This is a genomic window from Streptomyces sp. NRRL S-337 (genome assembly GCF_000720175.1).
In the GTDB taxonomy this organism is placed as follows: Bacteria; Actinomycetota; Actinomycetes; order Streptomycetales; family Streptomycetaceae; genus Streptomyces; species Streptomyces siderophoricus.
The window spans coordinates 1-55612 of the sequence record NZ_JOIX01000042.1 but is presented as its reverse complement, the minus strand read 5'-3'; the positions used below and the strand labels follow the sequence as shown (position 1 = coordinate 55612).

Genomic DNA, 55612 nt, shown 5'->3' with positions numbered 1-55612 from the left:
CGAGCGGGTTGCCGTACTTCTCGATGTTGCGCGCTTCGAGCCGTGCGACCTCCTCGGGGCTCATGCCGGCCCGGGTGATGTCCTTGGCGTCATTGCGCATCCGCACCAGCCGCCTGGCGATCTCCTCCTCGCTCCGGCCCTCGGCGCGCATCTCACAGCGGGTGCGGTCCATTTCGCCGATCAGCGCGTGGTACTGCATGCGGACCTCGCGTGACTCCAGCCGCTCCTCGGGCGTCGAACGACGAATGTCGCAGACCACCTTCTCCGGACTGGTGCAGGGGCCGGTGCCCGGCGGGGCCTGGGACACCGGGGCAACGATGACCGAGCCACCGCACGGAGCGGCGAAGCAGTGCGGGGACAGCGGTGCCGCGACGGCGCCCGTCGTCGTGGCCAGAGCGGGCGCGAGTGCGGCGGCCGTGACGACCGCGGCCATGGCCGCCCGCCGGAGCAGCCGGGCGGCAAGAGAATGCTGTGACATGGCGGCATGTCTTGGCCGCACGGGCATCGACTACGCACGGTGCACGAGAGTTTCACCCTGACGCGCCGCGTACAGGAGTCCCGGCCGGGGCGGTATTGACGCCCCCACCCACCCGTCAAGTGGCGCTTCTTACCGTCCAGTTGTGGCCGGGAGAAGAGGGCGGGATGCGCAGGAGATGGCAGGAGAGCCCGTCAGGCAGCGGCAGAAAAGCCCGCCGTACAGCGGGAAATGACGTGCCGTCAGTTCCAGAGACGGGTGGTGACGACGCGGGGTGTGTCCGCGGGACGGTCGGCGGGGTAGGTCAGGGTGATCCGGGTGTAGTGCCACTGGCCGGGGTGGCCCGGGCGGTGCTGCGGTGCGTCGAGGCGCACCCGGACGCGGTAGCTGTGGAAGTGGCCCGCCGCGCAGTAGGGCCGGCAGTCGTTGACCATGTCCCGCCCCTCGGCCACCGCCGACTGCGGCTGCCAGCGCGACCAGCGAAGCGACGTAAGGACGTTGTTGCCGTCGCCGCACGCGAGCATGAAGGTGCCCGGGCGGACCTGTGGATGCTCGGCGCAGTCGACGACCGCCGCACCGGGCAGTGTCCGTGGTGCCGACGAGGCGGAGACCGGCGCCGATACACCGGCCACCGCGAGTGCTGCCCCGGCACAGACCAGAAATGCTGTTTTCGCGCGCTGAGCTCGCATACCCGCTCCTCAACCGCTTCGTATGCGTACGCACCGGCTGCGACGCGGGGCCGGCACTCGGTCGGGGGCCGGCGTTCCCGCGGGGCGGTCGTGCTCTTTCCCCGCCACGCTACGACCGTGACGCGGGACGACGCCACCCTAGAAGGTCACAAACGTGCAACACGGAAAATACGCACAATGAGGGATATGCGAGGCGCTCTGGCGGCCTCACGAGGCACCCGTGAGGCCGCCGTTCCGGCCCTCCCCTACCCGGTCAGCGCACCTGCGCCGCGAACGCCGCATACGCCCGTTCGTCGAAGAGCACGAACCGGACCTCTTCGACGGCCGTTTCCGCTGCCCGCACCGCCTCCACCGCGATCCGTGCGGCGTCCTCCAGCGGCCATCCGTAGACGCCGGTGGAGATGGCCGGGAACGCGACCGTGCGGGCGCCCAGTTCGTCGGCCACCCGGAGCGCTTCGCGGTGGCAGGAGGCCAGCTGGTCGCTGCGGTCCTCGGACGTGGAGTGGACCGGGCCGACGGTGTGGATGACCCAGCGGGCGGGCAGTCGGCCGGCGGTGGTGGCGACGGCCTGGCCGGTGGGCAGGCCGCGGCCGTAGTGGGAGGCGCGCAGGGCGCGGCACTCGGCCAGGATGTCCGGGCCGCCGCGCCGGTGGATGGCGCCGTCCACTCCCCCGCCGCCCAGCAGCGAGGAGTTGGCGGCGTTCACCACGGCGTCGACGGCCTGTTCGGTGAGGTCGCCCTGGACGAGGGTGAGGCGGGGAGCATGGGCTGCGGCGCGGTCGGCACTCATGGGACGAGCCTAGGACGCGGAGCCGCTCGGGTCAGCGACGGTTCGCGCGCAGGCGACGCCAGACCGCCTTGGCGGCGTAGTGGCCCGACATACCGTGGACGCCGGGGCCGGGTGGGGTGGCCTGGGAGCAGAGGAAGACCGCGGGGTGGGCGGTCTCGTAGGGGACGCGGGCGAGCTTGGGGCGGATGAGCAGGCGCAGGCCGGCCGCGGAGCCGGTGGCCGTGTCGCCGCCGACGTAATTGGCGTTGCGGGCGGCGATCTCCGGCGGGCCGGCGACCGCGCGGGCCAGCACGAGGTCGCGGAAACCGGGGGCGAACCGTTCGATCTGCCGCTCGACGAGCTCCGTGGCGTCGCCCTCCCAGCCGTTGGGGACGTGGCCGTACGCCCAGAAGACGTGCTTGCCCTCGGGGGCGCGGGTGTCGTCGATCAGACTGGGCTGCGCGGTGATCAGGAACGGGACGGACGGGTCCTGGCCGTGCACGGCGGCGCTGAGCGCGGCGCCGATCTCGGTGCTGGTGGGGCCGATGTGGACGGTGCCGGCCCGGCGGGCGGCCGGGGCCGTCCAGGGCACCGGCTCCGCCATGGCGTAATCGATCTTGAAGACGCTGGGGCCGTACGTGACGTCGCGGTAGGCGTTGCCCAGGCCGGCGATCCGGGCCAGCGCGGTCGGCGAGGTGTCGAAGACGTACGCGCGGGCCGGCGGCAGGTCGTCCAGCCGCTTGACCTCGAAGTCGGTGTGCACCGCCCCGCCGTGCGCCCGCAGCAGACCGGCCAGCGCGTCGGAGATGGCCTGCGAGCCGCCGCGCGCCACCGGCCAGCCGTTGGCGTGCGCGGCGAGCGCGAACATCAGGGCGATGCCGGACGTCCCCAGCCCGCCGAGCGGCGAGACGGCGTGCGCCGCGAGGCCGGCCATCAAGGCGCGGGCCTTCTCGCCCTGGAAGCGGCGGTTGAGGAGGGTGACCGGCTGCGCGGCGACCAGGCCGAAGCGGGCGTAGGTCAGCGGGTCGGAGGGGACCCCGAGCCACTGCGTCCGCAGGAAGTCCTGGGCCATGGCGTCCCACCTGCCGATGAACGGCGCCACCAGCCGGCGGTACGCGCCGGCGTCGCGCGGGCCGAACGACATCGCGGTCTCGCCGACGGAGTGCGCGAGCACCGCGGCCGTACCGTCCGGGAAGGGGTGCGCCATCGGCAGCTCCGGGTGCACCCACTCCAGGCCGTAGCGATCCAGCGGCATCTTCGTGAAGGCCGGCGAACCGGCGCCGGTCGGGTGCACCGCCGAGCAGGGGTCGTGGCGGAATCCGGGGAGCGTCAGCTCCTCCGTACGGGCGCCGCCGCCGATGGTGTCGCGGGCCTCGAAGACCTCGACGGACATTCCCCGCCGGGCCAGTTCGACGGCCGCCGTCAGGCCGTTGGGTCCTGCCCCGATCACGACGGCATCGAGCATCCTCGGCACCTGCGCCACTCCCCTCACGTCCGACCCTCGTCGGTGAGGATCAGTTGGCGGCTGCCAGCAGTCCGAGGATACGCCGCGCGGTTTCGGCGTCCCGGGCCGCGGTGAAGGGCAGCGCATTGCCGCCGGTTATGCGGAACGGCCGGCCGGTGACCGTACCGCTGGCGCCGCCCGCCTCGTGGACCAGCAGCAGTCCGGCGGCGTGGTCCCAGGGGTTTTCCCAGCTGAAGGCCGTGGCGTCGAGGTCACCGCGGGCGATGTGCAGATACTCCAGGCCGGCCGAACCGCAGGGCCGGGGGGCGATCCCGCCGGTGTCGAGGGCGGCCAGCACTCGCTTCTGGTCGTTGTCGGTGAAGTCGTAGTGGGACGTCGCGACGTCCAGGATCGCGTCCGGGGCGGGGCTGCCGGTGCGCAGCGGGACGCCGTTCAGCTCGGCGCCGGCGCCGCGGCGGGCGACGGCCATCAGGCCGAGCGCGGGGGCGTACGTCCAGGAGGCGAGCACCTCTCCGCGGTGGGCGAGCGCGACGAGGGTGGCGAAGCCGGGGTCGCCGTGGACGAACTGGCGGGTGCCGTCGACCGGGTCGACGATCCAGACGGGGGCGTCGCCGTGCAGCGCGTCGAGCACGCCGGGGTCGGCGTGCACCGCTTCCTCGCCGACCACCAGGGAGCCGGGCAGCAGGGCGGTCAGCGCGACGGCCAGGTGCTCCTCGGCGCGCCGGTCGGCGGTGGTGACGAGGTCGTGCGGGCCGGTCTTCTCAAGGATGTCCTCGACGGCGAGCTGCCGGAAGCGGGGCATGATCTCGTCGGCCGCGGCACGGCGGATGGCGGCGTCGACGGCCGCCAGGTCCAGCCCGGACAGGTCCGGTGAGAGGGCCATGGGGGCGCCTGCCGCATCGGCGACCCCGGTGACCTCGATATCGGTCACCTCGGTACCGGTCACCTCGGTATCGGGGACATCGGTGACGTTCGTGATGGCAGCGGCATCGGTGCTGTTCGTGGTGTCTCCCGGTTCTTGGGTACGAAGTGCTTCGATCATGTGTCCATCGAACCACGAGCCACTGACACGGCAGCCGGCCGCAAGATGAACTCCGGGTGCCGCGGGGTGTACGGCCAGGTGCCGAGCTCAACGCCCGACCGCGTACCCCTGCATCCCGCGCGGGTTCGCCGCCGCGGACAGCACCCCGGTCTCCGGGTCCCGCGCCACCGCGCACAGCCGCCCCTCGGACCATGCGTCGCCGACCGTGACCAGATGGCCACGCCGGCGCAGCGCCTCGACCGTCGCCGTGCCGATCCGGGATTCCACGGTCACGCTGCCCGGCCGCATCCCGCGCGGGAAGAAGGATCCCGGGAAGGAGTCGTTGTGCCAGTTCGGGGCGTCGATGGCGCCCTGCAGGTCGAGGCCGCCGCGGACCTCCGGGCGCAGCGCCGCCGCCAGGAAGAAATGCAGCTGCCACTGGTCCTGCTGGTCGCCGCCCGGTGTGCCGAAGGCCATCACCGGCACGCCGTCGCGCAGCGCCAGGGACGGGGTGAGGGTGGTGCGGGGGCGGCGCCCCGGGGTGAGCGAGTTCGGCAGGCCCTCCTCCAGCCAGGCCATCTGCAACCGGGTGCCGAGCGGGAAGCCGAGGGCGGGGACGACGGGGTTGGACTGCAGCCAGCCGCCGGAAGGGGTGGCGGAGACGAGGTTGCCCCAGCGGTCGGCGACGTCGAGATGGCAGGTGTCGCCCCGGGTGGCGCCCGTGCGGTCCACCTCCGGCGCGACGTCCGTGGGCACCCGGCCTCCTACGGTCGGCTCGCCCGCCCCGCTCACGGAAAGGCCGCTCACGGTCCCGGGAGCCGCCGGGCCGCCGTACCGGTCCTCGCCGGCCGCCACCGCCGTGGCGTGCTCGCTGAGCCGCGGGGTACGGCCGTCCGGGCTGCCGGGCCGCAGCTCGTACGAGGCGTGCTCGCCGATGAGCGCCCGGCGGGCGGCGTTGTACCCGTCGCCGAGCAGGGTGGCGAGCGGCACCTCGTCCGCATCGCCGTACCAGGCTTCCCGGTCCGCCATCGCCAACTTGCAGCCCTCGATGAGCAGATGGACGTACTCGGGACTGCCGTAGGTGGGCAACTCGGCGGGCAGCAGGGCGAGTTGCTGCAGGAAGGCGGGCCCCTGCGACCAGCCGCCCGCCTTGGCCACGGTCCAGCCGTTCCAGTCATGGGTGACCGGCGCCTCGTAGGTGGCGGAGAAGGCGGCCAGGTCGTCGCCGGTGAGGGTGCCGGCGTGCCGTTCGCCGGTGGTGTCCATGGCCGGGCGGGCCGCGAAGTCGGCGAGCGCCGCGCCGATGAAACCCTCGCGCCAGATACGGCGGGCCGCCTCGATCTGCGCCTCGCGCCCGGCCGAGGCGGCCTCGGCCTCCGCGAGGAGCCGCCGCCAGGTGGCGGCCAGCGGGCGGTTCCTGAGCAGACCGCCCGGGGCGGGCGCCGTCCCGCCGGGCAGGTAGATCTCGGCGGACGACGTCCACTCCGTCTCGAAGAGTTCCCGGACGGTTTCGACGGTCCGGCCGACCTGCTCGACGGCGGGGTGCCCGTGCTCGGCGTAGCCGATGGCGTACCGCAGGACCTCGGCGAGCGACTTGGTGCCGTGGTCGCGCAGCAGCAGCATCCAGGCATCGAAGGCCCCGGGGACGGCGGCGGCGAGCGGCCCGGTACCCGGCACGAGCGCCAGCCCCAGCGAGGTGTAGTGCGCCACGCTCGCCCCGGCCGGTGCCGGTCCCTGCCCGCACAGCACGCGCACCGGTCCGCCGGCGGGCGCCAGCAGGATCGGCACCTCGCCCGCGGGCCCGTTCAGATGCGGCTCGACCACATGCAGCACGAACCCGGCCGCGACCGTCGCGTCGAAGGCGTTGCCCCCGTCCTCCAGCACCGCCATCGCCGACTGCGAGGCCAGCCAGTGCGTACTGGAGACCATCCCGAAGGTGCCCTGAAGGGTGGGCCGGGTGCTGAACACGTCGCCGCAACTCCTCTTCTCTCCCACGTCCCGCGGACCCGCTCCGCCCCACTCCCGGCCAGAGCCCACCCGCGCCGACGCCCCCGATCCGTACCCGCCCACTCTCTCCGCATGTCGGCCTCCGGAACAGCCCCGCCCACCCCCAATTCGCTCGCCGACGGCCATCCCCGCTGCGTACCCTCGGCCCCATGAGCAGTAGTGGTGCAGGGGGCGGAGGCCGGACGCGGCGGGTGTTGGTGGGGATTCTGAGTGGGGCGGGGATTTCCACGGATTCCGGAATCCCTGATTACCGGGGGCCGAACGGGCTGTGGCGGCGGGATCCGGAGGCCGAGAAGCTCGTGACGTATGACGCGTACATGAGCGACCCGGAGATCCGGCGGCGGTCGTGGCAGATGCGGCGGGAGAGCCCGGCGTTCCGGGCGAAGCCGAACGTGGCGCACGAGGCGGTCGCACTGCTGGAGCGGTCCGGGACGCCGGTGCGGGTGATCACGCAGAACGTGGACGGGCTGCACCAGCTCGCCGGGATGCCCGAGCGCAAGGTGCTGGAGCTGCACGGGACGGTGCGGGCGGTGAAGTGCACCCGGTGCCATGCGCGGTCGTCGATGGCGGACGCGCTGGCGCGGGTGGCGGCCGGTGAGCCCGATCCGGACTGCCTGGTGTGCGGCGGGATCCTGAAGTCGGCGACGGTGATGTTCGGCGAGCGACTGGATCCGCAGGTGCTGGGGACGGCCCTGGGCGTGGCCAAGGCCGCCGAGGTGTTCATCGCCGTCGGGACCACGCTCCAGGTCCAGCCGGCGGCCTCGCTCGCCGGGGTCGCGGCGGAGCACGGAGCGCGGCTGATCATCATCAACGCCGAGCCGACGCCGTACGACCCGCTCGCCGACGAGGTCGTCCGGGAGCCGATCGGAACGGCCCTGCCCAGGTTGCTGGCGGGGCTGGCGGAGCGGGTGGAGTAGGGGGCCGGGAGTGGGAGCGGCGGAGTGGGCCGGTGGTCCGAGGAAGAGGAGCGGATGCGCGGGGCGCGCATCCCGGTGAGTACAAGGTGCCGGCCGGGAGGCTCGTGCTCGTCGACCTGGAGGCGGCCGCCCACCCCGCGGGTGTGGGGGTGGAACCGGCCGGCTGTGATCATCGGCCGCTTCCCGTCGCCGCGCAACGAGGTCGACGGAGCGGGCGCCGAACGGCACGGGGTGACCGTGGTGCGGCGGCCAGCGGGGGCGCCTGCGCAGCGGCCGGTGTCCCGGCCGGCCGGGACACCCACCGTCAGGCGGCCTCGGTCAGGATGCGGTTGACCAGGGTGGTGAGCTCGGCCGGGGTCACGGCGCCGGCGAACTCCTCCTCGTCGATGGCCACGCCGAACTCCCGCTCCAGCCTGCTCAATGTCTCCAGCATGGCCAGCGAGTCGTAGCCGAGTGCGGCGAACTCGACGTCCTCGGGGCGGCGGTCGGTCTCCATCGCGTCGCCGTCCCCGGCACACTCACGCATGATCTCCATCAGCCTGTCGGTCGTCAGCTGGTCCATGATCTCCATGTCTCCTGTCAGGTGCGGGCATGCGGGGCGGATGGGGTCAGCGCGGGCCCGTCACGACCAGGGCCGAGTTGAACCCCCCGTGCCCCCGGGCGAGGATCAGCGCCGTGGCGAGCCGGGCCCGGCGCGGGGTCGTCACGAGGTCGAGGGTGTGGTCCGGCAGCGGTCGTGAGACGTGCACGGTCGGGGGGATGACGCCCTCACGCAGCGCAAGGAGGGCCGTGGCCACGTCGACGGCGGGGCCTCCGGCGCTCAGCCGGCCGGTCATGGTCTTGGGCGCGGTGACCGGGACCCCGTGAGGGCCGAAGAGGGAGCGCAGCGCGTCGGCCTCGACGGCGTCCTCCTCCGGGGTGCCCGACGCGTCCGCGAAGACCACGTCGATCTCCTCGGGCCTGAGCTCCGCGTCGTCGAGGGCGGCCCGGACGGCCCGTGCGAGGTTCGCGGGGCGTCCCGAGCCGGGCGGCGGGTCGAAGGTGGCCGCGTAGCCCGCCATCCGTCCGTAGCGACGGCGTGCGCCGCGCGCCCGCGCGGCCTCCTCGCTCTCCAGGACGAGCAGGGCCCCACCCTCCCCGGGCACGTAGCCGGCGGCCTCGGCGTCGAAGGGCCGGTAGGCGAGGGCGGGATCGGACTCCCGACTCATCCTGGCGGTGCTGAGCTGGGCCACCCAGCCCCACGGGCAGGGGGATCCGTCGACGGCTCCGGTGAGCACCATCGGCTGTCCCCGGCGGAGCTGCCGGCGGGCCTCCCCAAGGGCGTCGAGGCCGCCTGCCTGTTCGGTGACCAGGGCTCCGGCGGGGCCGCGCAGTCCGTGCCGGATGGAGACCTGGCCGGTGTTGACGGCGTAGAACCAGGCGAAGGACTGGTAGGCGCTGACGTACTCGGGGCCCCGGCCCCAGAGGTTCTGCAGTTCCCGGTGGCCGAACTCGAAGCCGCCCGCCGAGGCGGCGGTGACGACGCCCACCCCGTACTCCGGGAGCAGGGCGGGGTCGAACTCGGCGTCAGCGAAGGCCCAGTCGGAGGCCACGAGGGCCATCCGGGTCATGTGGTCGGTCTGGGGCAGGAGCCGACTGGGCAGGTGCTCCTCCGGGACGAAGTCCGTGACCTCGCCGGCAAGTCGGCTGGGATAGCGCTCGGCGTCGAACCGGGTGACAGGGCCGATCGCCGAGGCGCCGCTCAGGACGTTCTTCCAGTGCTCGTCGTGGCCCAGTCCGGTGGGGGCAAGCAACCCCATCCCGGTGATGACCGTGTCCGCATTCACGCCGCCGCCCGGCCCCGTGCGTCGGGCCCGGACAGCACCATCGCGCTCTGGAAGCCGCCGAATCCGCTGCCGACCGTGAGGACGTTGTCGACCGGCAGGGAACGGGCCTCCAGGGGTACGTAGTCCAGGTCGCACTCGGGATCGGGTTCGCGCAGATTGGCGGTGGGCGGGACCACGTCATGCCGGATGGCGAGGGCGCAGGCGGCGATCTCCAGGGAGCCGATGGCGCCCAGCGAGTGGCCGATCATCGACTTGATGCTGCTGACGGGTGTCCGGTACGCGTGCTCCCCGAGGCTCGCCTTGAAGGCCGCGGTCTCGTGGCGGTCGTTCTGCTTGGTGCCCGAGCCGTGGGCGTTGACGTAGTCGATCGTGGACGGCTCTGTGCGGGCGGTGGCGAGCGCGACCCTGATCGCCTCCGCCATCTCCCGTCCGTCGGGCCGCAGACCGGTCATGTGGAAGGCGTTGCAGCGGGATGCGAACCCGGTGATCTCGGCGTACACCTCGGCCCCCCGGCGGCGGGCGTGCTCCCGCTCCTCCAGGACGAAGACGGCGGATCCCTCGCCGAGGACGAAGCCCCGGCGTGTGCGGTCGAAGGGACGGGATGCCTCGGCCGGCCGGTCGTTGTCGGGACTCGTGGCCTTGATCGCGTCGAAACAGGCCACCGTGATGGGCGAGATGGGCGCCTCGGTGGCCCCTGCCACCATCACGTCGGCCGTGCCCTCCGCGATCAGGTCGGCGGCCCGGCCCACCGCGTCGAGGCCCGAGGTGCATCCCGTCGACACCAGGGAGACCGGCCCTTCCGCCGCGATGCGGTCGTGGGCCACCTCGGCGGCGATGGAGCTGGGCACGAAGTAGTCGAAGAGATGCGGGACGGCGGAGGTGTGGTCGACGAGCCATCGCCTGCCGCCGTCGCTGACGACGGCGTACTCGTTCTCCAGACTCGTGGTGCAGCCGACCGCACTGCCGATGACCACCCCGATCCGGGACCCGTCCAGGGCCTCGCGGTCGATCCCGCTGTCCTCGATTCCCTCCCGTGCGGCGACCACTGCGAATTGCGTGGCCCGGTCCATTCGGCGAATCTGCCGGGGCGTGAGTCCCTCCGCCGAGGCGTCGAAGTCGCATTCCGCGGCTATTCGGGAACGATAGGGTTCGGGATCGAAAGCCGTTATGGCACGGGTGGCGGTGCGACCCGCCACCAGAAGTTCCCAGAACGGCTTCACGCCGATGGCACCGGGAGCCACGATTCCGATTCCCGTGATGACCGCACAGCGATTCGTCACTGCATTCATATGCGTCCCCCTCTACCGGTGCCCATAGCCCTGGCCATTGCGGCACAGAGACCTGTGTTGCCCACATCGGGAATGTCCACGGAGTGAGCGTGCACGGAATGGCTCGCATTCGACTCAATGGCGATCGGAGGAGCGCGGAGAGACTTAACACGGCGGCGGAAGGGTGTCGGTCGACCCGGATAGGAGCGCCGCGGAACGGCTCCTCCGTTAGAGTCCTGCTGGAGGAACGCTGGAGCCGGGACGCCGGGTGGGGTGCGAATCGGCCGATCTACCTGAATCGACCCTACGGCTGAGGGACGCCCGACCGCGCCGGCGGGGCACCCCGGAAGGCGATGAACCCGCCAAGCTTGACGGGAAATGGTGCCTCATACATAGGCTCCCGGCATAAGCCGGAGGCAGCAACCCACCAGTTCGCAGCTGCCGAATACCGGCTCGGCGAGCGGCCGCCACGGGATCGAATATTCGCCATTCTTCGACGAACGCAGCACTACGGGAACTTTCCCGGATGCGAGTCAAGACTCGGCAAAGTGGACATTCCGTCTGTCCTTCATCGATTCCCCGACCTCCTTCACCCCTCGCCCCAACATTGACCAGTCGATCTCAAGGCCATAACGTGCTGATCGGCCGACGGAGAGGACGCCCGCACGCTTGGCGACCACATGCCGTGCGCGGCTCTGCTGACACGGGGGTAAACATCTTGGAGTTCCGGCTTTTAGGTCCCGTCGAAATCCTCCGGGGGGGCCGAAACATCATGCCGACCGCGCCCAAGCCGCGCCAGGTCATATCCCTGCTCATGCTGCGGCACAACACCGTGGTACAGGCGTCCGAGCTGATCGACGAGCTATGGCCCGAGCTCCCGCCCCCGAGCGCGGTGACCACCCTTCAGACGTACATTTACAAGTTCCGCAAGCTCCTTCTGAAACAGGGGCTCGGGAACCTGCTCGAGACACAACCGGGCGGATACAGCCTCACCATTCCGCCGTCGAGTCTGGACGTAAGCATGTTCGAGAGGCAGGCGGAGGAAGGCCAGGAACTTCTCCAACGAGGCGACTCCGCAGCAGCTTTGGCATGCTTCGAGCGGGCCCTGGCCCTGTGGCGCGGACCCGCGCTCGCCGACGTCGAGACAGGGGGCCGGCTCCTCTCGTACGTGACCCGCCTGGAGGAGCTGCGCTTCCGCATCCTCGAACTACGGATCGAGGCCGATCTGGAGAACGGCAGGCATCGCGAACTCATCAGCGAGCTCAAGGCGTTGGTGCTGGCCCATCCGTTGCACGAACACCTCCACGGACTGCTGATGGTGGCCCTGCACAGGTCCGGCCGGCGGCACGAGGCGCTGGAGGTCTACCAGACTCTGCGGCAGAAGATGATCGACGAACTCGGCCTCGAACCCGGCAAGGAACTCGCCCGCCTTCAGCACACCCTGCTGTCCGACTCACCCTCCGAGCCCCAGGAGCCCCCGCGACGGCCGAGGACCACGTCCGCCGTGCCGCCGGACCCTGCCGCTGCCCCGGCAACCCCGGCCCCCGCGCACGCGGATGCCCCGGTGGGTGAATCCCCCGTACCCTTCGCTCCCCTGCTGCCACCGGAGCGTCCGCTCGCGCCCGTCCCCGCGCCAAGGCCCATAGTCCCGCCCTCGTCCGGCTCCGTGGCCACGCCACCGCCAGGACCACACCTTCCCGCGCCCAGTGCCGGTGCCGCTCCGGTCCCCGCCCGACTGCCCTCGCCGGTCGCCGTGCGGGAGTCGATAGGAACACCAGCCCAACTGCCGGCCGGGCTTGCAGGGTTCGTCGGCCGCACCGACGTCCTCAAGGAACTGGAAGCGGCGCTGTGTGAGCCCGAGGGACCGGCGGCCGACGGCACGGCGGCTCACATAGGAGTCGTGACCGGTCCCCCGGGCGTCGGCAAGAGCGCGTTGGCCGTCCACCTGGCGCACACGCTCCGCCCGCACTTCCCCGACGGGCAGCTCTACGCGGACATGCGCGGCTCCGCCGCCGAACCGCGCAACCCCTCCGAGGTGCTCCGCGGCTTCCTGCGGGCCCTGGAGGTCCCGACCTCGCGCATTCCGGAAGGCCTGGAGGAGTGCGGGGCGCTGTTCCGGTCCCGCACGGCGGGGCGCCACGTGCTGGTGCTCCTGGACGACGTGGCGTCCTCGGCCCAGATCCGGCACCTGCTGCCCGCGGACCCGCGCTGCGCGCTGCTCGTGACCGGCCGCCGGCGGATGACCGCCCTGGTAGAGGCCGAGCGGGTCGAGCTGGGGCCGCCCTCCGCGAAGGAGGCACTGGAGATCCTCGCGGTCCTGGCCGGCCGGCAGCGGGTGGACCGGGAACCGGAGGCCGCACACCGGACCGTCGAACTGCTCGGCCGCCACCCGCTGGCCCTGCGGTGCGTGGGCGGCAGACTCGCGGCCGGGCCGGGGCTCTCACTGTCGGCGCTCGCGGACCGGCTGGAGGCCGCGCCCCGGATCCTCGACCTTGCCCGGCTCGGCGAGCTGGATGTGCGCTCCCGGTTCGCCGCGAGCTACGCGGGCCTCAGCCACCAGGAGCAGGGGGTCTTCCGGCTGCTCAGCATGCTGGGCGAGACGCCCTTCACCGCGTCACAGGCGGCCGAGCTGCTGAGCCGGCCGGTGCGGGAGCTGGAGTCCGTCCTGGAGGTCCTCGCCGACAACCACCTGCTGGCCACCGATCGTTGCGCCGACGGCATTGGACGCTACGTCTTCGACCGGCTGACCCGGGCCTACGCCAAGGAGCGCCTTGAGGAGACGCTCGCCGCGCCGCCCGTGACCGAGGAGGTGGGGGTCAGGTGAGCGGGGTTCACGCCGGTGGTCAGCGGGTGTCGAGGCGTCCTCCACAGGCCGCTGCCAGGCTCCCCGGCACAGGTCCGCAGGTGTCGGACGGAGACGACGAACAAAGGGGTGGACCAGCCCATGCCCAGCGGCGAGCAGCAGGAGTCCAACGTTGTCGGTGAGGCCGGGCCGGTCGGGCGCGGTCCTGAGGTGACCTTCGTCAACAGGTTCACCGTCCACGGGACTCCGGAGGAGTTCGAGGAGGTGTTCGCCCGGACCTCCGCCTTCATGGCGCGGCAGCCCGGATTCGTCCGGCACAGCCTGCTGCGGGAGGTGGACGAGCCGGCCGCATACGTGAACCTCGCCGTGTGGACCGACCGGGCGTCGTTCCAGCGGGCGGTGCGGCAGCCCGGGTTCGCGCCGCACGCCGCCGCCCTGCGGGAACTGAGCCGGAGCGAGAACGGGCTCTTCACCGCCCGTCTGTCGGTGACGGCGGCCGAAGCCCGGCGGACCTGAGCCGCCGCCATGCGTGGCGAAGAAGCCGTTCAGGACAGGGACTTGAGGACCTCTCGGAGGGCCTCGACGCCCCTGTCCTGCGCTTCCGGGGCCAGTGAGGGGTACATGGGCAGCGAGAAGATCTCGCGGGCCAGCCGCTCGGTCACGGGCAGGGAGCCCTCCCGGTAGCCGAGGTGTGCGAAGCCGGTCATGGTGTGGATCGGCCAGGGGTAGCTGATGTTCAGCTCGATGTCCCGCTCCCGCAGCGCCTCGATGATCTCGTCCCGACGCGGGTGGCGCACCACGTACACGTAGTGGACGTGCTCGTTGCCCGGGGCGGTCTCCGGGAGGACGAGTTCGGTGTCGCCGAGCCCTTCGGCGTACCGCCGGGCGATCTCCCGACGGGCCATCACATAGGCGTCGAGTCGCCGGAGTTTGCGGCGCAGGATCTCGGCCTGGACCTCGTCGAGGCGGCTGTTGTGGGCCGGCAGCTCGGTGACGTAGTAGCGCTCCTCCATGCCGTAGTAGCGCAGCCGGCGCAGCCGGCGGTCCACCTCCTGGTCGGAGGTGAGGACCGCGCCGCCGTCGCCGTACGCGCCGAGGACCTTCGTCGGGTAGAAGGAGAAGGCGGCAGCGGTGCCCATGGTCCCGGCCGCACGGTCGTGGTGACGGGCACCGTGGGCCTGGGCACAGTCCTCAAGGACGGCCAGGCCGTGCCGTGCGGCCAGTTCCTCCAGGGGGGCCATGTCGACGCACTGGCCGTAGAGGTGGACCGGGAGGAGGCAGCGGGTGCGCGGGGTAATGGCGGCCTCGACCTGGGAGACGTCCATGAGGTAGTCCTCGCGCACGTCGACGAAGACCGGGGTGGCGCCGGTGCCGACGATCGCGACGACGGTCGGTGCGGCGGTGTTGGAGACGGTGATCACCTCGTCTCCGGGCCCCACCCCGAGGGCCTCCAGGCCTAGTTTGACGGCGTTGGTGCCGTTGTCCACGCCGACGCAGTGCCGGGCTCCGTTCCAGGCGGCGAACTCCTCCTCGAAGGACCGGACGCTGCCGGCGAGGACCAGCCGACCGGAGCCGAAGACGGTGTCCACCGCGTCGAGAATGTCCGCGCGTTCTGCCGCGTACTCGTCCAGATATCCCCATACACGAAGGGTCACAGGTATTCTCCATTTCCGCTCGGATGGGCACCGAGTTCAGCGGATCCGACTCGTATCCAGCTCGATTGCGCCTCGACCCGGGATTCTCATCCTTGTACCTGCCGATATCGCATTGATAGCATCGCGTCCATGAAAGGAATCATTCTGGCAGGAGGCACGGGAAGTCGTTTGCATCCGATCACGCTGGCCGTTTCCAAACAGCTCTTGCCGGTCGGCAACAAACCGATGATCTACTATCCGCTCTCCGTGCTGATGCTGGCGGACATCAGAGACATCCTCGTCATCACCACCCCTCACGACCTGCCGCAGTTCCGGCGCCTCCTCGGTGACGGCAGCCATCTGGGGCTGTGCATCGACTACGCGGAGCAGCCCAAGCCGAACGGGATCGCGGAGGCCTTCGTCATCGGCGCCGACCACATCGGGGACGATTCCGTGGCCCTGGTGCTGGGCGACAACATATTCCACGGCAATTCTTTCTCCGAAGTGCTCAAGAAAGAGCAGGAGGAGCTGGACGGGTGCCTTCTGTTCGGTTACGAGGTGCACGATCCCGAGCGGTACGGGGTCGGCGAGACCGACGGGGACGGAATTCTGATATCCATCGAGGAGAAGCCGGAGAGGCCCCGTTCGAACCGTGCGATCACAGGTCTCTACTTCTACGACAACGACGTGGTGGGGCGGGCCGCGGCCCTGCGCCCCTCAGCCCGCGGCGAGCTGGAAATCACCGATCTGAACCGTATGTACATGGAACACGGGCGGGCCCGGCTGCGGGAGCTCGGCCGGGGCTTCGCCTGGCTGGACACCGGGACCCCCGAGTCGCTCCTCCAGGCGGCCCAGTACGTACAGACCCTGGAGGAGCGGCAGGGGGTGCGGATCGCCTGCGTCGAGGAAGTGGCGCTCCGGAGGGGGTTCATCGGTCCTGATGAGTGCCACCGGCTGGGTGCCCGGCTCGGGAACTCGGACTACGGCCGCTACGTGATGGCCATCGCCGGCGAGCACTCCTCCTCCGTGTGAGTGCCCCGGGCACCTCAGGGGCGGCGCGCGACGAACAGCCCCCGTGCCGTCCACTCCGGCCGGATGTACTCGGCCGGGCACCCGGCGTCGGCGAAGGCCGACAGGTACTCGTCCAGGGTGAACAGGGTGAGGAGGTCGACCTCGGTGAACTCCCGGATGCCACCGGCCTCGCCGATCACGAACCGCACCTCCATCCGCGTCGTCCGGCCCTCGCGGGTGGAGTGCGAGATCCGGGCGACCGTCCGGTGCTCGTCGCTCGCCAGGTCACCGGCCACGTAACCGTCGAGGAACCGTTCGGGGAACCACCAGGGTTCGACGACGAGCACCCCGCCGGGCCGCAGGTGGCGAGCCATGGCGGCGACCGTCGCCCGCATGTCGGTCAGCGTCCTCACGTACCCGATCGCGGTGAACAGGCACACCACGGCGTCGTAGGTGCGACCGAGGTCGAAGCCGCGCATGTCGCCCTGGTGCAGCGGCACTCCGGGGAGCCTGGCGGCTGCGCGCTCCAGCATGGCCGGGGAGAGTTCGAGGCCCTCAGTGTGAGCGAAGAGGCCAGCGAAGGCCTCCAGATGGGCACCGGTGCCGCACGCCACGTCCAGCAGGGAGTCGGCGGCGGGCAGCCGGTTCCTGATCAGGCGGGTGGTCTCGGCGGCCTCGGCGGCCCAATCCTTGCCGCGGGCGCGATAGACCAGCTCATAGACGTCCGCCAGGTCGTGGCCGTACATCGGCCTCCTTCGGGTATGGGCCCGGGACCGGGCACGGGTGGGCCAGGTGTCGGACGGCTCATTCGTCGACGAGGGCGACCGCGCGGGTCCAGCCCGCACCGGCGCCGGCGATCTTCACAGGGAAGCAGGACACCTGGAAGCCGTACGGGCCCGGCAGCGCCTCCAAGTTGGCCAGGCGTTCGATCTGGCAGTACTCGCGGTCCCTGCCGATCATGTGTGCGGGCCACAGCACGTCACGGTCCCCGGTGGCCCGGTAGCGGGCGATGATGTCCCCGAAGGGGGCGTCCAGGCTGAACGCGTCCGTGCCGATGACCCGGACGCCGAGGTCGAGGAGGAGATGGACGGCGGGGCCGTCGAGCCCCGCGAAATCGGTGAAGTACCGCTCGGTCCCCCGGTGGCGCTGTGCTCCGGTGCGCAGCAGGACGATGTCCATCGGGCTCGGGGGACGGCCGATGCGGGCGAACTCCCTCTCCAGCCGCTCCGCGCCGATGACGCCGGTGGGCGCGTCGGTCAGGTCCAGCACCATGCCGGGGCGCAGGAACCAGTCCAGCGGCATCCGGTCGATGTGTCTGGGCACGCCGTCGCCGTAGCCCGCCCGGGAGCCGTAGTGAGAGGGCGCGTCCACGTGGGTGCCGGTGTGGGTGGTGAGCGTGACGCGGTCCAGGGAGAGGAACTCGCCGTCGGGCAGCTCCTCGGGGGCGAAGGATATGCCGAAGTGGGTACGCATCTCCTCGCTCATGTGCAGGGCGCCCTCCCGAGGGGTGAGGACGTGGTGCTCCACGGGGTCGGGTTCCCAGAGCGCCGCGTCCACCGCCGAGGACAGGTCGATAAGCCTCACGGCATACCTCCAGGGGGTCGGGACGGGATTCAGGGTCGGCATCCTCCCGGCCGGGGCCGGAGCAACGGTCGAGCCGGGCTGGAGGCCGGGGCCCCGTCGCGGTACGAGTCCGGTTCCAAGGGCGCGCGCGAGCATCGGCGGCAGCCGCCCGCAACCGGCGGGCGAGGAGGGAGATCCGTGAACGAGACCTTCAGCCCGGGGTACGCGTCGCTGTGCGCCGACATCCAGCGGTTCCACGCCCGGCAGATGCAGCTGCTGGACTCGGGCGACGCCGAGGCGTGGGCCGCCACCTTCACCGAGGATGGCCTGTTCGCTCCGCCGTCGCTGCCCGAGCCGGTCCGCGGACGTGCCGCACTGGCGGAGGGGGTCCGGTCCGCTCACGCGGACCTCGCCGCCGGGGGCGAGGTCCGCCGGCACCTGCTGACCACGGCCGCGGTGGAGGGCCCCGGAGCGGACGGCTCGGTGCGGGTGCGGTCGTACGTGCAGGTGGTGGCGACCCGACGGGACGAGGCGCCACGTCTGCTGATGATGTGCGTGTGCGACGACGTCCTGGTCGTCGAGGACGGGGAGTGGCAGGTGCGCGAGCGGTACGTGACCCGCGACGACCGGCCCTGAGGGGAACGGTTCGAGGCCTGGGCGGGACGTCGCGGTGACGTCCCGCCCGGCCCTCGCGCGTGGTGTGGGTCCGCGTCGTCAGCGGACCGTGTCGGCGGAGACGACAGCGGGTCGGGGGAAGGGCAGGATGAACCGGCCTCCGGAACGCAGGAAGTCCGCCTCCTTGCGGAGGATCTCGTCGGCGTAGTTCCACGCGAGCATGAGGTAGACGTCGGGCGGGTCGTTCCGTGCGTGGCCGGGGCTGCGGACCGGGATGTGCGTGCCGGGCAGCACCTTGCCCTGCTTGAGCGAGGTGGTGTCGGTGCAGTAGGCCACCTCGTCGGCCCCGAGGCCGCAGATGTTGAGGATCGTGGTGCCCTTGGCCGAGGCCCCGTAGCCGGCGACTCGCTTGCCCTCCGCGAGCAGGGAGCGCACCAGCCCGGGCAACTCTTCGCGGACCACCCGGACGCCCCGGGCGAACTCCCGGTAGGCGGCGTCGGAACCGAGCTCGGCCCGCTCCTCCGCCGCGATCAGCTCGCCGACCGTGTCGGTGACGGGGCGCCGGGCCTCGGGGCGGCCGACGAGGACCAGCAGGGAGCCGCCGTGGACCGGGAGCCGCTCCGCGTCGAAGAGCTTCAGTCCGTGCCCGGTGAAGAGGGTGTCCAGGGTGCGGACGAGGAAGTACGACAGGTGCTCGTGGTAGATGGTGTCGAACGCGTACTTCTCCAGCAGGTCGACCGCGTAGGGGACTTCGACGGCGAATACCCCGTCGGGGGCGAGCAGCGCGCGCACCCCGGCGAGTACCCCGGCGAGGTCGTCGATGTGGGCGAAGACGTGGCGGCCGAGGATGAGGCGCGCGGCGCCGTGGGAGCGGTGCACGGCCCCGGCGGTGGTCTCGGTGAAGAACTCGGGCAGGGTGTGTATGCCCTGCTCGTTGGCGACGGCCGCCAAGTTGCGGGCGGGGTCCACGCCGAGCACCCGGGCGCCGTTGCGGGCGAAGGCGGCCAGCTGCTGGCCGGTGTTGCTGCCGAGCTCCACCACCAGGTCCCCGGCGGAGAGCCCGGCGCGCTCCCTGCAGGTGGTCGCGACGAACTCCATGTGGCGGGTGATGGTCTCCGAGTCGGAGGTGACGTAGCTGTACGTCCGGTACATCACCTCGGGGTCGACGACGTGCGTGACGCTCATCAACCGGCAGGAGCGGCAGGAGATCACGCCCAGCGGGTAGGCGGGCTCGTCCTCGTATGAGTCGGCGGGCTCCAGGAACGCGTTGGCCAGCGGCACGTCTCCGAAGGAGACCACGCGCTGCCAGTCCGACGCGGCGCACACCCGGCAGTTGGTGACGGGCCGTAGGTTCTCCGTGGTCATACCCGGACCTTCCTCTCCGCGATCGGCGCCGGCTCCCCCGGCAGCAACAGGCTCTGCAGGCAGGCCACCAGGCTGCGGGCCTGGATGTTGAGGTAGTGGCTGTGCCGCAGCAGCTCGACGAGCTGGTGGACGGTCATCCACCGGTAGTGGGGATCGTCGGGCGGGACGTCGAGGTCGGTGTCGACGATCAGGTAGCGGTTGCGCGCGTGGTGGAAGCGTCCGCCTTCCTCCGAGAGGACGGAGCGAAAGCGGACCCGCGCGGGATCCGCGCCCTCCACCGCGTCGAGGTAGCGCGGCCGCGCGCTCCTCGGCAGGTGCTCATAGGAGGCGGGGGTGCACTGGACCGTGGGGGCCAGTTCCACCACGTCCATATAGCCCGCCTCGACCCGGGCGTTCATCAGCACGTGCAACACCCCGTCGATGGACCGGGTGAGGAAGGCGACGACGCCGGTGCCGTGCGGTTCGATCATCGGCTGGGACCAGCGGGCGACCTCCCGGCCGCCGGCCTCCACGCGGACGCCGATGACGTCGAAGAAGGCCCCGGAGGCGTGCGAGATCCGCTCCGGGGTGCGGTGCCAGTCGGGCAGCCGGGCCAGCGGGACGCGGCGGGTCCGGATCTCCGTGCGGGTCCGGGCCTCGGTGATCCAGCTGAGGACGGCGCCCAGCGGGTGCCGGGCCTCGGCGGAGGGGTCGCAGGAACGGAAGAGGGCCTCCCGGAAGGGGTCGTCGGGCGCCCCGAGCTCCCGGGCGAGTTCCGCGTGGGCGAAGGGGAGGCAGGACAGGACCGTACGGGCGTCCATGTTGACCGTGTCGTCCTCGGCGAGGAGCCGGTGGAGCTGGCCGAGGGTCAGCCAGTGGAAGCCCTCGTGGACCTCCACCTCTCCCTCGGCCTCGACGACCATGTTCCGGTTCCGTTTGTGGTGGAAGGCGGAGCCCTGTTCCGACTGCCGTACGTCGACGAGGGAGCCCCGGGAGCCGGGTTCGCGGAACCGGTCCAGGTACGGCACAGGGCGGCCGCCGTGGACCCCGGTGTAGTTGCTGCGGGTCGCCTGGACGGTCGGGGAGATCTGCACGCCGTTGGCGTTGCCGGGTTCGACCTTGGCCTGCATCAGGCAGTGCAGGACGCCGTCGAACTCCTTGACCAGGATGCCCAGGACCCCGACCTCGGGCTGGTTGATAATGGGCTGGCTCCAGGCCGGTACCGGCCCGGCGGGCATCCGCACCTCCAGGCCCTCCACGGTGAAGAAGCCGCCGGTGTGGTGGCGCAGGTTGCCGGTGTCGGGCTCGGTCTCCCAGCCGGGGAGCTCGTCGAGCCGGACCCGTTCGACCCGGGTGAAGGTACGGCTGGCGGCCCTGGCGTACCAGTCGTGGAACGCCGAGTGCGGGGTGTGCCCGCCGTCGCGGGCCCGCGCCGACGCGGCGACGCGCAGCGGGGTCGCGGCGCGTGTCAGGGGTTCTGTCATGACTGCTCCACTGGGTGGTCCGCGCGGGACGCGTCCCACATGTCCTTGATCGATTCGGGCAGCTCCACGGCCGGGCGCCATCCCAGTAACCGGGCCGCGCGGCGGATGTCGGCCCGGGTCCAGTCGCCGCCCCGCGAGTCGACGGGCGCGGCCCGGAGCCGAACGGCGCCCGGAGGCGGTCCGGCGGCGGCGACGAGCAGGTCGAGCAGGTACGCCACCGGTACGGCCTCCCCGCGGCCCACGTTGATCACCTGCCCGGCGACGGGGCGGATCGCGGCCGCGAGGACGGCGGCGGCCAGGTCCCGTACGTCCAGGAAGTCCCGGTGGGCGTCGGCCACGGTCAGCTCGGCCGGCTGTTCGGGGGTGGCGGTACGCAGCCGGCGGACGGCGGCGCCGAGGAACCCGACCCCCGCCGCCTCCGGACCGCAGAGGTTGACGACGCGGAGCACCACACCGTCCACGAGGCCCGCCCGGCTGGCACGGAGGACAGCCTCGGCTCCGGCGAGTTTGCTGCGCCCGTAGGCGGAGACGGGGCGGGCCGGGCGGGTCTCCTCGACGGCGGTGCCGGCGGGCAGCGGACCGTACTCGTGGACGGATCCGATCTGCACGAAGCGGGTCCTGCCCGGCGCCCGGGCGAGCGCAGCGAGCAGGTTCTCCACGAGGTGGACGTGGACCCGCTGGTTCTCCTCTTCGCCGGTGACCCAGCCGCCGGTCGAGTTGACCACGGTGTCCACGTGGGCCGCGGCCAGCAGAGCGGCGAGTTCGCCGGGGTCGGCGGCGGCCGCGTCCAGGGCGAGGAAGCGGTTGCCGGTCGCGTACGGGGGCCGGTGCCGCGCCACTTCGAGGACCGGCCGGCCCGCGCGGACGAACGCGGCGGTCACCGCGCGGCCCACGCAGCCCGTCGCGCCGAACACGGCGACGGCGGACTCCCGGCCGGCGGTCACCGGGCCGGGCCGCCGCACAGCGCCCGTTCGATCTCCAGGCACCGGCGGTAGTCCGGGAGAGTGCCGGACTTCTCCGCCGTCTCCAGGGTGGGCGCGGCAAGGTCCCGCTCCGACATGACCGGCTCGAAGTCCGTCGGCAGGGGAAGTTCGAGAACCGGGTCGAAGACGGAGAGCGCCAATTCGTTCTCGGGCACGTACTCCCCGGAGAGCATGTACGACATCACCGTCCGGTCCTCCAGCGCCACGAATGCGTGGGCCACGCCGACGGGGAAGTAGACGGCTCGGAAGTCCTCCTGGTCGAGCAGGACGGTCTCCGAGCGCCCGTAGGTGGGCGAGCCGACCCGGACGTCGATGACGATGTCCAGGGCCCTGCCCCGCGCGCAGTACACGTACTTGGCGATGCCTGGAGGCGTGAGAGTGTAGTGGGCGCCCCGGATCGTTCCGCGCCGGGAGAGACTGTGATTCGTCTGGGCCACAGGGAACAGCGGGTGCCCCAGGGCCTGTCGGGCGGCCGTCTCCTGGAACGGGGAGACGAAGAGCCCCCGTTCGTCGGTGAAGATCTTCGGCCGGAACTCGAACGCGCCGTCCACGGCGAGCTGTCGCGACTGCATGACACCGTCCTCGGTTGCTTGTGGTGGTGCCGGCCTGGCCGGCGGCGTTCCGCGGTCAGAGGACGCGGACCTCGGGCACGTACACGATCCAGCGGCCCCCCGACTCCCGGAACAGCCGCTCCTTCGCCATGATCTCCTCGGCGTGGTTCCAGGCGAACAGCACCGCGTAGTCCGGGTAGGGGTGGGCCAGGGCCTCGGTGGGGCGGACCGGGATGTGCGAACCGGGCATGAGCTTCCCGTGCTTGGCCGGGGTCACGTCGTACACCCAGGCGATCGAATCGGGGCCGATGCCGCAGAAGTTGGTCACGGTGGCGCTCTTCGCCGTGGCGCCGTAACCGACGATCGTCTTGCCGTCCGCGCGCAACTCGCCCAGGAGTGCGGTCAGATCGGTGCGGACGCGTTCGACCCCGGCAGCGAAGGTGTCGAAGACTTCGGGGGTGCCGATCCCTCTGCGGTCCTCCTCGGCGATCAGATCGGCCACGGCCGGGCTCGGCGTGCCCCGGCCCGCCCGCTTCAGGGTGTAGCGGAGCTCGCCCCCGTGCACCGGCAGCCGTTCGACATCGACGACCTCGAAGCCGAAGCGTGCGGCGGCGGCGCTCACCGAGCGCACGGTGAAGAAGTAGAAGTGCTCGTCGTAGATCTGGTCGAAGGAGGTGCGCTCCAGGATGTCACCGAAGTAGGGGTCCTCGAATACGAAGGCGCCGTCCGGTGCGAGCAGCGTGTCGAGACCCCGGAAGACGGAGTCCAGGTAGGGGATGTGGCAAATGGTGTTCGCCGAGTAAACCAGGTCTGCCGGGCCGTCGGCGGCCACGATCGCGGCCGCCGTCGCCTCTTCGAAGAACTCGCTGAGGACCCGTACCCCCTGCTGACGGGCGAGTTCGGCGACACCGCCGGAGGGCTCGACGCCCAGGTGCCGGATGCCCTCCTTCGCCAGGGCCCGCAGCATCACCCCGTCGTTGCAGCCGATCTCCACGACGAAAGGGTCGGGGCCGCGCAGGTGTTCACGGAAGAGGCGTCCGGCGGTCTGCTCGAAATGGCGTCGCATGTGGGCCGAGCCGGACGAGTGGTAGGGGTAGGCCTCGTGGAACATCCGGTCCCGGGCGACCTCGTCCAGGAGCTGGATCATGCCGCAGGACTCGCAGCTGCCCACGGCGAGCCGGTAGAAGTACTCGTCGTCGACGCGGTCGGGTTTCAGGAACGCGTCGGAAAGTGGCTGGCGCCCGAAGTCGAAGAACTGACGGACGGGTCCTCCACAGACACGGCACATGGGGCCTTCCTCGGGTTCATAGGGTCCGGGGCGGAACTACCGCCGGACAATTCCTTGGCGGGCGGCGGGGAAGCGGATCACGCCGCCGGTGATCGGGGCACGGAGGCGGCGCAGCACCTCGTCGGTCCTGGTCAGGCCGGGCAGCTCCGCGGCGATGGCCCGCAGGGCGGCCTCGGCGGCCAGGCGCGCCGCCGGACCGACGAGGCCGTCGGCGTTGCCCTCCTCGGGGAGCAGGTGCCGTTCGGGGGCGGGCCGGTGGATGTCGAACCGGTCCGGGTCGCGGAGGTGCCGGGGGTCGCGCCGGGCCGCCTCGGTGAGCAGGACGACCTCCTCGCCCGCCGCCACCCGGGTCTCCGCGAGTTCAAGCTCCTCGCGGGCGTACAGCCGGTGCAGGCGGACGGGGGGCGTGTGGCGCAGGGTCTCGGCGACGGCGGCCGGGGCGAGGTCGGGGTCCTCGCACAGGGCCCGCCACTGGTCGGGATGGTCCAGGAGGAGGGCGACGGCGTTGCCGGTCAGGGTGGTGGCGACGTCGACGCCGACCAGGGCCAGCAGGGCGCACACCGTGAGGACGTCCTCGGGCGGGGGCGGACCGTGGGGGGTGGGGATGGCGGAAAGACGGTGGGGAAGCCCGGAGCTGCTGCGGTGGCCTGCTCCCGCGTCACTGCGGGCGTAGTGGGGGTGGGCCGTACGGGACGCTGTACGGGGAGAGCCCGCTGAGCCGGACGTATTCGAGGTGATGGGCGTGCCCGGTGGGTTGGGCGTGCCCGGCGCTCCGTCCGCGCCCGACGCGTCGAGCGGCTCCAGCGTCTCCGCGAGGAGGGCCAGGAGTTCCGGCAGTGCGGCGCGGTACCGGCGGGCCGTGTCCAGCCGCGGCGGGCAGAGCGTGGCGTCCAGGGCGCCGGCGAGTTGTCCGCTGAGCTCCGAGAAGCGGGCGGCCCGGTGGGCCGGTACGCCGAGCAGGACGCGCCCGGCGTCCACCGTGGCGGGCCGGATCAGGTCGTCCATCAGGTCGAACCGCTCTCCCACCGACGCCGCCCGGTTCCGATAGGCCCGGACGGCCGCCGCGTGCCGGCGGCGCAGGGCCCGTTCGCCGAGCACGGGCGCGGCCCATCCCCGCAGTCGCTCGTACTCCTCCCGGTCGAGGGCGGACGGAAGCCCGGTCAGCGGCAGCGCCTCCCGCAGGGCCGGCACGTCCCACGGAGCGGGTTCCCCGTCCGGCCCCCCGAGCGGGCCGCTGGTGTCGGGGGGCCGGGGCGTGAGGCGCCGGTCGGCCAGCGCGGCGGCGACCACCTCGTGGTCTGCCGTCACCCAGGCCTCGGCACTGCTCCAGTACAGAGGGCCCCGCTCGCGGACGCGCCGGCCCAGTTCGGCCCGGTCGTCTCCGGCCGCGCGCAGCAACAGCGCGTACGGGTCGCCTTTCGTGCCCAGAATCCACTGGACGCCGCGCAGGGTCAGCAGGACGCGTCCCAGCGCGCTGTCGGTCATGCTCGCCACCATGGGCCGGAACACTAGGCAGGCCGTCTCGACCCGCTCTCGACTTCCCCTGTCTCCGGCCGGACCGGGCGTCGAGCCGGACACGAGGGCAGCGTGGCACCGGCCCCCTAGGGTGACGCGATCATGGACATCATCGGCAAGGGTTTCCTCGCCCGGCACCTGTGGCCGTTGCGCGAGACGCACCCCGGGGTGACGGTGCTGGCGGCGGGCGTTCCGCGCCAGCACCTGCCGGATTCCGAGCACGAGCGGGAGGCGGCGCTCGTCCGGGAGACGATCGCGCGCTGCCGAAGCCGGGGCGAACTGCTGGTCTTCTTCTCCACGGCCAGCATGTACGGCAGTCCCGGCTGCCGGGGCCGTGAGGACGACCCGATCGTCCCGACCACGCGTTACGGCCTCCACAAGTTCGCCCTGGAGTCGGAGATCCGGGAGTCCGGCGTGGCACACCTCGTGCTGCGCCTCTCCTATGTGCTGGGGCCGAAAGGACCCGGTTTCCGGCTGGTGCCCGCCCTGGTGTCGCAGGTGCGCGCGGGACGGGTGCGGGTGCATCCCGGGGCCCGGCGCGACCTGCTGCACGTCGCGGACTTCGTCGGGCTCGTCGACCGCCTGCTGGCCTCCGGGGTGCGCGACGAGACGGTGAACGTGGCCTCCGGGGACTGCGTGGACGTCCTCGACGTCGTCGCCCACCTCAAGCAGCGGCTCGGCCTCGATGCTGTTGAGGAAGTGGTGAGCGGGGGCGAGAGCGCCTTCTCGCACTGTCCCTCGGTGGAGAAGCTGCGGGCCCTGGTACCGGAGCCGGCCGATTCGGTGTTCGGGCCGGGATATCACCGGCTCGCCCTGGACCGCTATCTCCGCGAGACGGGCGTATGACCGGCGGTGGACCCGGGGGCAGTGGCTTTCCAACGGTCGTCGAAGCGCGCCGGACATCATCGGGGCCGTCCCGATCGCACTGGGCGACCGGAGTCGAGTGAAGGAAGCGGGGAACGCGATGGCGACGCACGACAGGGACCGCGCGGTCACGGCGGATCTGCGCGGCCCGAGGACCGCCTCGGGCCGCGCGCTGCTCGCGCTGCTGACCGAGCACCTTCCCCGAATGCGGGAGGGAGCCCACCGGGCGGACCGGGAGGGCGCCTTCCCGGTCGAGGTGTTCGAGGGGCTCCGCGCGAGCGGGGTGCTCGGAGCCACCGTGCCGAAGGAACTCGGTGGCCTCGGTGTCTCCTCGCTGCACGACGTCTGTCTGGCCCTGACGACCGTGGCCGAGGCGGACGCCTCGACCGCGCTCGCCCTGCACATGCAGCTCAGCCGTGGTCTGACGCTCACCCACGAGTGGCGGCACGGCGACGAGCAGGCGCGGGAGCTGGCCGCTCGGCTGCTGGGGGCGATGGGCTCCGGCGAGGCGGTGGTGTGCACCACGGTGAAGGACGCGGGCGGGGGCCGAGTGATCACCCGCCTGCGGCCGGCGCCGGACGGCGGCTGGGTGCTGTCGGGTCGCAAGACGCTGGCGAGCATGGCACCGATCGCCACGGACTTCGTGGTCTCGGCGCGGGTGGAGGTGGCCGGGGTGCCGCGGTCGGCGGCCGCCGTACTGCCCCGGTGGGCCCCGGGTCTGACCGTCCTGGACAACTGGGATGGCCTCGGCATGCGGGCCTCCGGCAGCGTGGACATCCTCCTGGAGGACTGTCCGGTCCGTCCGGAGGACGTGTTCCTGCGCGGGCCGCTCGGGGAGCGCGACGACGCGGCCCTGGCCGGGCAGACAGTCAGTTCGATCACCATGCTGGGGATCTACGTGGGGGTGGCCCAGGCCGCGCGGGACCACGTGGTGGCCGAGCTGACCCGGCGCGGCGGCACGCCAGCGGCGGGGGTGCGCACGCTGCTGGCGGAGATCGAGGCCCGGTTGCACGCACTCAGGACGACGACAGCGGCCACGCTGACGGTGGCGGACCATCTGGCGTACGAGTTCGACGGCGATCCGCTTGAGCGCGGCCGGCGCATGATGTTCGACTTTCAGCGGGCCAAGCTGACGGTCAACCGGCTGGCGCCGGAGATCGTGGCGGACTGCGTGACGGTGATCGGCGGCGCCTCCTACTCGGGGTCGCATCCGCTGTCGCGTCTCTACCGGGACGTCAGGGCGGGTGCGTTCATGCATCCCTTCACCTATCCCGACGCGGTGGACTGGCTCTCGGAGGCTGCTCTGGGCAGCCCCAAGGACTGAGCCGGACCGGAACCGCCGGAAGGGGAGGGCCAGGATGACCGGCCCTCCCCTTCCGGTGTGCCCCGCGGGCGAGCTAGGAGCGGTCCCCCGAGGCGTGGGCGGCCGCGTGCTCCATGGTCGTGGTGCTGTTGCGGCTGAGGGCGTTCCGTACGAAGGCGCGGGCATCGGCGACGGTGGCGTCGGGACCCAGGACCGCCGGGATGGTCTCCTCGTTGAGGACCACGGTGTGGAGGGAAGTGATCCGTGCCCCGTCCGCGTCCTCCTCGAAGAGCCACCGCCCGATATGCGCCCTCATCAGGGCGGGGGTGCGTAGCTGCTTGTAGACGATCCGCTCGTCCGGGAAGCAGACCCGCACGGAGCGGGTGGTGTGCGTGGACCCGTCCGGCGCCCGGGTCTCCATCTCCAGCATCTGCACCCCGGGAACGTCCTCCTCCAGGACAGTGGCGGCGACGTGGGGCAGCCGCTCGGGCCAGCGGCCCGCCTCGTTGATGAAGGCGTAGGCGTCCTTGCGGCTGCCGGGGATCTCGACGGTGTCCTCGAAGGTGAAGGTGAGGCCGTCGGCGTCTTCGGCCCGTTCCGAAGCGGTGCGCAGGGCGTCCAGTTCGGCTCCGCTGTTGCGGTCGATCGCCCGCTCGATCCATTCCACGTTGTCGGGGTCGTCGCCGACGGCCCGGAAGTCGTGGAGGAGGCGCACCCGGGTGCGGGCGTCGTCGATCGCCTCGACGATCCACTCCCCGCCCATGGCGGCCACCGGGGGCTGGGAGACCTCCTGCCGGAAGGAGACGCGGAGGCGGTCGTGGTCCAGTTCACGGCGCGACGTCCAGGTCTTGACCTCGCCGTTCGCGGTGGCCCATATCCGGATGCGCTCCTCTGTGCCGCACCGTTCGACGTATTCGACGTGCACGGTGGGCGGGAAGGTTTCCGGCCAGCGGCCGACGTCGACGATCAGGTCGAAGACGCGGTGCGCCGGGGCGGCCACCGTGATCGTGTGCTCGGTGTGGTGGGTGGTCCGGGGGTGCGACATGGTGCTCCGTCCAGCTCGGCTCTGGGTCAGCGGTCTCATGGAGGCGGTCAGCTTCCGCGCCGGCTCTGGTCAGGGACTCGACGACTGCTCGGCACCGGACGGCCGGCGGGGCGCCGGAGGCCCGCGGGCCACTCGGCAGCGTTGGGCCGCGCCGGCGGCCGTCAGCCGGGCGGGCGGACGGACAGGGCGTGGCGGAACAGGTCCAGCGGGTCCCAGCGTTCCTTGACCCGGCGCAGCCGGTCCCCCTGGCCGCGGTGGTAGAGGGTCCTCCAGGACACGCCCGAGGTGTTCAGCCGCGGGTCGGCCAGGTCGGTGTCCGGATAGTTGACGTACGCGCCGCTGTTGGCCTCATTCGGCACCGGGACGCCGCCGGTGTCGGCGTGGAGCTCCCGGTAGAGGCCGCGGACCCAGGCGAGTTGGCGCTCCGTCTGTTCCTCCTCGCCCCAGAGGGCCTCGTGCACGGCGCTGAAGAGGCAGTCACGGTGGGGCATGGCGGTGGCCTCGGCGGGTACGTCGTTGACCCGCCCGCCGAGGAAGGTGAGGTAGACGGCGGCGGTGGCGAACTCCGGTCCGCCACGGCTCAGATGGTCGTGGAGGACGCCGACCTGCCGGTCGTTCCAGGGCTTGCGCAGCAGTGTGGACTTGGACTTGAACCGGGCCCCGCCGGGCCACTGCACGCCTCCGAGGACCGACTTCAGCCAGGGCGTGGTGGCCGTGGACGAGGTGTGCGGGGCCCCGGCCGCCCCGGTCAGTTCGACGGCGAGGGCGTTGAGGAGTTCGGCGGCGCGGGGGTGGGAGGCGTCGATCGCGGCGTCCACTGTGATCTTCCCGTTCGTCCGGTGGCCGAGGGTGAGCCCGCTCGACAACTCCCCGTAGGACGAGTTGGAGCCGACGCGCCGGTGGTGCCAGTCGCCGTGGGCGCGCAGGAGGCGGGCGAAGGCCGCGCGGTCCAGGTCGTGCCACTGCCAGCCGAGGGAGAGCGAGCGCACGGCGCCGGGCGGCCGGGGCAAAAGGTCGCCCGGACCTCCGGTCGCGCCGGGCGTCCGGAACAGGTAGCGGGTGACGACGCCGAAGTTGCCTCCGCCTCCGCCGGTGTGGGCCCACCACAGCTCGCGCTCGACACCGGTGGAGTCCCGGGTGGCCGTCACGAGGCGGGCGCGGCCGGACCGGTCGGTGACCACCACCTCGACCCCGTGGAGATGGTCGACCACCAGACCGTACCGGCGCGAGAGCGCGCCGTAACCGCCGCCGGCCACATGGCCTCCCACGCCGACCGTCGGGCAGCCACCGCCGGGCAAGGTGACGCCCCATCCGAGGTAGAGGGTGCGGTAGACGCGTCCGAGCGTGGCACCCGCCTCGACGGCGAAGACCCGGCGGTCCGGGTCGTACGTGACGGCCGTCATCTCGGAGACGTCGATCAGGACCCGGACCGCGGGGTCGTCGACGAAGTTCTCGAAGCAGTGCCCGCCGCTGCGGACCGCGACACGCCCGCGGACGCGGGCCGCCTCCTCCACCGCGCGGACCACCTGCCCCGCGGAGCCGACCAGGTGCACGACGCCCGGAGAGCCGGTGAAGCGGCCGTTGTACCCGCGCGTGGTGAGTTCGGTGTACCGGGGGTCGTCCGGCTCCAGCACCACCGGTCCCAGGGACTGCGGTCCCAGGGACTGCGGTCCCGTCGTCCCGGAGGGGGAGGCGGCGGCGGGACCGCCGAGGAGCGCGATCCCCCCGGAGAGCGCCGAGAGTTCCAGCAGCCTTCTGCGTGTGAGTCGCGCCAATGCGGACACCGACCTTCCCGTCCGGCCCGAGGCCGATCGCCGTCTAGGCCGTCAGCCTCGGTTTCCTCGCTGGCGGAACGGTGGAGTCGCGCTGGTACGGGCAGCACCCGACGGGCCGGAAAAGGTGGTTCGAACGGCGGCTCGGCGACCCGGTCGGCGGGGCACGGGGGACGGTTCGAAGAACCGATCGAGACTGTCAGGGGAACTGACAAAGACGTTATTAGCGCTTCTAAGCTCGAAGAAGTCAAGAGCCCAGAGCATCTGACTTCCCCTCACCCTGCCCTGAGACCGCGGCGGCCGGTCCGGGCAGGCACCGAGAACCCCCTGACTCACCCTCATGAACCCTGTATGGGAGAAACATGATTCACACCCGCGGGCTCACCCGCAGCTTCCGCGCCAAAGGAGAGACCGTCGAGGCCGTGCGCGGCCTGAACTTCGATGTCGAAGCGGGCTCCGTGGTCGCTTTCCTCGGCCCGAACGGCGCCGGGAAGACCACCAGCCTGCGGATGCTGACCACTCTGCTCCCGCCGACCTCGGGCACCGCCGTCGTCGCCGGTCACGATGTACTGACCGCCCCCTCGTGCGTCCGCAACCGCATCGGCTATCTCGGTCAGGGCAACAGCGCCGGCAGCAACTTCCGGGTCAGCGACGAGCTGATCACCCAGGGCCGCGCGTACGGCCTGAGCCGCGCGAAGTCCCGCGCCCGGGCGGAGCACCTGCTGACCGCGCTCGAACTGGAGGACCTGACCAAGCGGACGGTGGGCACCCTCTCGGGCGGTCAGCGCCGCCGCCTGGACATCGCCATGGCCCTGGTCCACGAGCCGGAACTGCTCTTCCTCGACGAGCCCACCACCGGGCTCGACCCACACAGCCGCGCCAACATCTGGGAGCACGTGCTGCGGCTGCACAAGGAGCTCGGCACCACGATCCTCTTCACCACCCACTACCTGGAGGAGGCGGATCTCTGGGCCCAGAGAGTGATGGTGGTCGACCACGGCCGGGTGATCGCCGACGCCCCTCCAGAGAAGCTCAAGGCCGACTTGGCCGGCGACCGCATCACCCTGGGGACCGCCGACCGCGCCGACGCCGAGCGGGCCGCCGAGCTCGCCCGCGCCCTGCCCACCGTCCACGACGTCACTGCCGACGACACGGAGGTGCGGGTGCGTACCCCCCACGGAGACGTCCAACTCCCGGTCCTGTTGCGCAACATGGAGGCAGTCGGGGTGCGGGCGCTCACCGCCCGGCTCACCCGCCCCACCCTCGACGACGTCTTCCTCAGCCTGACCGGCCGCACCCTGCGGGAGAGCGCCGACGCCGCCGGACCGACCACCACGCACGACGGAGCCTGACCATGAAGGTGCTCAACGACACCCGCACCGCGTTCGCCCGCGAGCTGGGGCCCGAGCTGCGCCAGCCGGCCGGCCTCCTCTTCACCATGCTGCTGCCCTTCCTCTTCCTCGCCCTCTTCGCTCCCCTGCTCTCGGGCATGGGCCCCGCGGGCGGGGACACCGGCACGGGCTCCCCCTGGCAGTGGTTCGTGCCGGGCATGCTCGTTCTGCTGGCGCTCTCCGCCACCGCCGGAGCCGGGGCCTCCCTGCTCAACGAGATGTCCTCGGGCGCCTTCGAGCGCATGCTCGTGACCCCGCTCAACCGGGCCGCCATGCTCGTGGGGCGGGCGCTCAAGGAGGTCGTGATCCTCCTGACGCAGTCCCTGCTGATCCTCGCCCTGCTGCTGCCGACCGACTTCCGGCTCCGGCCGCTCGGCGCCCTGGCGGGACTGGCGCTGCTGACCGTCTTCGGGATCGGGATCGGCGCGCTCTCCTTCACCCTGGCGCTCCACTCCCGCAAGCAGCAGACCCTGTTCTACGGGGTGCAACAGATGATCTTCTTCCCCCTGCTGCTGCTCTCCGGCGTCCTGCTGCCCATCACCCAGGCCTCGGCCCCCACCTGGCTCTACGTCCTGAGCCGGATCAACCCCGCGACCTATGTGGTCGAGGCCGAACGCGCCTTGTTCGACGGCCGGTTCGCCGAGACGAGCGTGCTGTACGGGGTCCTCGCGGCGATGGCCATCGCGGTGCTCGGGGTCTTCGCGGGCATCCGGGGCATGCGCAACGCCTCCGCGTGACACGCCGGCCACCGCATCCGCCCGCTGCCACCGCCGCCCGCCGCCGTCTGACTCCGTACGCGAAGGAGCACCGCATCATGACCGCCGAAGCCCTCCGGGCCGCCCCGCGTCCCGAACCCCGCACCGTGGACGTCTGGTTCGACCCCGCCTGCCCGTACTCCTGGCTGACCGCCCGCTGGCTACGGGAGGCCGCCGCGGTCCGCCCGCTGGAGCCGCGCTGGCACCTCATGAGCCTGACCCTCCTCAACGAGGACCGGGACGACGATCCCGAGGGCGACCCCGACGGTTACCTGATGGTGCCCGTGCGGATCGGCACCGCCGTCCGGCACCACCACGGACAGGAGGCCCTGGGCCGCTTCCACGCCTCGCTGTGGGCCGACCTCGGCTCCTCCGGCGGCGGGAAAGCCAAGAAGTGGATCAACGATCCGGCCCTGGCGCTGGCTCACGCGGGCCTGCCGGCGGAGCTGGCGGCGGCCGGTACGTCCACCGCCTATGACGAGGAGCTGCGGGCCTCGCACGCGGAGGCCGTACGGCTCCTGGGCCCGCGGACCGGGACGCCGGTGGTGGCGGTCGGGTATCCGGCGGAGCCGCACAGTCCGCCGCTGGCCTTCTTCGGGCCGGTCATCTCCCGTGTGCCGAAGGGGGAGGTGGCGGGGCGGCTGTGGGACGGGACGCTGCTGGTGGCCGGGGTTCCCGGGTTCCACGAACTCAAGGGAAGGCCCGCCGACCCGGAGCCGGACGTGACCGGATCGGACGTCGATCCGGCGTGACCGGGCCCCCGTCGGCGGGCGTTCGGACGGGACGCGCGGGAGCCCGCATACTCCCTGGGTCAGTAGTTGCCGAGGCCGCCGCAGACGTTGAGGGCCTGGGCGGTGATGGGCGCGGCCGTGTCGGTGATCAGGTAGCCGACCAAGCCCGCCACCTCGTCGGGGGTGGTGTAGCGGCCGAGCGGGATCTTCGCCTGGAACCGTTCGAGGACCGCGTCGGTCGTGGTGTCCCACGCCGCCGCATATCCCGCGCGGACCCGCTCCGCCATGGGCGTCTCCACGTAGCCGGGGCAGACGGCGTTGACCGTGATGCCGGTCTTGGCCAGTTCCAGTCCCAGGGCCTTGGTGAAGCCGACGACGCCGTGCTTGGAGGCCGAGTAGGGGGCGCCGAGCACGACGCCCTGCTTCCCGCCCGTGGACGCGATGTTGACGATCCGTCCCCAGCCGTTGTCCAGCATGCCGCCGGTGGTCAGCGCGGCCCGGGTCACCCGGAACGCGCTGTGGAGGTTGGTGTCGACGACGTCGAGCCAGAGCTCGTCCGTCAGCCCGGCGGTGGCCCCGCCCCCGTTGCGTCCCGCGTTGTTGACGAGGACGTCGACCGGGCCGTACCGGTCGACGGCGGCGCGCACAAACGCGTCCACCTGCTCGGTGGAGCGGACGTCGCAGGTTTGGCCGTCGGCGTCCACACCCTCCTCGCGCAGGAGTTCGACGGTCGCGGCGACGGCGTCGGCGTCCCGCGCGCAGAGGAAGATCCGCAGGCCGTCCCTACCGAGCGAGCGGGCCACGGCGAGGCCGATCCCGCTGGTCGCCCCGGTAATGACGGCGACCCGTCCTTCGGTTCCGGTCATGGTCCCTCCCGGATCGTGACATCGAATGTGCGTACGCGGCCCGAGGGTGGCAACGGGCGCTCGACGGGCGGTGGACCGACGGCATTCACCACGCTTCGAGCCGTTCGAAAGAACGGCCCGGAAAGGTCGGCGGGTCCGGGACCGGGCCTGCCGGACACGAGAACCGAACACGAGACGACAGACGAGGGAGAAGAGACCATGACCGTTCTGGTGACGGGTGCCACGGGGAACGTGGGCCGGCACGTGGTGGCGGGGCTGCTGGAGGCGGGCGTGCGGGTCCGCGCGATGACCCGCACGCCCGAGCGGGCCGCGCTGCCGGAAGCGGCGGAGAGGGTCCGCGGCGACCTCGGCGATCCGGCGAGCCTCGACGCGGCCCTCGCGGGCGTCGACCGGGCATACCTCTTCCCACTGCCCGGGACCGCCGAGGAGTTCACCGCGCGGGCGGCGAAGGCGGGGGTGCGGCGGATCGTCGTGCTCTCGTCGGTGGCGGCCGAGTACGCCGACGGGGACTACAGCGGCGACCACCACACGGCGGTGGAGCGGGCGGTGGAGGCCTCCGGCCTGGAGTGGACCCATGTGCGGCCCGGTGAGTTCATGTCCAACCTCCTCGACTGGTGGGCCCCCTCGATCAGGGCCGAGGACGTGGTCCGCGCCCCCTTCGGGGCGACCCGCAGCACCCCCGTGCACGAGGCCGACATCGCCGACGTGGCGGTGACGGCCCTCCTGGAGGACGGACACGCGGGGAAGGCGTACTCCTTCGCCGGTCCGGAGTCCCTGGCCAAGGCCGAGCAGGTACGCATCCTGAGCGAGGTCCTCGGCCGCGAGATCCGCTTCGAGGAGCTGACCGTGAACGCCGCCCGCACCCTGTGGCTGAGGCAGGGCATGCCCGCCGAGGCGGTCGACTGGCTGCTCCAGGACCCGGTGGACGTGCCGGTGGGCCCGACCGCCGAGCGGGTCACCGGGCGGCCTGCCCGCACCTTCGCGCAGTGGGTGGCCGACCACCGGGCGGACTTCTGACGGGCTGCGCCACGGCGGTGTTCAGCGGCGGTTGAGCGGGTTTCCAGGCGGTCCGCCGACGGTGGTCGGGACCCTCTTCGCGGACCGATGGGAAACGCCCTCATGGTGGATGTCGCACACAATGCCCTGATCCGACGACTGGTCCGGGCCGGAGCAGGCTCCGACGACGAGATCGACGCCGTGCTGAAGGACGCCGGTCTGACAGACGTGGCACGCGTCCTCGTCGAGGAGGTGCTGTTCCGCTGCCCGGAGCCGATCAACACCGCACCGGTCGACGTGGCCCTGGACGTCACCCACGGCGACGAGCGGCACGCCGTCGTCCTGCGCATGGTGCGCGACGAACCGATCCGCGTGGTCGGGGACGACTCCGCGCGGGTGCGCTCCCGGGTGACCTTCACGGCGTCGGGGCTCGTCCGCCGGCTCTTCGGGCCGGCGGACTCCCCGCGGACCGGGGACTTCCACAACTCCTTCGTTCCGACGCCCGAGGACCCTGAGCAGCTACGGGAGTTGCTGGGGGAGATGAACACGGTGCTGCGCGCGGCGGCCCAGGCCACCGCCACCCTGATGGCCGGCTGCACGGGCCGCTGCCCCGACCTGGGCGAACTCTCGATCCGGTACGGCTCCGACAAGTGGGCCAGTTTCCACTGGTACACGGCGCACTACGAGCGCCACTTCGCCCCGTACCGAGACCGGCCGGTACGGGTCCTGGAGATCGGCATCGGCGGGTTCGACGACGACCTCGGCGGCGGCTCGCTGAAGATGTGGAAGCGCTACTTCCCCCGGGGTACCGTCCTCGGTCTGGACATCTACGACAAGACGGCGCTGACCGAGCTCCGGCTCACGGCACTGGTCGGCGACCAGAACGATCCCGAGTACCTGACCGGACTGGCCAGGGAGCACGGCCCGTTCGACATCGTCATCGACGACGGCAGCCATGTGAACGAGCACGTGCGCACGTCGTTCCGGACCCTCTTCCCGCACGTGCGTCCCGGCGGTCTCTATGTGATAGAGGACCTCCAGACGGCCTACTTCACCGACTTCGGCGGCAGTACGGGCGGGGTCGCGGGTCCCGACACCTCGCTCGGGCTCGTCAAGACGCTGATCGACGACCTGCACCACCGGGAGCACCGCGAGCCCGCCGTCACCCGTCCCACCCCGACGCAGGGCACCGTCACGGCGGTGCACGCCTATCACAACATCGTCTTCGTGGAGAAGGGGACGAACGGAGAGGACACGCTGCCGTCGTGGATGGACGCGGACGTGTGGACCGCCCTCGGCGCCAAGTGAACCGCAGGGGAGAACGAAGGGGACCGAGCATGCGCGTTCTGTTCACCGTGTCCACGTGGCCCACCCAGTACGCGGCGATGGTGCCGCTCGGATGGGCGCTCCAGGCGGCCGGTCACGAGGTCCGGGTGCTGTGCGCCCCCTCGCAGGCCGCCGCGGTGGGCCGGGCCGGTCTGATGCCCGTACCGGTCCTCGGCGGGATGGAGGAGGTCCTCCGGCTGCGGCTGCAGTACCACGCGGAGGCGGTGGACGGGATCTGGCCGTACCCGTGGCTCCCTCCGCACCCGCTGACGGGCGAACGGCTCGACCGGCTCGACGCGTTCGACACCGGGCACTTCGAGCGGGAGGTCGCGCCGGAGCTGGACGCATCGGCGGCCCGGAGCTTCGACGCGGCCGTGTCGTACGCCAGGGAGTGGCGGCCGGCGCTGGTCCTGCACGACCCGGGAAGCCTGGAGGGTCTCCTCGCGGCGAAGATCCTGAACGTCCCCGCGGCGCTCTGTCTCTGGGGTCCGGCGAGCCAGCACGACCCCGAGCACATGCGGATCGTCCCGACCGATCACAGCGGTTCGTTCGCGCGGTACGGCCTGGGGCCGTTCGATCTCGCCATGATCGAGCGGACCGTGGACCCCAACCCGCCGTCCCTGGAGGTGCCGGTCGGAGCCGGACGGCTGCCCGTACGGTACGTCCCGTACAACGGGGCCGGACCCGCCCCGGCGTGGACCGCGCGGCCGCCGGAGGGCCCCAGGGTCTGCGTGACCTGGTCCACGGCCCTGTCCACCGTCTCCGGGCCCGACTCCTATCTGCTCCCCCGGATCGTCGCCGCCCTCGACGGGCTGGACTGCGAGGTCGTGCTCACCGCGACCGCACGGGACGTGGCCGCGCTCGGCCCGGTGCCATCCTCCGTCCGCGTGGTGGAGAACGTGCCGCTGGCCGCCCTGGTGCCGGGTTCCACCGCCGTCGTGCACCACGGGGGCAGCGGCAGCACGCTGACGTCCCTGTGGGCGGGGGTACCGCAGTTCATCGCCACGTTCGCGTCGGAGCAGCAGGTGACCGGGCAGCGGGTTTCCGCCACCGGGGCCGCGGTCCACGTGCCCGGGCACCTCGCCGACGAGGCCGCGATCCGGGCCGGTGTTGAGCGTCTCGTCGAGTGCGAAGTCCATCAGGCCGCGGCCGGACGGCTCCGCGAGGAGATCGCAGAGGCGCCGGCGCCGGCCGCGCTCGCCGCCGAGCTGGAAGCCCTGGCGACCGGCACCTGAAGGGACGGGCCCCGGCAGGGCCACTGCGGCGGACCGGTGCGTGAAGGTCGAGGCGCATGCGAGGTCCGCTACCGATCGTGCAGGGCATGACCACGCGAACCGAAGGAACCGAAGGAACCGACAGTGTGGCCCGGACCGGGGCCGGAGACACGCGCGGGATCGTCGTCACCGGCGGCGGCACCGGCATCGGCCGGGCCACGGCCCGCGCGTTCGCCGCGGGCGGGAACCGGGTGCTCGTCGTCGGACGCACCCGGGCCACGCTCGACGTGACCGCCGAGGGATACCCCGGCATCCAGGGCCTCGTCGCCGACGTCACCGCGCCGGACGCCCCCGACCTGATCGTCCGGACGGCCCTGAGCGTCCTCGGCCGGGTGGACGTCCTGGTGAACAACGCGGCCGCGATGGGGTACCGCCCGCTGGCCGCGCTGGACCGGGCCGAGGCCGAACGGCAGCTCCACACCAACCTGCTGGCCCCGGTCCTGCTGACCCGGGCCGCGCTGGAACCCCTGGCGGAGCGGTCCGGCACGGTGGTGAACATCGGCTCGTCCGGCGCTCTGGGCCTGCGGTCCTGGCCCGACAACGGCCTGTACGGGGCCGCCAAGGCCGGGCTCGACTTCCTCACCCGCACCTGGGCCGTCGAGCTGGCCCCGCGCGGCATCCGGGTCGTCGGAGTCGCCCCCGGGGTGACCGACATCGGGGCCGGTCACGGGCCGGACGGCGGCGACCCCGCGTACAGGGACTTCCTGAAGGGGATCGCCGCCCGGACGCCGAGCGGCCGGGTCGGACGCCCCGAGGAGATGGCCTGGTGGATCGTGCAGCTCACCCGGCCGGAGGCGGTCTACGCCAACGGGACGGTCGTCCCGGTGGACGGCGGACTCTCCCTGACGTGAGGGCCCCGGCCCGCACCGTCCCCGCCGGCCTGTGACCCGACCGTCCCGCCCGGCCCGGTGGCCCGACGGCTCCGCACGCGCGGCGACCGGACCGTACGTCCAGAAGCCGACCGAGTCCGTACGTCCGATCCGAGAGGGGAGCGCCGATGCGCGTCCTGTTCCAGCCCTTCGCCGCCGCCACCCACGTGGCCGCGCAGGTCCCGCTCGCCTGGGCGCTGCGCGCGGCCGGCCACGAGGTGCGGGTCGCGACCCAGCCGGACGTCGCCGAGGACATCACCCGCGCCGGTCTGACGGCGGTGCCGGTCGGGGAACCCCTGCACGTCGCGGCCAAGATGAACCCCGACGACGCGGGCCTGGTGGACGAGTTGCGCGACGACGCCTGGCTGCGGGTGCTCGATCCGGGGGAGATCCGCACCGAGCGGCTGACGCCCGAGCACCTGCACGGGGTCTTCGCCGCCTGGACGCCCCTGGTCCACCGGAACACGGTGCCGGACCGGATGATTGACGACCTGGTGGCCTTCGCCCGGGACTGGCGGCCGGACCTGGTGGTCTGGGACACCATGACGTACGCGGGGCCGGTCGCCGCCCGGGCGAGCGGCGCCGCGCACGCCCGGCTGATGTTCGGTCTCGACCTGGTCGGGCTGCTGCGCAAGCGGTACCGGGCCGTCCTCGACGGGCTGCCGCCGGAGCTGCGGGACGACCCGTTGGAGGAGTGGCTGGGGCACGTCCTCGAACGCCACGGGCTGGAGGGGCCGGGCCGGGGGTTCGACGAGGAGCTGGTGGTCGGCCAGTGGACCCTCGACCCGGTGCCCACCTCCCTCGCCCTGCCCGTCTCCCTCCCCCGGGTCCCGGTGCGCTACGTGCCGTACAACGGCCCCGCGCGCGTGCCCGGATGGCTGGACGAGCCGACCGGGCGGCGCCGGATCTGCCTCACGCTCGGCGTCTCCTTCCGGGACGTCGTCGGCGAGGACCAGGCGTCGGTCGGCGAACTGCTGGAGGCCGTGACCGACCTCGACGTGGAGGTGGTGGCCACGCTCAACGCCGAGCAGCTCGACGCCCTCGGCCCGCTGCCGCCGAACGTCCGGGCGGTCGACTTCGTCCCGCTGAACGAACTGCTGCCGAGCTGCGCGGCGATCATCCACCACGGCGGGGCGGGCACCTTCCTGACCGCGCTGGCCCACGGGGTGCCGCAGGTCGTCGTGCCGTCCCGGATGTGGTGCAACACCCCGCGCGCGGAGCGGGCCCGGGCGGCCGGAGTGGCCCTGACATGTCCGCCCGAGCGGCTCACGGCCGGCCGGCTGCGCGCGATGGTGACGCGGGTACTGGACGACCCGTCGTTCGCGCACGCCGCGGCCCGGATGCGCACCGAAATGCTCGGGACACCGACGCCCGCCGGGATCCTCCCGGTCCTGGAACGGCTGGTGAACGCCCATCGCCCACCGCGCCGGAGCGGCACATGACATACGGTCGGAGCGAGAAGATCACGGGCTCCCACGGTTGAGGTGACACCGCCTTGAGGACACACATCCCCTATCTCTTAGCCGTGGCGAGCACGGTCGCGACGCAGCGGGTGGACGAGCGGTTGGCGGCCTACGACCTGACGGTGCGCCAGTACGGTCTGCTCGCCCAGCTCTCGCTCGAACCCGAGCTGACCATGGCGGAGCTGGCCCGTCAGCTCGGCATCGCCCGGCAGTCGGTGCACCAGCTGGTCAACGAACTCGTCGAGGCGGGCCATGTGCGCCGGCGTCCGGGCGCGGACGACCGCTCGCGCCGGCTGGAGATCACCGACACCGCGCACTACCTGCTGAGCCGGATCGACGGGCCGCTGGAGCGGGTGGAGGCCGAGCTGCTCGTCGATCTCGCCCCGGACGAGGCCGAGACCCTGCGCAGCCTCCTGCAGCGCGTCCTGGCCCACGCCACCGACGACGAGGCCTGGCTGCCCGCCCGCTGAATTCGGGCCCCGCACGTCCGGCCGTACGGCACGGGCCGGCGTTCGGTGGGCGGCGCGTATGACGGCGCGGGTACCAACGGGAGTCGAGGCCGTGTCGAGGTACGGCCCCTAGCCTCGCCGCCATGCGTGTGCTGTTCGTAACCCTGGCCGCCTCACCCCACTTCTTCGTCCAGGTACCGCTGGCCTGGGCCCTGCGTGCCGCCGGACACGAGGTGCGCGTCGCCAGTCAGCCCGACCTCATGGACACCATCACCGCCGCCGGGCTGCCCGCGAGCCCGGTGGGTCCCCGGCTCGCCCAGGAGGAGTCCGTCGAGGAGCTGCGGCGGCGGCGGGAGAAGGCCGCCGAGCGCCTGACGGAGCCGCCGGACGCCCAGGAACTGATGCGGATGGCGGAGGACCGGCCCGAGCGGCTGACCCCCGACTTCTTGGATGGGCTGTTCACGGTGATGACCTCGGCCATCTTCCAGAACTTCTCAGCCCCGGAGACCGTGGACGACTTGGTGACGCTGACCCGGCGGTGGCGGCCCGACCTGGTGGTCTGGGACACCCTGATGATGGGCGGGGCAGTCGCCGCCCGCGCCTCCGGGGCGGCCCACGCGCGCCTCCTCTACGGGCTCGACCTGGTGGGCACGATGCGGGAGCGGCACCTGGCCTCGCTCGCCGCACGTCCCCCGGAGCTGCGGGAGGACCCGCTCGCCGAGTGGCTCGACTGGACGGCGGCCCGGTACGGCGGCGGATTCACGGAGGATCTGGTGACCGGCCAGTGGACCGTCGACTCCACCCCCGCCTCACTGCGCCCGCCCACCGGCCTGCCGTTCGTGTCCGTCCGTCACGTCCCCTACAACGGGCGGTCCGTGGTGCCGGAGTGGCTGCACGAACCGCTGGCCAGGCGCCGGGTATGTCTCACCCTCGGGCTGTCCTTCCGCGAGGTGATGGGCGGCGACCAGGCCTCCGTACCGGCCCTCCTGGAGGCGCTCGGCGAGCTCGACGCCGAGGTGGTGGCGACCCTCGACGCCGGACAGCTGGCCGAGGTCGGGCAGGTCCCCGAGAACGTGCGGGTGGTGGACTTCGTGCCGCTGGACGCGCTGCTCCCGTCCTGTTCCGCGATCGTGCACCAGGGCGGTTTCGGCACCGCGCAGAACGCGCTGGCGCACGGGGTCCCCTCGGTCATCGTCCCGAACGACCTGTGGGACATCCACCCCCGGGCGGAGCTGATCGAACGATCGGGCGCCGGACTGCGCCCGCCCGAGGCCGGCCCGCTGCGCCCGGCGGAGCTGCGGGAGCTGGTGACACGGGTGCTCGACGAGCCCTCGTACGCGAAGCACGCGGCCCAGCTGCGGGACGAGATCCGAGCCGCGCCCTCGCCCTGCGAACTGGTCCCGGTCCTCGAGAAACTGACCATGCGGCACCGGTCGCGCGACTGAGCCGGACCAGGCGCGCCCGCTCAGCCGATGCGGCCCATGGCTTCGGCCAGGGCCTCGCGCCAGTGCCGGGGCGCCGGGAGGCCCACCTCCTGCCACCGGTCGTGGCCGAGCACCGTGCACCGGGGTCGGGGCGCGCGCCCGCCGAAGGCCACGGCGGCCACCGGCCGTACCCGGTCGGGATCGGCGCCCACCAACTGGAAAACCTCGCGGGCCAGCTCGTACCAGCTGGCCCGGCCCGCGTTGGTGGCGTGGAAGACGCCGCTGGCCTCCGGGGCGTGCCCGAGGGCGAGGAGGCAGCGCGCCACGTCGGCCGCCCAGGTCGGCTGCCCCACCAGATCGGCCACCACGTCCACGGGTCCGTGGCCGCGCGCCCGCTCGGTCATGGTGCGGACGAAGCTGCGTCCGTGCTCCCCGTGGAGCCAGGCGGTGCGGACCACGGCACCCCGGTCCGGCAGGAGGCCGAGGACCGCCCGTTCGCCCGCCCGTTTGCTCCGTCCGTAGGTGTTGCGGGGGGCGGTGGGGTGGTTTTCGGGGTACGGGGAGTCGGTGTCGCCGGGGAAGACATAATCGGTGGAGAGGTGCAGCAGCCGGGCGCCGTGGCGGGCGCAGAGGGCGGCGAGGTGGCGGGGGCCGTCGCCGTTGACGCGGAAGGCCCGGGCCGCGTCGGTCTCGGCGACCTCCACGGCCGTGTAGGCGGCGCAGTTGACCACGAGGGCGGGGCGGTGCCGGGCGAAGGCGGCGGCAAGCGCGTCGGGGTCGGTGACGTCCAGGGCCCGCCGGTCCAGTCCGACCGCGTCCGTGCCCTCGGCCGCCAGCGCCGCCGTCACCTCGTGGCCGAGGAGCCCTCCGGCACCGGTGACCAGCCATCTCATCGCGGGGTCCGGGCCGCGGCGTCCAGCGGTTCGCGCAGACGGCGCTTGAGCGGCTCCCACCAGTCGCGGTTCCGCCGGTACCAGGCGACAGTGGCTGCGAGGCCGTCGGCGAAGGCGTGCCGGGGCCGGTAGCCGAGCTCGGCGCGGGCCTTGCCGTCGTCGAGGGCGTAGCGCAGGTCGTGGCCCTTGCGGTCGGGCACCCGCAGGACGCGGTCCGGTCCGGCCCCGCAGGCGTCGAGGAGCAGTCCGGTCAGTTCGCGGTTGGTGAGTTCAGTGCCCCCGCCGAGATGGTAGACCTCCCCGGACCGGCCCCGGGTGCGGACCAGGTCGATGCCGGCGCAGTGGTCCTCGACGTGCACCCACTCGCGTACGTGGGTGCCCTCGCCGTAGAGCGGTACGTGCTCGCCGTCCAGCAGGTTCGTGACGAAGAGCGGGATCAGCTTCTCGGGGAACTGGCGCGGCCCGTAGTTGTTGGAGCAGCGGGTGATGCGTACGTCGAGCCCGTGCGTACGGTGCTGGGCCAGGGCGAGGAGGTCGGAGGCGGCCTTGGAGGCCGCGTAGGGGGAGTTGGGGCTCAGCGGGCACTCCTCGGTCCAGGCTCCTTCGGGGATGGAGCCGTAGACCTCGTCGGTCGAGACGTGGACGAAGGGGCCGACGCCGTGGCGCACGGCCGCGTCCAGCAGCGTCTGGGTGCCCAGCACATTGGTGCGGACGAAGGGGTCCGCGCCGGAGATGGAGCGGTCCACGTGCGATTCGGCGGCGAAGTGCACCACTTGATCGGCCTCAGCCATCAGGCGGTCGACCAGGGCGGGGTCGCAGATGTCCCCGTGCACGAAGCTCAGTCGGGTGTGGGAGGTGTCGAGGTTGTCGAGGGTGCTCGCGTAGGTCAGGCGGTCCAGCACGGTGACGTGGACGGCCGGATTCTCGGACAGCAAGGTGCGGACGTAGGCCGAGCCGATGAAGCCGGCCGCTCCGGTGACCAGGAGATTCACGGAACCGAGCCTGTCCGGCGCGGGTCGAGCATCCGACGACGGTCCCTGGTCGCGGCCCGCGACCGGCTCCATCGACCGTCGACCGGTCGGTGACCGGGGCGGCCGAGACTCGGGCGTCGAGATCCGAACGATGGAGGAACCATGGCGCTGTTCGCTGTTTTTGCCACCCAGGCCCCCTCCGGAATCTCCGCCGACGAGTTCCGGCGGCGGCTGCCGGAGGGGTTCGCGTACGTCAAGAAGCTGGTCGAAACGGGGGTCATCCTGCACAACTGGATCCGCGTCGGCGCCTCCGGCGGCCTACTGATCTACGAGGTGGACTCCCACGAGGAGCTGAACTCCCTGCTGTACGGGAACCCTCTGAGTCCGCATCTCCGCTTCGAGGTGATCCCACTGGCGGGTGCCGGCGGCTTCGACCCGGTGGCCTTCGAGGACGGGGGCGAAGCGGCTGGAGGCGTCAACCGGTGATGAGCGCGCGGGCGAGACTCCGGTAGAAGGCGGTGACCCCGGGCTCCTTCGGGGAGAGGTGACCGCGCTCCGCGAAGCGGGAGCCCACCACCCGCTGCACGGCCTCCATGCCGACCCGGTCCTCCCGGTTGACCACCGCGGCGCTCTCCTCGTTCTGCTCGCGGAGCGCGTCGCGGTCCTGGCCGTCAAGAGCGGAGGGGTGCATGACCACCCCGCCGCGGACCTCGATGCGGTCGATGGCCAGCGGGATCATGCTGATCCAGACGACGGAGTCGCCGAAGGCCGCCAGGCTGCTGCACGGGAAGACGGCGCAGTTGTACATGGTGGCACGCTGTTCGGCGGAGAGCGGCAGCGCAGTGGTCGCGAGGGGTTCGCGGAACGGGCTGAGGAGCCGGGTCACCCAGGGCGACTCGGTGCGCACCTCCATGGCACCACCCGGCGGGGTGATGAGCGCCACGGTGGTCGGGTGGAGTCCCATGGCGTGGTAGTTCTCGTGGGCGTTCTGGACCGCGAGCTTCCAGTTGCACTGCCATTCCTCGGTCCAGCCGGCGATCCGCCTCATCTCCGGCAGCCGGTAGGCGTCGAGTTCCTCGCCGATCCGCCGCAGGCCGGGCGTCAGCGGCTCGGCGTCCGGGTCGGCATTGACGAAGACGAACCCGCGCCACACCTCCACAGCGGGCGCCGGGTGATGCGGGCCCAGGGCCGACCGCGCGCCCAGCGCCCCGTCCTCGCCCCGGGATACGGTGAGGGGCCGGCCGCCCGGCGTGACCGTCAAGGACGCACCGGGCAGCGCCAGTTCGTCGATGTGGGCCACCAGCAGCCAGGTCCGTTTGAAGACCCGCTCCCGCTCCGCCTCCCACAATTCGGGTGAGGTGAAGGCCGCCGGGGACAGGCTCACCTCGGGGGCGTCCGCTTCCAGGTACTCCGCCAGCTCCGCCACGAGCTCCGTGAGCGTCATGCTCCTCGCCGTTCCTTTCCGTGCCGGGCCGTCAGCCGTTCGATCTCGGCGACGGCCTCGTTGGGTGCCGGCATCTCCTCGATCTCCTGCCGCAGGCGTCGCGCGTGCGCCGCGAACGACGGCTCCGCCAGGACGCGCGCGACCATCTCGCGGAAGCGGTCGGCGGTGAACTCGCGCAGCGGGAGGGACAGAAGGTTGCCTTGCTTCTCGTAATCGGCGCCCATGGACTCGGTGACCCACTCCCAGCCAGTGAGCAGGACCTGGGGGACGCCGTGAAACTCGGCGGTGGCCTTGGTCTGGTACCCGCCGTGGTGCACCACGGCCGCGCACGTCGGCAGCAAGTCGTGCAGGGGCACGTGGTCCACCACCCGCACGGTGTCCGGAAGTGGCGGCAGATGAGCGCGCTGCCGCGCCGAGAGGGCGGCGACGACCTCCACGTCGAGCTCGCCGAGCGCGCCCAGCATGCCGATGAGGACCGTGTCGAGGTCCCAGAGCCCGTACCCGCTGTCGATGCTCACCCCCAGGGTCAGGCAGACCCGGGGCCGCAACGGAGGCTCACGGAGCCAACGAGGCACGACCGCACGGCCGTTGTACGGGATGTAGCGGGCCGGGACGGTGGGGATGCCCAGGTCCTGGCGGAGGCTCGCCGGCCGGGTGTCGACGGTCCACTGGCCGGTCAGCATCGACTCTTCGAACCGCGCCCCGGCGCCGAGGCGTTCGAGGGTCCAGCCCAGCCACTCCGCCGTGGGGTCCTCGCGGTGCTCCGGTTCCTGCTCGGCGGCGAGCCGCAGAAAGGCGCGTCGGGTGCCCAGTTGCATGGCCAGCTCGGGTCCGGAGACCAGACGGGCGTGGGCCGCGCCCACGGCGAGGGCGGCGACCGGGCCCGCCAGGCAGAGCGTCTCCCAGATGACGAGGTCGGGCCGCCAGTGCCGGGCGAGGGCGACCAGTTCGTCGATCATCGTGTCCGAGTTCAGGCGGGAGTTGAGGGCGGGCACGATGACGCTCTCGTAGCCGAGCTGCTCCTCCCAGGTCTCCTCACGGTCCGGCTCCCGGTCCTGGTCGGCGGTGCCGAAGTGGGCAATGGCGTCCTGGTGGAACGCGCCCAGCGACTCGTACCACGGGGCGCTCTCGATCGGGACGGCGGTGATCCCGGACCGGGTGACGGTCTCCACCACATCGGGGACGCAGGCGGCGCGCACCTCGTGGCCGGCGGTGCGCAGCGCCCACGCCAGCGGGGCGAGCAGCTGGAAGTGGCTGCCTTCCAGCGAGGTGAACAGAACCTTCATCGCGCTTCTCCTGTTCCCGCCCCGAGGGCGGCCGCGGTGGCCGCCGTTGTCAGGGCCGTCGGGGCGGTCGTGGTCCTGACCAGAGCACGGGCCGGGCCCCTGGTCAGCGGGGCTCTGGCGCGACGCACCACGGGCGCGACGGGGTGCAGTCGGGCGTACCGGTCGGCGAGCGCGGCGAGCACGGCCTCGGCGAGGGCACGGTGGAACGGGGCCGGCACGCGGTGGGCGGGAGCCGTCACCGCTCCCGGACCGCCCTCGGGCAGGATCGCGAGCCGCTCGCCCGCGGCGATCCGTGCGCCCGCCACCTCCAGGGCGGTACGGGCCACCAGGGGCACGACCCACCCGGGCGGCTCGTCGCTCAGGGCGGCCATGGCCGTCCGCACGGCCTCGCGGGCCGAGAGCGGGAACCGCGCCCGGAGCACGGTCCGGACGATGAGGTCGGCGCCGGTACGGGCGGCGACGACGACCGTCGCCGGGCCCGGCGCGTCGGGGGGAGCGCCGTCGAGGAGGGACCGCAGCTCGTCGAGGCCCGTCCGCAGCCGCCGGGTGGTGGCGAGCCGCTGCGGGCAGACCATCGCGTCCTGGGCGGGGGCGCAGGCCACCAGGGCCTCGGCGAACCGGTCGCGGTCCGTCTCCGGGATCGCGCACACCTCGGCGAGGGCGCCCGCCGCGAGCGGCTCGGCCACAGCGGTGACCAGGTCGAACTCGGGCCCCACCGCGTCGAGCAGCCGTGCGCAGAGGGAGCCGAGACCGTCCGGCACCCGCACGTCCGTCACGGCGGCCTCGCCCGGCAGGGCAGGCACGTGCCCGATGCCCGGGTGGGCGAGCAACGCGGCCGCCGTGGCCGGGTCGGCGGTGACCCAGGCCCCCGTCCCGGAGCGCCACAGCGGCCCGGCGGCCCGGACCCGCTCGCGCAGGGGCCCCGGGTCCTCGTCGATGTCACAGAGCAGCGCCGCGTACGGGTCGCCCTTGAGCCGGTGCAGCCACAGCGTCCCGTGCTCGCGCTGCAACCGCTCCCCCAGCCGTGCCAGTTCCCCCGGCTCCATGGGCTGCATGGTCACGGGGTGGCGCCGGAACCGGCGGCGATCAGCGGAAACAGGTCCCCGTCAACGGGCGCGCCGGGCGTCAGGTGGGCCACCGGGTGGTCCTGGACGCCCGGCCGGTATGTGGCGTCGGAGTCCATGTAGACGGAGGCGAAGGCCAGTCGGCGTTCCCCGTCGGTGTTGGCCCCGGCCAGGTGCACAGTGCGGAAGTCATGGAAGACCACGTCACCGGCGCGCATCGGGACGGCCACCCGGGGGCTGAACGGGAAGTCGGGCCAGATCTTCTCCATCGGCCTGTAGTCCTGGAACCCGGCGAGGTGGACCTGGCGGTGTTCGAGGGGCCTCCGGTGCGAGCCGGGGACGTAGATCAGGCAGCCCCGGTCGACGGGCACGTCCACCAGGGGGACCCACGCCGTCAGGGTCCGGGTCAGACCGGCGAGCGGGAGGCCGGGCTCGTCGTCGTGGACCACGGTGGGCAGGTGGATGTCGGGGTCCTTCTTCAGCACGTCGGTACCGTAGAGCCGCAACGGTCCGCCGGCGAGGTGCTCGGCCGCCCGGGTGACCACGGGGTGCAGGGCCAGCGCGCGCAGGCCGGGATGCTTGCGCCAGGCGGCCTCGACGTAGTGGACCTGGGTCTCGTCCTCGGAGGCGCCCCAGATTTCCGGGCCCTCCTTGGCGAGGAGTTCCTCGGCGGCGGCTCGGAAACCGGCGACCTCCTCGGCGGAGAGCACACCCCGGAGGTGAACGAATCCCTGGTCGTGGAAGCGGCGGAGGGTCTCCTGGGTCGGCAGGCCGCTCTCCGTCAGGTCGGAGGTTGTCAGCATGTGATCGTCTTTCCTCGTCGTGTGGGAGGCCGTGCGGGACGGCGTGGGACCCGCGGAAGCGCGGTCATCCGAGGGACGCGACGAGCTCGTCGACAGTCTCGGCCGGGGTGGGCATCGCGAGGATCTCGTCCCGGACCCGGTGGGCGTTGCCGCGGAGGCGTTCGTCCTTGAGGAGCGTCCGGCACTCGGCGGCGCCGAGGGTGCCCGGCTCGGCCACGATCCCGATGCCCCGGGCGGGCAGCAGGTCCGCGCCCGTCTGCTGGTAAGAGCCGCGCGGGATGACGCACTGCGGGAGTCCGGCGGCGGCGGCCGTCAGCATGGTCCCGCTGCCGCCGTGGTGGATGATCGCGGCGCAGGTGTCGAGGAGCAGGTCGAGCGGAGCCCAGTCGACCAGCCGGACGTTGGGGGGTACATCGGCCAGCAGGGCCGGGTCGCCGCCGCCGAGGGTGACCACGAACTCGGCGTCCACACCGCGGGCTGCCTCCATGAGCGGCCCCAGGATCGCGAGGCCGCCCCACTGGGCCTCGATGGTGCCGAGGGTGACGGCGATGCGCGGCAAACGGCGGGCCCCGGCAAGCCAGCCGGGGAGCACGGCCCCGCCGTTGAAGGGCAGTGGGCGTACCGGCCGGGCTTCGGGGGTTTTGCGGTCCTCGGGCAGAAGGGCAGTGAGGCTCGGCGGGAGGGTGGTCAGAGGAACCGTCTCCAGGGGTTCGCCGGCGACGCCGTGCCGGGCCCAGTGGGGTTCCATCCCGGCCCGGAGCAGGGAACGGAGCCGGGCGCCGCTGTCGTACGACCCCAGCCGGGGTTCGATCAGGGGCACGCCGAGCGCGGCGGCGATCAGCCGGCCGGCGCCCTGGAGGGGCGGGGCGACCACCAGGTCGGGAGACCATTCCCGGGCTGCCGCCAGGGCACCGTCCACCATGACCCCGGAGACCCGGGCGAAGAGCGTGGCCAGTTCGGCGTCCTCGGGGTCCTCGGCGAACATGGGGTGGTCGGCCGTGCCGTCGGCCCCGGGCTCCTGGGGCACGTAGACGGGCAGATAGTCGAGGCCCGGGGTGACGTCCACGACGTCGAACCCCGCCTCGGCGGCGGCCAGGCTGAGCCCGCCGGTGGCGTATCGGACCCGGTGACCGGCCGCGCGGAAGGCCTGGGCGAGGGGGACGGTCGGGAAGAGGTGGCCGAGGCCCGGAGAGGTCACGAACAGGACGCGCATGCTGCCCCCAGGCAGGTGTCGTCGGGTGGGTTGCGGGGGGTCTCGGGGACCGGTCCCCCGGGCCGGGCTTCACGAGGTCCGGTCCCGCGGGGTGGTTCCGAGGAAGAGGCCCCGGCCCGAGTGCGGACCGGGGAGGTACTCGACGGCCAGGCCGGCGGCCCGGAACGCCGCCTCGTAGGCCGTGCGGGCGAAGAGGGAGATGCGGTGGGTCTCGGTGAAGTGCCGGGCGCCCGCGTGGGCGTCGGCCACCACGTAGTGCACGTCCATCCGGCACGCCTCCCCGTCGCGCGCGGAGTGCGAGACCCGGGCGACGGTCCGGCCCGCCACGGTGGCGACGTCCGCCGAGACGTGCCCGTCGAGGTACGTCTCGGGGAACCACCAGGGGTCGACCGCCACCACGCCCCCCGGTGTCAGGTGCCGGGCGAAGGCAGCCAGGGTGGCGTGGAGTTCCGCCACGGTAGTCGCGTAGCCGAGGGACCCGAACATGCAGGTGACCACGTCGAACCGGGCGTCCAGGTCGAAGGCCCGCATGTCGCCGACGTGCACGGGGACGTCGGGCAGCGCCCGGCGCGCGGCGCGGACCATGGGCTCGGACAGTTCGAGGCCCGCGACGGCGTCGAAGAGCCCGGCGAAGTGGCGCAGGTGCGCGCCGGTGCCGCAGGCCACGTCGAGGAGGGAGCGCGCGTCGGGCCGCAGCCGGCGAACGCGCCGGGTCAGCTCGTGCGCCTCGGCCTCGTAGTCCTTGCCGCGGCTCTCGTGGATCAGGTCGTGGATCTCGGTGAGGTCAGCGCCGTACATGGACGGATCGTCGGAAAGGGGGCTGGAGAAATCGCCCAGGACGGGTGGAGGCGGCGGCGACGCGTGTCGATCGGGTGGCGACCGATTCACCAGGACGCGCCACCACCCTCGGCCGGACCGGAACGAGACCCGGGACGAGAGCCGGAACGAGCGGAGGGCCGACGTGGACGTCGGGGAGATCGTGGCGGAGCTGGAGCGGTATCTGGGGCCGGACGCGGCGGAGTTGAGCCTGCCGCCCGCGGCGTTCACCTCGCCCGGGCTGTGGGAGGTCGAGCGGGAGCGGGTGTTCGGACGTTCCTGGGTATTGGTGGCGCACGCCGACGAGCTGACGGAGACCGGGTCCTACGTCGCCCTGTCGGTCGCGGGCGAACCGGTGGTGGTGGTCCGGGGCGAGGACGGGGCGCTGCGCGGGATGTCGCCGGTCTGCCGGCACCGGCTGATGCCGGTGGTGGAGGAGGGTTCGGGCCGTACGGACGTGTTCACCTGTCCGTACCACCTGTGGCGGTACGGGCTCGACGGTCGGCTCGTCGGCGCCACCCACATGAAACGGAACCCGGCGTTCGATCCGTCGTCGTGTCAGCTGCCGCGGTTCGCGGTGGAGGAGTGGCGCGGATTCGTCTTCGTCAACCTCGACGCCTCGGCCGATCCCCTGGGCCCCCATCTGCGGCGGATCGACGAGGACCTGGCCAACTACCGTCTGCCGGAGCTGACCCAGGTCGCGGGGTGGACGGAGGAGTGGCACTGCAACTGGAAGGTCGCCGTCGAGAACGCCCACGAGAACTACCACGTCATGGGGTTCCACCCGGAGACCCTGCAACCGACCACGCCCGGCGGCGCCGAGACGACGGTCCGGACGGACTCGCCGTGGGCCGACAGCATGCGGGTGCGGTACTCGGCCCCGCTGGATCCCGTAGTCCTGGACCTCACCGAGGAGGAACGGGCCCATCTGTACGGCTTCTTCGTCTTCCCCTCAGGCAGCCTCGCCGCCTCCGGCGACATGGTCATCTGGCTCAGTCTCATCCCCTCGGCGATCGACCGCACCACGGTCCGGGGCGGGGTCCTGATGCCCGCCGCCATGATCGAGGGACAGGACCGGGAGACCGTACGGAAGGAGGCGGAGGCCTACGCCGCCGTGATCAACGGTGAGGACCGCCGGGGTCTGGAGGCGGTCCAGCGAGGCGTCGGGTCCCGCTTCGCCGAGCGGGGCCACCTCTCCCCCAAGGAGCCCGGAGTCCTCCTCTTCTACCGGTCCTTGGCCCGCGCCCTGCTGAGCGAGGACGCCGACTGGCCCGGTGACCTCTGAGTCCGGATTCACGGCGTGAAGGCTGATCGGGTCTGCTGCTCGGTGATCCAACGCCTGCCGGGAAGAACCACTGTTCCCTGTGCCACAGGGCCCAACGCTCTCGGTGCCCGTCCTTGCAGTTCACCGAGCAGGCTCGTAGCGTCCTCCCGCGCCGACCTTCCCTGACTCCCCCCGCTACGCCTCCCTGAACGCCGGGATGATGTCCGTGCCGTAGGCGTCGAGGGTGGCTTCCTTGGCGTCGTGCATGGCGTAGACGGCGAACTGATCGACGCCCAGGGCCTTGAGCGCCCGGAGCTTTTCGCGGTGGGCGGCGGGCGGGCCGAGGAGGCAGAAGCGGTCGACGATGGCGTCGGGGACGAAGGCGGTGTCGGGGTTGTCGGCGCGGCCGTGGTGGGCGTAGTCGTAGCCCGTGCGGGCCTTGATGTAGTCGGTCAGCTCGTCGGGGACCATGCCGGAGTGCTCGCCGTAGCGGGCGACGAGGTCGGCGACGTGGTTGCCGACCATGCCGCCGAACCAGCGGCACTGCTCGCGGGCGTGGTCGAGGTCCTCGCCCACGTAGGCGGGGGCGGCGACGCAGATCGTGACGGCGGCCGGGTCGCGGCCGGCGTCCACCGCGGCCTGGCGTACCGCCTTGATCATCCACTCGGTGAGGAACGGGTCGGCGAGCTGGAGGATGAAGCCGTCGGCCAGCCGGCCCGCCATGGTCAGGGCCTTCGGGCCGTACGCGGCCATCCAGACCGGGAGGCGGCCGCCTCGGATCCACGGGATGCGGACGCGGTGGCCTTCGCCGAGGTCGGCCTCGCGGCCCTCGGCCAGGTCGCGGATGATGCCGATCGCTTCACCCAGCCGGGCCAGGGTGTTGGGCCGCCGGCCGGCCACCCGCATCGCGGAGTCGCCGCGGCCGATGCCGCAGACGGTGCGGTTGCCGTACATCTCGTTGAGGGTGGCGAAGGTGGAGGCGGTGACCTCGGGGGCACGGGTGGAGGGGTTGGTGACCATCGGGCCGACGATCAGCCGGTCGGTGTGTTCCAGGATGCGGCTGTAGAGGACGAACGGTTCCTGCCACAGGACGACCGAGTCGAAGGTCCAGCCGTAGCGGAAGCCGTTGCGTTCGGCGCGCCGCATGAGGGACACGACGGCGGAGGAGGGCGGGTCGGCCTGCAGGACAACTCCGAAGTCCACGGCGGCGCTCCTTAGATGAGGTACTGGCAGGTGCCACGCGGGATGTACTGGCCGTGGCCCGCGTGTCCGGTGAACTCCTGGCGGTCGATGACGAGTTCGCCGCGCGAGAGGACCGTCTCGACCCGGCCGGTGAGGTGTTTGCCCTCGTAGGCCGAGTAGTCGACGTTCATGTGGTGGGTCCGGGCGGAGACCGTCTGCTCGGCCGCGGGGTCGTAGATGACGAGGTCGGCGTCGGCGCCGGGGGCGATGGTGCCCTTCTTCGGGTAGAGGCCGAACATCCGGGCCGGGGTGGCGCAGGCGATCTCGATCCAGCGGCGGCGGCTGATCCGGCCCTCGACGACGCCCTGATGGAGGAGGTCCATCCGGTTCTCGATGCCCGGCATCCCGTTGGGGATCTTGGTGAAGTCGCCGCGGCCGAGCTCCTTCTGGCCCTTGAAGCAGAACGGGCAGTGGTCGGTGGAGACCACCTGGAGGTCGTTGGTGCGCAAGCCCCGCCAGAGCGCCGCCTGGTGCTCGCGCGGCCGCAGCGGTGTGGAGCAGACGTACTTGGCGCCCTCGAAATCCGGCTCGGCGAGGTTGTCGGTGGACAGGAACAGGTACTGCGGACAGGTCTCGCCGAAGACGTTCAGCCCCTTGTCGCGGGCCTGGGTGATCTCGGCGACGGCCTCCTCGGCGGAGACATGGACGACGTAGAGCGGGGCGCCGGCGACCCGGGCGAGCTGGATGGTGCGGTGGGTGGCTTCGGCCTCCAGCAGGACGTGCCGGACCTCGCCGTGGTAGCGCGGGTCGGTGCGGCCGGCGGCCAGCGCCTGTTCGGCCAGCACGTCGATAGCGATGCCGTTCTCGGCGTGCATCATCACCAGCCCGCCGTTGTCGGCACAGCGCTGCATGGCGCGCAGGATCTGCCCGTCGTCGCTGTAGAAGACGCCCGGGTAGGCGGTGAAGAGCTTGAACGAGGTGACGCCCTCGGCCACCAGGAGATCCATCTCCTTGAGGGTGTGCTCGTTGACGTCGGAGAGGATCATGTGGAACGCGTAGTCGATCGCGCACTGGGCGTCGGACTTGGCGTGCCAGGTGTCCAGACCGGCGCGGAGCGAGGCGCCGCGGGACTGGACGGCGAAGTCGACGATGGTGGTGGTGCCGCCCCAGGCCGCCGCGCGGGTGCCGGTCTCGAAGGTGTCCGAGGAGGCCGTCCCGCCGAACGGGAAGTCCAGGTGGGTGTGGGCGTCGACACCGCCCGGGATGACGTACTTGCCGGTGGCGTCCAGGGTGCGGTCGGCGGCGGCCGCCCAGCTGTCGGCGGTCGGACTGCCATGGGCGGCGAGGGCGGCGATCCGCCCGTCCTCCACCAGGACATCGGCGTGGATCTCATCGGCGGCGGTGATCACCAGTCCGCCCCGGACGACCGTACGGCTCACCATGTCAGCTCCCTGCCTGTCTACCCGTGCCTGCCTGACGCCATGTCATGACCGGTCTACACCCGTAGATTCCGCTCGAGAAGGAGACACCGTAGAAGCATGTCACCATCCGTGGCAATACCGTGACGCACGATCAGCGTGCCGGGTTCGTGTTGCGCCGGCGATCAGCCGGTCGGTTCACCGCGGGCCGCGGCGGGCCCGGAGGGGTGCGGAAGTGGCGCGATGGGCAGGTATCCGCCGACGCCGGCGGGCAATCCTCGCGAGCGGCACACCTCAGGGCGGACGACACCGAAAGGGCGGCAGGTCATGGAGCAGCGCACACCGTGGGAGTTCTCCGACGACCGAGGGCGCCTGGTGGTGGCCGGACAGCGGCCGGCACGGCTGGTGACGTACATACAGGCCGGGGCGACCCTGTGGGACCACGGCATACGCCCGGTGGGCCTGTTCGGGTCGCAGCACGACGGCGCCGTCCCAGACCCCGCCAAGGGCGGTGAGCTGCCGCTGACGGAGATCCCCTACCTGGGCGCGGGTGCCGCGCTGCACCCCGACACGCTGCTGGAGGCCGAGCCGGACCTCGTGGTGGCGGTGACGTACGACGGCGAGCAGCTCTACGGCCTGGAGCAGAAGACCGCGCTGGAGCTGGAGGCGCACGTACCGGTCGCCACCGTCGCGGTGGGCCCGGGCCGGAGCCTGGCCGAGGTCCGCGAACGCTTCGCGGCGCTGGCCGGCTCGCTCGGCCGGGGCGAACCACTGGGTCTGGCACGGGAGTTGGATGCCGCGGAGGACGCCCTGCGGCAGGCGGCCGGCGGCCCGGCCCGCCCCCGGGTCCTGGCCCTGTCACCCGCCGGCCCGGAACGGGTCCATCTGGCCCGCCCCAGCTCCTGGCCGGACCTGCGCGCACTCGCCGAGCACGGCGTGAACCTGGTCGAACCGCCCGCCGGCGCGGGCATCAACTGGTCCACGGTCGGCTGGGCGGAGGCGGCCGGGCTGGCCCCCGACATCATCCTCATCGACGCCCGGTCCAACGCGGCGCGCCCCGAGACCCTGCGCGCCGACGCGCACTGGCGCGCACTGGAGGCCCGCGTACGCCTCCTGCCATGGAACCCGGAAGCGCCTTGCAGCCGCCTCGCCCACAGCCGCTTCTTCTCCCAGGTGGCGATGACCCTGCGGGCGGCTTGATTCCCACGTACCTGGCTGCCGCGCCGCGGGTCGTCTCGCCGTTGCGTTTTGCGGTGCCTCCCACGTACCTGTCTGCTGCGCCGCGGGGCTCGCCGTTGCGCGCTTTGCGGCGCCCCGCACGTACTTGGCCGTCCCGCCGCGGGGCTTGGTCGCCGTTGCGCCTGCGGCGGGCTGGGTTTGTGGTGGGTGCGGTGACGGGCCTGCGGGGCCGGTTGTGTGGACTGCTGTCGCTTTACGTCCACACAACCGGCCCCTCCGGCCCGTCCCCTCCCGTTGGGGGAGTGGGAAGAGGTGGGTGGGGG

The 55612-nt window shown here is 72.3% G+C and carries 51 protein-coding genes and 1 pseudogene (1 of these 52 cut by a window edge); 21 read left to right on the top strand and 31 right to left on the bottom strand.

Features of this window, described 5'->3' with window-relative positions:
- The 6 genes from IG62_RS0126265 to IG62_RS0126240 form a co-directional block, all read right to left on the bottom strand.
- On the bottom strand, positions 1-478 hold the 5' portion of the coding sequence (locus IG62_RS0126265; RefSeq protein WP_030808144.1) for a hypothetical protein. Its footprint begins 143 nt before the window's first position; only the first 478 of its 621 coding nucleotides appear in the window; it begins with the start codon at positions 476-478; the stop codon falls past the left edge of the window.
- 239 nt (positions 479-717) lie between these two features.
- Positions 718-1164 (bottom strand): hypothetical protein, encoded by a 447-nt coding sequence (locus IG62_RS0126260; RefSeq protein WP_030808140.1) that lies wholly within the window; start codon positions 1162-1164, stop codon positions 718-720.
- Positions 1165-1417: 253 nt separating this feature from the next.
- Positions 1418-1954, bottom strand: coding sequence for an O-acetyl-ADP-ribose deacetylase (locus IG62_RS0126255; protein ID WP_030808137.1), 537 nt, complete (start codon positions 1952-1954; stop codon positions 1418-1420).
- Positions 1955-1985: 31 nt separating this feature from the next.
- Positions 1986-3407: a phytoene desaturase family protein gene (locus IG62_RS0126250; RefSeq protein WP_037839361.1), complete on the bottom strand. Its 1422-nt coding sequence runs from the start codon at positions 3405-3407 to the stop codon at positions 1986-1988.
- Between the two features lie 40 nt (positions 3408-3447).
- A complete protein-coding gene (locus IG62_RS0126245; protein WP_420711108.1) occupies positions 3448-4440 on the bottom strand; it encodes an inositol monophosphatase family protein in 993 nt (330 codons plus the stop codon).
- An 87-nt stretch (positions 4441-4527) separates the two neighbouring features.
- Positions 4528-6387 (bottom strand): gamma-glutamyltransferase family protein, encoded by a 1860-nt coding sequence (locus IG62_RS0126240; protein WP_030808128.1) that lies wholly within the window; start codon positions 6385-6387, stop codon positions 4528-4530.
- Between the two features lie 188 nt (positions 6388-6575).
- Here IG62_RS0126240 and IG62_RS0126235 point away from each other — a divergent pair, with 188 nt between their 5' ends.
- Both IG62_RS0126235 and IG62_RS49075 read left to right on the top strand, forming a co-directional pair.
- On the top strand, positions 6576-7343 hold the full coding sequence (locus tag IG62_RS0126235; protein WP_030808125.1) for an SIR2 family NAD-dependent protein deacylase: 768 nt from the start codon (positions 6576-6578) through the stop codon (positions 7341-7343).
- A 120-nt stretch (positions 7344-7463) separates the two neighbouring features.
- A pseudogene (locus IG62_RS49075) lies at positions 7464-7646 on the top strand (lipoyl protein ligase domain-containing protein); the annotation flags it as partial.
- Position 7647: 1 nt separating this feature from the next.
- On the opposite strand, the gene IG62_RS0126230 reads toward IG62_RS49075, so the two are convergent.
- Genes IG62_RS0126230 through IG62_RS0126220 form a run of 3 tightly spaced genes read right to left on the bottom strand, consistent with a single transcriptional unit; the run spans position 7648 to position 10458 of the window.
- Positions 7648-7914: an acyl carrier protein gene (locus IG62_RS0126230; protein WP_051798612.1), complete on the bottom strand. Its 267-nt coding sequence runs from the start codon at positions 7912-7914 to the stop codon at positions 7648-7650.
- A 37-nt stretch (positions 7915-7951) separates the two neighbouring features.
- Positions 7952-9169 (bottom strand): ketosynthase chain-length factor, encoded by a 1218-nt coding sequence (locus IG62_RS0126225; protein ID WP_030808119.1) that lies wholly within the window; start codon positions 9167-9169, stop codon positions 7952-7954.
- Positions 9166-10458 carry a beta-ketoacyl-[acyl-carrier-protein] synthase family protein gene (locus IG62_RS0126220; RefSeq protein ID WP_030808116.1) on the bottom strand — a complete coding sequence of 431 codons (1293 nt, stop codon included), beginning with the start codon at positions 10456-10458 and terminating at the stop codon, positions 9166-9168. Before IG62_RS0126220 ends, IG62_RS0126225 begins: the two co-directional genes overlap by 4 nt.
- A 751-nt stretch (positions 10459-11209) precedes the next feature.
- Between IG62_RS0126220 and IG62_RS49660 the strand changes: the two genes are divergently transcribed.
- Positions 11210-13261 (top strand): AfsR/SARP family transcriptional regulator, encoded by a 2052-nt coding sequence (locus IG62_RS49660; protein ID WP_051798610.1) that lies wholly within the window; start codon positions 11210-11212, stop codon positions 13259-13261.
- A gap of 120 nt (positions 13262-13381) precedes the next feature.
- On the top strand, positions 13382-13756 hold the full coding sequence (locus IG62_RS0126210) for an antibiotic biosynthesis monooxygenase family protein (protein WP_051798614.1): 375 nt from the start codon (positions 13382-13384) through the stop codon (positions 13754-13756).
- 29 nt (positions 13757-13785) lie between these two features.
- On the opposite strand, the gene IG62_RS0126205 is transcribed toward IG62_RS0126210, so the two are convergent.
- On the bottom strand, positions 13786-14895 hold the full coding sequence (locus IG62_RS0126205; RefSeq protein ID WP_030808106.1) for a DegT/DnrJ/EryC1/StrS family aminotransferase: 1110 nt from the start codon (positions 14893-14895) through the stop codon (positions 13786-13788).
- A gap of 129 nt (positions 14896-15024) precedes the next feature.
- On the opposite strand from IG62_RS0126205, the gene rfbA reads away from it, so the two are divergent.
- Complete coding sequence (gene rfbA / locus IG62_RS0126200) at positions 15025-15906, top strand: glucose-1-phosphate thymidylyltransferase RfbA (protein ID WP_030808103.1); 882 nt, start codon at positions 15025-15027, stop codon at positions 15904-15906.
- Between the two features lie 14 nt (positions 15907-15920).
- Here rfbA and IG62_RS0126195 read toward each other — a convergent pair whose 3' ends face one another.
- Positions 15921-16631: a class I SAM-dependent methyltransferase gene (locus IG62_RS0126195; protein WP_030808100.1), complete on the bottom strand. Its 711-nt coding sequence runs from the start codon at positions 16629-16631 to the stop codon at positions 15921-15923.
- A 58-nt stretch (positions 16632-16689) separates the two neighbouring features.
- A complete protein-coding gene (locus IG62_RS0126190) occupies positions 16690-17469 on the bottom strand; it encodes a cyclase family protein (protein ID WP_030808097.1) in 780 nt (259 codons plus the stop codon).
- Positions 17470-17646: 177 nt separating this feature from the next.
- Here IG62_RS0126190 and IG62_RS0126185 point away from each other — a divergent pair, with 177 nt between their 5' ends.
- Positions 17647-18084, top strand: coding sequence for a nuclear transport factor 2 family protein (locus IG62_RS0126185; protein ID WP_030808094.1), 438 nt, complete (start codon positions 17647-17649; stop codon positions 18082-18084).
- Between the two features lie 78 nt (positions 18085-18162).
- On the opposite strand, the gene IG62_RS0126180 is transcribed toward IG62_RS0126185, so the two are convergent.
- Genes IG62_RS0126180 through IG62_RS42310 form a run of 6 tightly spaced genes read right to left on the bottom strand, consistent with a single transcriptional unit; the run spans position 18163 to position 25198 of the window.
- Complete coding sequence (locus IG62_RS0126180; RefSeq protein WP_030808091.1) at positions 18163-19428, bottom strand: class I SAM-dependent methyltransferase; 1266 nt, start codon at positions 19426-19428, stop codon at positions 18163-18165.
- Positions 19425-20891 carry an NDP-hexose 2,3-dehydratase family protein gene (locus tag IG62_RS0126175; RefSeq protein WP_037839350.1) on the bottom strand — a complete coding sequence of 489 codons (1467 nt, stop codon included), beginning with the start codon at positions 20889-20891 and terminating at the stop codon, positions 19425-19427. Before IG62_RS0126175 ends, IG62_RS0126180 begins: the two co-directional genes overlap by 4 nt.
- A complete protein-coding gene (locus IG62_RS0126170; protein WP_234326748.1) occupies positions 20888-21853 on the bottom strand; it encodes an NAD-dependent epimerase/dehydratase family protein in 966 nt (321 codons plus the stop codon). Before IG62_RS0126170 ends, IG62_RS0126175 begins: the two co-directional genes overlap by 4 nt.
- On the bottom strand, positions 21832-22446 hold the full coding sequence (locus IG62_RS0126165) for a dTDP-4-dehydrorhamnose 3,5-epimerase family protein (protein WP_030808083.1): 615 nt from the start codon (positions 22444-22446) through the stop codon (positions 21832-21834). The genes IG62_RS0126170 and IG62_RS0126165 overlap by 22 nt, the downstream gene beginning before the upstream one ends.
- A 55-nt stretch (positions 22447-22501) precedes the next feature.
- Complete coding sequence (locus tag IG62_RS0126160) at positions 22502-23713, bottom strand: class I SAM-dependent methyltransferase (RefSeq protein ID WP_030808081.1); 1212 nt, start codon at positions 23711-23713, stop codon at positions 22502-22504.
- A 36-nt stretch (positions 23714-23749) separates the two neighbouring features.
- Positions 23750-25198 carry a P450-derived glycosyltransferase activator gene (locus tag IG62_RS42310; RefSeq protein ID WP_158795120.1) on the bottom strand — a complete coding sequence of 483 codons (1449 nt, stop codon included), beginning with the start codon at positions 25196-25198 and terminating at the stop codon, positions 23750-23752.
- A gap of 132 nt (positions 25199-25330) precedes the next feature.
- Here IG62_RS42310 and IG62_RS0126150 point away from each other — a divergent pair, with 132 nt between their 5' ends.
- The gene (locus IG62_RS0126150; RefSeq protein WP_030808076.1) at positions 25331-26074 is read left to right on the top strand and encodes an NAD-dependent epimerase/dehydratase family protein; all 744 of its coding nucleotides are present in this window, start codon (positions 25331-25333) and stop codon (positions 26072-26074) included.
- 118 nt (positions 26075-26192) lie between these two features.
- On the top strand, positions 26193-27416 hold the full coding sequence (locus IG62_RS0126145; protein WP_030808073.1) for an acyl-CoA dehydrogenase family protein: 1224 nt from the start codon (positions 26193-26195) through the stop codon (positions 27414-27416).
- A 73-nt stretch (positions 27417-27489) separates the two neighbouring features.
- Here IG62_RS0126145 and IG62_RS0126140 read toward each other — a convergent pair whose 3' ends face one another.
- A complete protein-coding gene (locus tag IG62_RS0126140; protein ID WP_030808070.1) occupies positions 27490-28440 on the bottom strand; it encodes an aromatase/cyclase in 951 nt (316 codons plus the stop codon).
- A 161-nt stretch (positions 28441-28601) separates the two neighbouring features.
- Positions 28602-30224: an FAD-binding protein gene (locus IG62_RS0126135; protein ID WP_078872243.1), complete on the bottom strand. Its 1623-nt coding sequence runs from the start codon at positions 30222-30224 to the stop codon at positions 28602-28604.
- A gap of 350 nt (positions 30225-30574) precedes the next feature.
- Between IG62_RS0126135 and IG62_RS0126130 the strand changes: the two genes are divergently transcribed.
- From IG62_RS0126130 to IG62_RS0126120, 3 genes are all read left to right on the top strand, one after another.
- A complete protein-coding gene (locus IG62_RS0126130) occupies positions 30575-31564 on the top strand; it encodes an ATP-binding cassette domain-containing protein (RefSeq protein ID WP_030808064.1) in 990 nt (329 codons plus the stop codon).
- Between the two features lie 2 nt (positions 31565-31566).
- Entirely contained in the window at positions 31567-32340 is a 774-nt protein-coding gene (locus IG62_RS0126125) for an ABC transporter permease (RefSeq protein ID WP_030808061.1), read from the top strand.
- Positions 32341-32417: 77 nt separating this feature from the next.
- Complete coding sequence (locus tag IG62_RS0126120; protein ID WP_051798606.1) at positions 32418-33110, top strand: DsbA family protein; 693 nt, start codon at positions 32418-32420, stop codon at positions 33108-33110.
- Between the two features lie 59 nt (positions 33111-33169).
- Here IG62_RS0126120 and IG62_RS0126115 read toward each other — a convergent pair whose 3' ends face one another.
- Complete coding sequence (locus IG62_RS0126115) at positions 33170-33955, bottom strand: SDR family NAD(P)-dependent oxidoreductase (RefSeq protein ID WP_030808054.1); 786 nt, start codon at positions 33953-33955, stop codon at positions 33170-33172.
- Between the two features lie 198 nt (positions 33956-34153).
- Here IG62_RS0126115 and IG62_RS0126110 point away from each other — a divergent pair, with 198 nt between their 5' ends.
- From IG62_RS0126110 to IG62_RS0126080, 7 genes are all read left to right on the top strand, one after another.
- Positions 34154-34972 (top strand): NAD(P)H-binding protein, encoded by an 819-nt coding sequence (locus tag IG62_RS0126110; protein WP_030808051.1) that lies wholly within the window; start codon positions 34154-34156, stop codon positions 34970-34972.
- Positions 34973-35074: 102 nt separating this feature from the next.
- On the top strand, positions 35075-36259 hold the full coding sequence (locus IG62_RS0126105; RefSeq protein WP_030808048.1) for a class I SAM-dependent methyltransferase: 1185 nt from the start codon (positions 35075-35077) through the stop codon (positions 36257-36259).
- Between the two features lie 29 nt (positions 36260-36288).
- Positions 36289-37512 carry a nucleotide disphospho-sugar-binding domain-containing protein gene (locus IG62_RS0126100; protein ID WP_037839346.1) on the top strand — a complete coding sequence of 408 codons (1224 nt, stop codon included), beginning with the start codon at positions 36289-36291 and terminating at the stop codon, positions 37510-37512.
- 86 nt (positions 37513-37598) lie between these two features.
- Complete coding sequence (locus IG62_RS0126095) at positions 37599-38402, top strand: SDR family NAD(P)-dependent oxidoreductase (protein WP_199812529.1); 804 nt, start codon at positions 37599-37601, stop codon at positions 38400-38402.
- 146 nt (positions 38403-38548) lie between these two features.
- Positions 38549-39862, top strand: coding sequence for an activator-dependent family glycosyltransferase (locus IG62_RS0126090; RefSeq protein ID WP_030808039.1), 1314 nt, complete (start codon positions 38549-38551; stop codon positions 39860-39862).
- A gap of 53 nt (positions 39863-39915) precedes the next feature.
- A complete protein-coding gene (locus IG62_RS0126085; RefSeq protein WP_030808036.1) occupies positions 39916-40353 on the top strand; it encodes a MarR family winged helix-turn-helix transcriptional regulator in 438 nt (145 codons plus the stop codon).
- Between the two features lie 122 nt (positions 40354-40475).
- On the top strand, positions 40476-41777 hold the full coding sequence (locus tag IG62_RS0126080; RefSeq protein ID WP_030808033.1) for an activator-dependent family glycosyltransferase: 1302 nt from the start codon (positions 40476-40478) through the stop codon (positions 41775-41777).
- A gap of 20 nt (positions 41778-41797) precedes the next feature.
- Here IG62_RS0126080 and rfbD read toward each other — a convergent pair whose 3' ends face one another.
- Positions 41798-42649 (bottom strand): dTDP-4-dehydrorhamnose reductase, encoded by an 852-nt coding sequence (gene rfbD, locus IG62_RS0126075; protein ID WP_030808030.1) that lies wholly within the window; start codon positions 42647-42649, stop codon positions 41798-41800.
- Complete coding sequence (gene rfbB / locus IG62_RS0126070) at positions 42646-43641, bottom strand: dTDP-glucose 4,6-dehydratase (protein WP_030808027.1); 996 nt, start codon at positions 43639-43641, stop codon at positions 42646-42648. Before rfbB ends, rfbD begins: the two co-directional genes overlap by 4 nt.
- Positions 43642-43782: 141 nt before the next feature.
- Between rfbB and IG62_RS0126065 the strand changes: the two genes are divergently transcribed.
- The gene (locus tag IG62_RS0126065) at positions 43783-44106 is read left to right on the top strand and encodes a muconolactone Delta-isomerase family protein (RefSeq protein ID WP_051798605.1); all 324 of its coding nucleotides are present in this window, start codon (positions 43783-43785) and stop codon (positions 44104-44106) included.
- Here the strand turns inward: IG62_RS0126065 and IG62_RS0126060 are convergent.
- The 6 genes from IG62_RS0126060 to IG62_RS0126035 all read right to left on the bottom strand — a co-directional run bounded on the left by IG62_RS0126060 (position 44096) and on the right by IG62_RS0126035 (position 50228).
- Entirely contained in the window at positions 44096-45064 is a 969-nt protein-coding gene (locus tag IG62_RS0126060; protein WP_030808023.1) for an SRPBCC family protein, read from the bottom strand. The two genes, IG62_RS0126065 and IG62_RS0126060, sit on opposite strands and share 11 nt — an antisense overlap.
- Positions 45061-46350, bottom strand: a complete 1290-nt coding sequence (locus tag IG62_RS0126055; RefSeq protein WP_030808021.1) for an activator-dependent family glycosyltransferase — start codon at positions 46348-46350, stop codon at positions 45061-45063. The genes IG62_RS0126060 and IG62_RS0126055 overlap by 4 nt, the downstream gene beginning before the upstream one ends.
- Positions 46347-47396, bottom strand: coding sequence for a hypothetical protein (locus IG62_RS0126050; protein WP_158795119.1), 1050 nt, complete (start codon positions 47394-47396; stop codon positions 46347-46349). The genes IG62_RS0126055 and IG62_RS0126050 overlap by 4 nt, the downstream gene beginning before the upstream one ends.
- Positions 47397-47407: 11 nt before the next feature.
- Positions 47408-48217: a phytanoyl-CoA dioxygenase family protein gene (locus tag IG62_RS0126045; protein WP_030808013.1), complete on the bottom strand. Its 810-nt coding sequence runs from the start codon at positions 48215-48217 to the stop codon at positions 47408-47410.
- Positions 48218-48281: 64 nt separating this feature from the next.
- Positions 48282-49430, bottom strand: coding sequence for a nucleotide disphospho-sugar-binding domain-containing protein (locus IG62_RS0126040; RefSeq protein WP_030808011.1), 1149 nt, complete (start codon positions 49428-49430; stop codon positions 48282-48284).
- A gap of 69 nt (positions 49431-49499) precedes the next feature.
- A complete protein-coding gene (locus IG62_RS0126035; protein ID WP_030808009.1) occupies positions 49500-50228 on the bottom strand; it encodes a class I SAM-dependent methyltransferase in 729 nt (242 codons plus the stop codon).
- Positions 50229-50391: 163 nt separating this feature from the next.
- Here IG62_RS0126035 and IG62_RS0126030 point away from each other — a divergent pair, with 163 nt between their 5' ends.
- Entirely contained in the window at positions 50392-51531 is a 1140-nt protein-coding gene (locus IG62_RS0126030) for an aromatic ring-hydroxylating oxygenase subunit alpha (RefSeq protein ID WP_030808007.1), read from the top strand.
- Positions 51532-51705: 174 nt separating this feature from the next.
- Here IG62_RS0126030 and IG62_RS0126025 read toward each other — a convergent pair whose 3' ends face one another.
- Positions 51706-52713, bottom strand: a complete 1008-nt coding sequence (locus IG62_RS0126025; protein WP_030808004.1) for a TIGR03842 family LLM class F420-dependent oxidoreductase — start codon at positions 52711-52713, stop codon at positions 51706-51708.
- Between the two features lie 11 nt (positions 52714-52724).
- On the bottom strand, positions 52725-54134 hold the full coding sequence (gene hydA / locus IG62_RS0126020; RefSeq protein WP_030807997.1) for a dihydropyrimidinase: 1410 nt from the start codon (positions 54132-54134) through the stop codon (positions 52725-52727).
- Between the two features lie 303 nt (positions 54135-54437).
- Here hydA and IG62_RS0126015 point away from each other — a divergent pair, with 303 nt between their 5' ends.
- Positions 54438-55310 carry an ABC transporter substrate-binding protein gene (locus IG62_RS0126015; RefSeq protein WP_030807994.1) on the top strand — a complete coding sequence of 291 codons (873 nt, stop codon included), beginning with the start codon at positions 54438-54440 and terminating at the stop codon, positions 55308-55310.
- Positions 55311-55612 lie beyond the last annotated feature (302 nt).

Bases quoted from the DNA above. Each gene is read 5' to 3' on its own strand.
- IG62_RS0126260 (WP_030808140.1), bottom strand. From the start codon at position 1,164: ATGCGAGCTCAGCGCGCGAAAACAGCATTTCTGGTCTGTGCCGGGGCA.
- IG62_RS0126255 (WP_030808137.1), bottom strand. From the start codon at position 1,954: ATGAGTGCCGACCGCGCCGCAGCCCATGCTCCCCGCCTCACCCTCGTC.
- IG62_RS0126245 (WP_420711108.1), bottom strand. From the start codon at position 4,440: ATGATCGAAGCACTTCGTACCCAAGAACCGGGAGACACCACGAACAGC.
- IG62_RS0126235 (WP_030808125.1), top strand. From the start codon at position 6,576: ATGAGCAGTAGTGGTGCAGGGGGCGGAGGCCGGACGCGGCGGGTGTTG.
- IG62_RS0126230 (WP_051798612.1), bottom strand. From the start codon at position 7,914: ATGGAGATCATGGACCAGCTGACGACCGACAGGCTGATGGAGATCATG.
- IG62_RS0126220 (WP_030808116.1), bottom strand. From the start codon at position 10,458: ATGAATGCAGTGACGAATCGCTGTGCGGTCATCACGGGAATCGGAATC.
- IG62_RS49660 (WP_051798610.1), top strand. From the start codon at position 11,210: ATGCCGACCGCGCCCAAGCCGCGCCAGGTCATATCCCTGCTCATGCTG.
- IG62_RS0126210 (WP_051798614.1), top strand. From the start codon at position 13,382: ATGCCCAGCGGCGAGCAGCAGGAGTCCAACGTTGTCGGTGAGGCCGGG.
- rfbA (WP_030808103.1), top strand. From the start codon at position 15,025: ATGAAAGGAATCATTCTGGCAGGAGGCACGGGAAGTCGTTTGCATCCG.
- IG62_RS0126195 (WP_030808100.1), bottom strand. From the start codon at position 16,631: ATGTACGGCCACGACCTGGCGGACGTCTATGAGCTGGTCTATCGCGCC.
- IG62_RS0126180 (WP_030808091.1), bottom strand. From the start codon at position 19,428: ATGACCACGGAGAACCTACGGCCCGTCACCAACTGCCGGGTGTGCGCC.
- IG62_RS0126175 (WP_037839350.1), bottom strand. From the start codon at position 20,891: ATGACAGAACCCCTGACACGCGCCGCGACCCCGCTGCGCGTCGCCGCG.
- IG62_RS0126165 (WP_030808083.1), bottom strand. From the start codon at position 22,446: ATGCAGTCGCGACAGCTCGCCGTGGACGGCGCGTTCGAGTTCCGGCCG.
- IG62_RS0126160 (WP_030808081.1), bottom strand. From the start codon at position 23,713: ATGTGCCGTGTCTGTGGAGGACCCGTCCGTCAGTTCTTCGACTTCGGG.
- IG62_RS42310 (WP_158795120.1), bottom strand. From the start codon at position 25,198: ATGACCGACAGCGCGCTGGGACGCGTCCTGCTGACCCTGCGCGGCGTC.
- IG62_RS0126150 (WP_030808076.1), top strand. From the start codon at position 25,331: ATGGACATCATCGGCAAGGGTTTCCTCGCCCGGCACCTGTGGCCGTTG.
- IG62_RS0126145 (WP_030808073.1), top strand. From the start codon at position 26,193: ATGGCGACGCACGACAGGGACCGCGCGGTCACGGCGGATCTGCGCGGC.
- IG62_RS0126140 (WP_030808070.1), bottom strand. From the start codon at position 28,440: ATGTCGCACCCCCGGACCACCCACCACACCGAGCACACGATCACGGTG.
- IG62_RS0126130 (WP_030808064.1), top strand. From the start codon at position 30,575: ATGATTCACACCCGCGGGCTCACCCGCAGCTTCCGCGCCAAAGGAGAG.
- IG62_RS0126125 (WP_030808061.1), top strand. From the start codon at position 31,567: ATGAAGGTGCTCAACGACACCCGCACCGCGTTCGCCCGCGAGCTGGGG.
- IG62_RS0126120 (WP_051798606.1), top strand. From the start codon at position 32,418: ATGACCGCCGAAGCCCTCCGGGCCGCCCCGCGTCCCGAACCCCGCACC.
- IG62_RS0126115 (WP_030808054.1), bottom strand. From the start codon at position 33,955: ATGACCGGAACCGAAGGACGGGTCGCCGTCATTACCGGGGCGACCAGC.
- IG62_RS0126110 (WP_030808051.1), top strand. From the start codon at position 34,154: ATGACCGTTCTGGTGACGGGTGCCACGGGGAACGTGGGCCGGCACGTG.
- IG62_RS0126105 (WP_030808048.1), top strand. From the start codon at position 35,075: ATGGTGGATGTCGCACACAATGCCCTGATCCGACGACTGGTCCGGGCC.
- IG62_RS0126100 (WP_037839346.1), top strand. From the start codon at position 36,289: ATGCGCGTTCTGTTCACCGTGTCCACGTGGCCCACCCAGTACGCGGCG.
- IG62_RS0126095 (WP_199812529.1), top strand. From the start codon at position 37,599: ATGACCACGCGAACCGAAGGAACCGAAGGAACCGACAGTGTGGCCCGG.
- IG62_RS0126090 (WP_030808039.1), top strand. From the start codon at position 38,549: ATGCGCGTCCTGTTCCAGCCCTTCGCCGCCGCCACCCACGTGGCCGCG.
- IG62_RS0126080 (WP_030808033.1), top strand. From the start codon at position 40,476: ATGCGTGTGCTGTTCGTAACCCTGGCCGCCTCACCCCACTTCTTCGTC.
- rfbD (WP_030808030.1), bottom strand. From the start codon at position 42,649: ATGAGATGGCTGGTCACCGGTGCCGGAGGGCTCCTCGGCCACGAGGTG.
- IG62_RS0126065 (WP_051798605.1), top strand. From the start codon at position 43,783: ATGGCGCTGTTCGCTGTTTTTGCCACCCAGGCCCCCTCCGGAATCTCC.
- IG62_RS0126060 (WP_030808023.1), bottom strand. From the start codon at position 45,064: ATGACGCTCACGGAGCTCGTGGCGGAGCTGGCGGAGTACCTGGAAGCG.
- IG62_RS0126055 (WP_030808021.1), bottom strand. From the start codon at position 46,350: ATGAAGGTTCTGTTCACCTCGCTGGAAGGCAGCCACTTCCAGCTGCTC.
- IG62_RS0126050 (WP_158795119.1), bottom strand. From the start codon at position 47,396: ATGGAGCCGGGGGAACTGGCACGGCTGGGGGAGCGGTTGCAGCGCGAG.
- IG62_RS0126045 (WP_030808013.1), bottom strand. From the start codon at position 48,217: ATGCTGACAACCTCCGACCTGACGGAGAGCGGCCTGCCGACCCAGGAG.
- IG62_RS0126040 (WP_030808011.1), bottom strand. From the start codon at position 49,430: ATGCGCGTCCTGTTCGTGACCTCTCCGGGCCTCGGCCACCTCTTCCCG.
- IG62_RS0126035 (WP_030808009.1), bottom strand. From the start codon at position 50,228: ATGTACGGCGCTGACCTCACCGAGATCCACGACCTGATCCACGAGAGC.
- hydA (WP_030807997.1), bottom strand. From the start codon at position 54,134: ATGGTGAGCCGTACGGTCGTCCGGGGCGGACTGGTGATCACCGCCGCC.
- IG62_RS0126015 (WP_030807994.1), top strand. From the start codon at position 54,438: ATGGAGCAGCGCACACCGTGGGAGTTCTCCGACGACCGAGGGCGCCTG.